Here is a 57,671-nt window from a genome sequence, read left to right as displayed (position 1 = left end):
TCTTGAATATGATCTCGATATTTACATGATTGTTGCAGTGGATTTTTTCAATATGGGTGCAATGGAGAATAAAGGGCTGAATATCTTTAACTCCAAATATGTGTTGGCAAAATCTGAAACTGCGACTGATAAAGATTACCTTAATATAGAAGCCGTGATCGGTCATGAATATTTCCATAACTGGACCGGTAACCGTATTACTTGCCGTGATTGGTTTCAGCTTAGCCTGAAAGAAGGACTAACTGTCTTCCGTGATCAGGAATTCAGCTCTGATCTCGGCTCACGCTCTGTTAATCGTATCGATAATGTGCGTGTTATGCGTTCAGCACAATTTGTTGAAGATGGTAGCCCAATGGCTCATCCAATTCGCCCCGATAAAGTGATTGAAATGAATAACTTCTATACGCTGACTGTGTATGAAAAGGGGGCCGAAGTTATTCGTATGATTCATACTTTGCTGGGTGAAGAACAATTTCAGGCAGGGATGCAGCTTTATATTCATCGTCATGACGGTAGTGCTGCAACATGTGATGATTTTGTTCAGGCAATGGAAGATGCATCAAATGTAGATTTGTCACTTTTCCGCCGCTGGTATAGCCAATCGGGTACTCCGGTGCTGACAGTCCGTGATGAATATGATGCAGAAAAACAGCAGTATAAGTTGCATGTTACGCAAATGACACCATCTACAGCTGATCAAAAAGAGAAACTGCCTCTGCATATTCCGTTGGATATTGAACTCTATGACAGTAAAGGTTGTGTGCTCCCACTGCATTATAATGGCCAGCCAGTACACCATGTGCTGAATGTCACCAATGCGGAGCAGACGTTTGTATTTGATAATGTGCCGTCATTGCCGGTCCCTTCTTTATTACGTGAATTCTCAGCGCCAGTGAAGCTAGATTACAAATTTAGTGATGAGCAGTTGGTATTCCTGATGAAATATGCCCGCAATGAATTTTCTCGCTGGGATGCCGCTCAGTCTCTGATGGCAAACTATATCAAATTGAATGTCATTCGTTATCAGCAGAAGCAGCCAGTTGAATTGCCAATGCATGTGGTAGATGCTTTCCGTACAGTGTTATTAGATAAGGATCTTGATCCTGCTTTAGCTGCTCTAATTCTGGTTTTGCCATCAGGAAGTGAGATAGCGGAATTGTTTACGATTATTGATCCAAAAGCGATTCATGAAGTTCTGGAGGCAACTACCCGTACTTTGGCTCAGGAGATGGCTGATGAATTTGCGGCAGTTTATAACTCCATCAATATAGGTGCATACCGTGTTAATCACCAAGATATCGCTAAGCGATCTCTGCGTAATATTTGCCTATATTATCTAGCCTTTGGTCATCAGAAGCAGGCTGATAAGCTGATATCAAATCAATATCATCAGTCTGATAATATGACGGATGCGCTAGCGGCGTTATTTGCAGCGGTGGTAGCTGAATTACCTTGCTGTGATCAGCTAATGGCAGAGTTTGATGAGAAATGGCATCAAGATGGCTTAGTTATGGATAAATGGTTTAGCTTACAGGCAAGTAGCCCGTCAGCAGATGTTCTGACGAATGTGCGTAATCTTCTGAATCATCGATCATTTAGCATAGGGAATCCAAACCGAGTGCGTGCTCTGGTTGGCGCATTTGTTAATAACCCGGTGGCATTTCATGCTGAAGATGGTAGTGGCTATCAGTTCTTGTTGGAAATTTTGACTGATCTTAACAGCCGTAATCCGCAGGTTGCTTCCCGTTTGATTGAACCGTTGATGCGTTTGAAGCGTTATGATGATAAACGTAAAGATATGATGCGTAGTGTGTTGGAACAGTTAAAAGGGTTGGAAAATCTATCTGGTGATTTGTTTGAGAAAATCACCAAGGCGTTAGAAAGCTGATAACTGTTTATCGGGCTAATGGTTATTTAGCCCGATATTCTTTCAGCTTTGTTTTCTGGATAATAAGTCTCTTGCAATTATTTACTTTAGTTTTTATTAAGGCGTTCAGCGCTTAATAAAAAATTTTATCACCTTAGTGATAATCTAATTACCTGTTAGGTTGCACAGTGATTTTCATACAGATATTCCCTATTTGTCGGTGTAAGATAGGTGTGATGTCAATTGAATGTTGATGTGCAATTATTTTAAAATTCAATTTGGAATTGAAAACAGAGCTAAAGATAAGCAGAGGTTTGTTGCCCTCATTGAGGGCTATATAGTAAGAAAGATAACCGTTATTCGTAATTTCTACCACCAAATAGATTTATTTTGTATTTACACTCTTTATCGTCATTATTCCAATTTCGATAGCCATTTTTGCTTGATAGATCTTTAATGATTACATTCAATTCATGTGGATATATGTCATAATCGTGACCAACTTCAGGAATAAAAAAGCTTGACATGTATCCGCTCGGAGACCTGTAAGTGTGTTCTTGGGAAGTAATACTCATATGTTGATTTGCTTTAATAGTATACTCAAGAGCGTCTGCACCTTGCATGTGCAGTGACGGGGGAGTCATACCTGGTATTTTTTTATTGTATGTTGATTTAATGCCGATAAAGTTAACACCAGCAGTCAGAGTTCTGAGGTCAACGAGCTTAAAGCATTCCCCCGATTTTTCGTAAGTTTCCAGTGTCAGTGGCGGGAGGTAATTTCTGACTCTAATTCTGGCAGAATCAGTACCTGAATAATCTTCCATAGGCTTTGTTAAACTAATTGCACAGCCTGAAAGTAAAGAAATGGAGATAACAAGGATTAATTTTTTCATATTATTCTAAGCCACAGTTTATTTAAGATTTCCTTCTATTATAATAGAAGATAAAATAATCTCCATTCTTCTATCATTTTATGAGAAATTATTCAATAGCGAAATGAATCTGTGTTAATCCGGAACGATCTTACTTAATTCTTTGGTGGTGAAGGTTTTAAATGTGGATTTATTAAATGTGGCAAAATTTCGCATGTTTTTTTAACCTTTCGATTCGTTTTTATTCTTTCAGATACCGTAGTAGAGAGATGGATTGCTTTGATTTTAAATAATTTTTTATCTTTTTAGTGTCAGAGGCAAAATAATGATATTGGATGAGCTGGAAATGAAATTTACCGGAAAGCACAGTACTAATTGAGTGGTTTTAATCTTGGGAAAGAAAGTATGATAAGACACTGAATGGTGGTTAATCTTTGTATCCTTAATGGCGTGATTCTTACTGTTTAAGAGCAGCCGAGCGACAGTTTTAGTCACGGATGGAAAAAATTTGCTGCTGATGAGCATATTTCTGTGGCTTCAACCCACGCTATTCGGTTAATCTCTTACCAAGATATCTTGGAGATTGGCAATGAGTATGGTGCCACTCAAAAATTTCTCAGTGGCACATGAATGTGTATAGAAGCATATTGGTTTTATTTTTATAACTTAGTGTTTATACCCAATAGATTTCAAGATGCATCGCGACGGCAAGGGAACGAATCCCCGGGAGCATAGATAACTATGTGACCGGGGTGAGAGAGTGCAGCCAACAAAGGCAACTTGAAAGATAACAGGTATATGAATTAATTAACAGGTTGAGGATGATGTGCTACCCACTAATCAGGAAGGCGTTGTTTCAGTTTGAGCCTGAACGAGCGCACGAGTTAACTTTCCGCCAGCTCAAACGTATTACCGGTACTCCTTTCGAATTTCTTATCCATCAGTCAGTTGCTACAAAACCCGTTACTTGCATGGGCCTGTCATTTAAAAATCCTCTTGGTCTGGCTGCGGGTCTTGATAAAGATGGCGATTGTATTGACGCATTTGGCGCAATGGGATTTGGTTTTATTGAAATTGGTACTGTAACTCCACGTGCTCAGGCAGGAAATGATAAACCAAGACTGTTTCGTATTGTTGAAGCAGAAGGGTTAATTAACCGTATGGGCTTCAATAACCTCGGTGTTGATAACCTGGTGGAAAATGTCAAAAAAGCAAAATATGGTGGGGTTATTGGGATCAATATTGGCAAAAATAAAGATACGCCAGTAGAACATGGGAAAGATGATTATTTGATCTGCATGGATAAAGTTTATCCTTATGCTAGCTATATTGCGATTAATATCTCATCACCAAATACACAGGGTTTAAGAACATTACAATATGGCGAAGCGCTGGATGACTTACTCTCTGCGATTAAAGATAAGCAAAGTGAGCTTCAGCAAAAATATCAAAAATATGTCCCTGTTGCGGTGAAAATCGCTCCGGATCTTTCTGAAGCAGAGTTAGTTCAAATTGCGGATAGTTTAATTCGTCATAATATCGATGGAGCTATTGCAACGAATACAACGTTAGACAAGAAATTAGTTGAAGGACTTAATTATTGTCAACAAGCTGGTGGGTTAAGTGGCCGACCGGTTCAGTTACGTAGTACAGAAGTTATTCGTCGATTATCGCAAGAATTAAAAGGTGAAATTCCTATTATCGGTGTTGGCGGAATAGATTCACTAACTGCGGCCAGAGAGAAAATAGTAGCCGGGGCTTCTTTAATACAGATTTTCTCTGGATTTATCTATCATGGTCCAAAATTAATCAAAGATATCATCAATCATATCTGAATCTTTCTGATAATTTATCATTGGGGGTTTATTTTTGCCCCCAACTCGTCTATATTCGCTCTGATCACCTAAGTTTTATCTGTATCTTTGCATATCTTTTAATTATGACAGGATTTATTTCACTGAATAGCAGGCAAGTTATTTACAATCTGTTTAGCGATGTAAGCTTCTTGGCATAAAAGGATAACCCATGAAAATTAAACCTGATGACCAATGGCGCTGGTATTTTGATGCTGACCATGACCGTGTAATGCTCGATCTGTCTAATGGTATGGTTTTTCGTTCCTGTTTTCCTGCAAAGATGCTGACACCCTATGCTATGGGGGAAGTGTCGTTTTCTGTGGAAGATGCGACGCTTTATTATTGTTTTGAAGAACAGACACGCCGAATTAATATTTCAGATGAATTGAGAGCTGAATTAATTCTTAATGCGTTAGTGGCTTTTCGCTTTATTAAGCCACAAATGCCAAGAAGCTGGTATTTTTCTCGTTTTGCTATGATAGAAAAGCCTGTTCAGGGGGAGTTGATTCAGGTACGCCTTCAGGATTGTGGAACCGATGCCATATTTTTAGTAGCAGAGGCGGGGGATAGTGCGAGCCTTTGTTTGCTAGCTCAACCGCAATTAACGTTATCTGATCGAGTAATGAATTTTTGCGATCCAATTAAGATTATGAACGATAGATTGATGCCATTTGTGGAACCTGTTTGTATGCCAATTTATGGCACTGCTGTTTGATTTGAGTTTAATATCTATTTGTTCTACTCTCCTTTTTAAGAGTCAAGTCGCTTTTTCTTGAATTCTAAAATCATCTGCTAACTATCAGCACAAAAACTAGCTTTATATAAGCTACAATTCATTCATTTGATGCAGGCGTGAAAAATATAATAGGAAGCATTTTAGATTTTAGTTGCTCTCTCCCCTCTGGACAAAATTAGCCTCGAGATGGGGAGGAGAGACAATATATCAAGGGGTTAATTAGCACGATTTCGTTCGAGGATTAATTGTTCTGCATGATTGGATATTGCTGCTAATGCGTCGTGACTGGCGTAATCATCTTGGACGATTTGTGCGCGTTGTTTAAACAAATTTGTACTCAGCATATTTTCCACTGTTTGCTTAAGTTGAGATTCAGCGGGTTGTGCTGTATCCAGATTAATACCGCATCCAGCCCATACGACGCGAAATGCTGTTTCCTGTTTACCTTCTCCTGTATCGGCAATGAGCAATGGTGTACCGTGGTTGAGAGCGTAATTAATTGTGCCGTAACCACCGTTGGTTATTAACAATGAAGCTTTCGGTAGCCAGTCCTCAAATGAAATAAATTCTTCGATGTGTGCATTGTCAGGTATGTTCTCTTGCAGTATTTCTACCGATCTACCACCGGTGGTTGCCAATACACGAACAGGCAATGTTGCAAGCGCCCGCAGTGTGGGGAGAATTAACTGATTTAAATCAGTATTGGACATGGTGCCTTGAGTAACGACAACCAATGGACGTGGATCATCGTCTTCCCATAATTGAGGTGATTCTATTTTCGGTGCGGGGTTGGGGAGTGGGCCGATAAAATGGACTGTATCAGGTAATCCTTCTCGTGGATATTCAAATGCCAGGGTTGAAAGTTGCAAAAAGCGATCAGAGCTAAAGATGACTTCATCGTTGAAAAATCGGGTTAACGTAGAGCATCCTGACTGAGCTAGTGCGTCATTGAAGTTATTCTGTACTTCGGTTATTAGTTGTCGAGCCTCCTCATCCACGAGTTGCTCATGTGTCAATTCTGATGGCAGTAATGCAGGTGGGATACGTGGTCCCCAGAAAATTGAATCTTTTGAAGAGTAAGCCAGAGGCGTTATGCCGATGATGATTACTGGAAGGCGATGAGATTTTTCTTTTTGCAACAGTGGCAATATGCCATAAAAGCAGTTCTCGGCTATAAGTAACTCTGCTTGCTGTTCATGGATGATTTGTTGTAATTGACGGTCGAGAAGTGGGATGGGGCTACAGAAGAAATCTTTAAACGCTAGTGCCATTTGTAGGTTTCCTGGCGGAACATGCGCTCGGTCAGGAAAACGTTGCTTTAAGTGACGGTAATCAAAGTCTATTTTTTCATCAAAAGGGATAAATGTTGCGTTTAAATCTTCTACATGTTGGCGAAATAACACGCCAGTGAATACAGTTACCTGATGTCCTTGTGTTATCAGTGATTGAGTTACCTTTAACATCGGATAGACATGTCCTGGTGTTGCAACCGCTGCAATGACAATTCGTGCCATAACTTACTCCTTCTACTGTTTTGATTTAATTGCGCTAACTCCTGACTCATAGTGTGATTATTTATGACTACTGTCATAAATTCATTGTAGTAACAATAGTTCATTATGACAATAATCACTATGGTTTATTTTCTTGCTAGGTTGTTAAATATACAGATTTCCTCCCCCCCTTTAGTCTGTGTTAGCACTAAAATGGAGAGGAAGGACGAAGTATCTGGGGATTAGCTGATGGCTTTATGCGAGAGTTAACTGCTCTACGTGATTGGATATTGCTGTTAATGCATCATGTCTTGCATAATCTTTTTGGACAATTTGTGCACGTTGTTTAAACAAGTCTGTACTTAACATATTTTCCACTGTTTGCTTAAGTTGAGATTCAGTGGGGTGTGCTGTCTCCAGATTAATTCCGCATCCAGCCCATACAACACGAAAAGCTGCTTCCTGCTTGCCTTCTCCTGCATCTGCAATGAGTAATGGTGTTCCGTGGCTAAGGGCATAATTGATGGTTCCATAACCACCGTTGGATATGAGTAATGAAGCTTGCGGTAGCCAATGCTCAAATGAAATAAATTCTTCAATACATACGTTTTCGGGTAGATCTTTCCTCAATGTTTCGACTGGTCTGCCCCCGGTGGTTGCCAATACACGCACTGGTAATGTCGCCAGTGCGTGTAATGTGGGGAGAATTAACTGATTTAAATCGGTATTGGATATAGTACCTTGAGTGACGACAACCAGTGGACGTGGATCATCTTCTTCCCATAATTGAGGTGATTCTATTTTCGGTGCAGGGTTAGGAAGCGGCCCAATAAAATGGACTGTATCAGGTAATCCTTGTCGTGGGTATTCAAATGCCAGGCTTGAGAGCTGTAAAAAGAGATCAGCACCAAAAATCATTTCATCATTGAAAGGTCTGGTTAACGCAGATCCTCCAGACTGGATTAATGAATCATTGAAGCTATCCTGTACTTCGGTTATTAACTGCTGGTTGGTTTCATCTACCAGTTGTTCATGTGTCAATTCTGGTGGTAATACCGCGGGCGGGATACGAGGTCCCCAAAAAACTGAATCTTTCGAAGAGTAAGCCAAAGGTGTTATGCCAACAACTATTACTGGAAGACGATGGGCTTTTTCTTTTTGCAGCAGAGGTAATATACCGTAAAAGCAGTTCTCGGCTATAAGCAGTTCCGCTTGTTGTTCACGAATGATTTGTCGTAATTGACGATCAAGAAGTGGGATTGGGGCGGAAAAGAAGTTCTTAAATGCCAGTGCCATTTGTACATTTCCCGGAGGAAGTTGAGCGCGGTTAGGGAAATGCTGTTCTAAATGACGGTAGTCAAAGTCTATTTGTTCGTCAAAAGGGGCAAATTGTGCGCTTAACGCTTCTACTTGTTGGCGAAATAGCGCACCGGTAAATACTGTGACCTGATGTCCTTGTGCTATCAGTGATTCAGCAACCTTTAACATCGGATAGACATGCCCAGGTGTCGCGACCGCTGCAATGACAATACGTGCCATGATTTGCTCCTTCATACATATTGTTTTGATTGAGTTACGCTAGCTCCTGACGCAGAGTGTAGTCATTTTATGACGGCAGTTATAAATTCATTATCGTAATAATTAATTCATTATGATAATAATCATTGATGTTGACTTTTTGATGAAATTATTGCATATGCTGGCTTCCTCCCCTTTTAGATCGCGTTAATACAAAAATGGGGAGGAAGTACAAAAGACTTGGGGATTAGTTAATGCGGCTGCGTTCAAGAATTAATTGTTCTACATGCTTAGATATTTCTGCTAATGCATCATGTCTTGCGTAGTCTTGTTGGACGATTTTTGCTCGTTGTTTAAATAAGTTTGTGTTGAGAATCTTTTCTACTGATTGCCTTAGCGCGGTTTCAGTAGGATATGCTGTGTTGAGACTAATACCGCATCCTGCCAGTATGACACGAAAGGCGGTTTCTTGCTTACTTTCACCTGCATCTGCAATAAGTAACGGCACGCCGTGGCTGAGAGCGTAATTAATGGTTCCGTAGCCACCATTAGAGATCAAAAGCTCGGCTTTTGGTAACCAGTGTTCAAACGAGATAAAGTCTTTAACGCAGGCGTTTTCCGGGATGACTTCATTGAGTGTTTCTACCGCTCTACCCCCTGTTGTTGCTAGTACACGAACAGGTAATGTGGCTAGCGCCCGTAGAGTAGGAAGGAGTAACTGATTCAAATCTGAATTGGAAATAGTACCTTGAGTGACTATAACTAATGGACGAGGGTCGTCGTCTTCCCATAAATGAGGTGCTTCTGTTATTGGAGTAGAGTCAAGTATTGGACCAATAAAATGGACTGTATCAGATAATTCTTCTCGTTCGTATTCAAATGCCAGGGTTGATAGTTGCAAGAAGCGATCAGCACCCAAAATTATTGCATCGTTGAAAGGTCTGGTTAATGCAGAGCATCCTGATTGGATGAGTGCATCATCGAAATAAGTTTGGACTTCTGCTATCAGTTGCCGGGTTTTTTCATCGACTAATTGTTCATGTGTTAATTCTGGTGGTATGAGCACGGGAGGAATACGTGGTCCAAATAAAATGGTATCTTTAGAAGAATAAGACAGAGGACCTAAACCTAAGATGATAACTGGAAGGCGACAAATTCTTTCTTCTTGCAGTAGTGGTAATATACTAAAAAAGTAGTTCTCGGTTATAACGAGTTCCGCTTGTTGCTCACGAATAATTTGTTGCAGCTGTTGGCTAAGAAATGGGATAGGCTCAGCGAAGATATGTTTTAACGAGAGTGCCAATTGCAGGTTTCCAGGAGGGAGCTGTGCACGTAAGGGAAAGTGCTGTACGAAGTGGCGATAGTCATAATCTATTCTTTCATCAAAAGCGACAAATTGTGCATTGATTGCTTCTACTTGTTGACGAAATACGGCTCCGGTGAATAAGGTAATTTGATGTCCTTGAGAAATTAATGATTGAGCAACTTTTAACATGGGGTAGAAGTGCCCAGGACTTGCGATTGCGGCAATAACAATACATGCCATAAATTCACTCCTTATGTGCTTTGAAAAGATTATTTAAGTATTTGCGTAGTGTATAATTAGCTTAATGCCTAACCAGTTTATAATAATAATGATTATTATTGTCGATTAATTTGGATAGAATGGGGGTTAATGCATAACTCATAAAACTAAAATAGCCAATAAGAGTTATAAAGGAATTGGTGTAATTAATGGAATTACCCGCGCGCTAATTTATAGCGCTGCGGTCCAATTTGGATTTAAACTCTATTCTTCGCTATTGCTTTTAAGAATAAGATTATTCTTAGGAATACAGGAACAAGCTAGAATATATCCGTCATTTTTAATGGCTGTTGATTTTAATGGAGAAACTTCTCCCTGAACTAAAGAAATGCTACAGCATCCACATATGCCAGCTCGACATGAATAAGGTACATTGATGCCTTGTTGTTCCAGCTGTTCTAAAATGATTTGTTGATTATTACCTGTGAAAATTTTTCCATTATATTCAATAGTTACAGTTTGATTATTTGTTTTTGGCACATCAATGCTTTCAACTATTTCACTACTGTCATATTTACGAGGATCTTTTTTCGCTAATATAGTTACAGTATCTCCAACGCGAATAATGCCACTTGAACGGGCAATGAGATTCTGGCCAAAGTCGATATCACCATTTTCTGCGGTACGGAATGATTGCAATGTTGCTAAGGGTTCTCCGTTTGGATTTTTAATTCCTTTATCAACGCTGACAGTTGTTAGAATACAGCGGCTACATGGTTTAGGTAAGTCAAAAATAACATTCCCAATCTGGATTGATTGCCAACTATCTTCTGCAAATGCTTCTGCACCGGTAATAACAATATTTGGACGAAATTGTTCTAATCTAATACTAGCAGGGCAACGTTGTTGTAATAAATGAAATGAAGCCTCGTTAATAAGCAAGAATGGGTAACCATCAGCAAATGATAATGGAACTTCAGGATGTTTTTTTACCCTGCGAGTTAATTCATGACTTAACCAGCGTAATTGTACTGGAATATCAAAAAAAACACTTAACCATTGGTTAATTTCTTCTGGAGCAATCAGAGCAGTAAAATGATTGCCCCATACTTCAGTGGGTTTCTGCTCATGCAGGAAATCGCTATAGAGCACAGTGGCATTTTCGCCGTTAGGTGCAAGCAGATAAATACCATTGTTTAAAATAGCTGGAGTGAACAACAACATCTGGGGATATTTACGAGCTGTAATAAAGGTCCCGTCTGGGGTGGTGAGCATAAAATTGCGGTCGAAAATAAGACCGCTTTCACTCACTAATGCATGGGAAAGTTGCAAACCACGCATAGACTTTACCGGGTGGGTATACAGGCGAGACAAAGTTATCATCCATTAACCTCCATGAGAAACGTTTTCTTGGCATGAGCAACTTTATGACATGTCACCCGGATTAGCTATAATGCGTAACAATTTTCTTTTTGGTGATACACAATATGAACTCTTTGTTTGCCAGTACGGCACGCGGATTAGAAGAACTGTTAAAGAACGAACTGGAAATGCTGGGTGCGCAATCATGCAAAATTGTGCAAGGCGGAGTTCATTTTCAAGGTGACGATAGAGTGATGTATAAAAGTCTGATGTGGAGCAGACTGGCATCACGTATTTTACTACCGCTAAACGAATTTAATGTTTATAGCGACTTAGATCTCTATCTTGGGGTTCAGTCTGTTGATTGGAGCCAGATTTTCTCTGTAGACAGCACTTTCTCTGTGCATTTCAGTGGTACGAATGAAGAGATCCGAAACACTCAATATGGTGCACTCAAAGTTAAAGACGCCATTGTCGACAGCTTTATTCGTAAGTTGGATCAACGTCCAAATGTGGCAAAACAACATCCTGATATTCGAATTAATGTTTTCCTGAATAAAGAGAAAGCCAGCGTTGCTCTGGACTTGAGTGGTGAAGGTTTACATATTCGTGGTTACCGAGATCTTGCAGGTCAGGCTCCGTTGAAAGAAAACTTGGCTGCGGCAATTATCCTACGTTCAGGTTGGCGGATAGGGGCTCCGATGGTCGACCCTATGTGTGGTTCAGGCACGTTATTGATTGAAGCCGCAATGATGGCGGCTGATCGTGCTCCGGGGTTGCATCGCAATAACTGGGGTTTTGCTGCATGGTTGAAGCATGATAAAGAAATTTGGTGTGAGGTAACCGCAGAAGCGCAAGTTCGTTTCCGTAAAGGTCTTCAGGAAACAACCTCCCGTTTCTTTGGTTCTGATATTGATCGCCGAGTGCTGGATATGGCCCGGTCAAATGCCCGTAGAGCAGGGGTTGCACAGTTGATAACTTTCCAGCAAGGAGATGCCAGCCATTTGGAAAACCCGTTATCGGGAGGTTCTGCCGGAATGGTATTAAGTAATCCACCATATGGTGAACGTCTGGAGAGTGAGCCAGCATTAGTTGCACTACACAGTTTATTTGGCCGGGTGATGAAAAGCCGTTTTCCTGGCTGGCGTTTGTCGCTGTTTAGTGCATCACCTGAATTGCTAAGCTGCCTGCAATTACGAGCTGAACGTGAGTTTAAAGCCAAAAATGGTCCACTGGATTGCGTACAGAAAAACTATCAGCTATCAGATAAACCGCACTCATCTGAGATAGATATAGCGGGAGATTATGCCAATCGCCTTCGCAAAAATGAAAAGAAATTAACTAAATGGGCAAAACAGCAAGGGATTGATTGTTATCGTCTGTATGATGCTGACTTACCCGAATATAACGTTGCTGTTGACTATTATGCGGGTAAAGTGGTGATTCAGGAGTATGCTCCCCCGAAAAGTGTTGATGCTAATAAAGCGCGTCAGCGTTTATTCGATGTTATCAGTGCAACGATGCAGGTTCTTGGGCTTTCATCAAATCAATTGGTGCTCAAGACTCGTCAGCGTCAGAAGGGCAAAAGCCAATATGAAAAAATAGCGGAGAAACAAGAATTTTTTCTGGTAAATGAATATGGCGCGAAATTTTGGGTCAACCTAGCTGACTATCTGGATACGGGATTGTTCCTGGATCATCGTACTGCTCGGAAAATGCTGGCGGAAATGAGTGAGGGGAAAGATTTTCTGAATCTATTTGCTTATACCGGATCAGCGACTGTGCATGCTGGGATAGGTGGCGCGCGTTCAACAACAACGGTAGATATGTCTCGAACTTATCTTGAGTGGGCTGAACGGAACTTACAAGCTAATGGGTTGACAGGCCGCCAGCACCGTTTGATTCAGGCTGATTGTCTCGCTTGGTTGGGCCAGACTCGTGAACAATTTGATTTGATTTTTATTGATCCGCCAACTTTCTCTAATTCTAAGCGGATGGAAGATACTTTTGATGTACAACGCGATCATATCATGTTGATGAAACAGCTTAAGCGTTTGTTACGTCGTGGTGGAACGCTGATGTTTTCCAACAATAAACGCGGTTTTAAAATGGATTTTTCTGAGCTGGAAAAAATTGGCTTGGTGGCAGAAGAAATCACCAGCAAAACCCAGTCACAGGATTTTGCCCGTAACCGTCAAATTCATAACTGCTGGCTATTACGTCACTCTGGTGAGGAAAAATAATTACTATGTCATTAATCAATTTATCCGGTGCATGGTTGTCGTTCAGTGATGCCCCTCTACTTGATAATGCAGAATTGCATATAGAAGAAAATGAAAGGGTTTGCCTGGTTGGCCGTAATGGTGCAGGGAAATCCACTTTATTGCGAGTATTAGCAAAAGAACAATCATTGGATGATGGTCAGGTTATTTATGAGCAGGATCTGGTCGTTGCCCGATTACAGCAAGATCCACCTCGTGACGTAGAAGGAACTGTTTTTGATTTTGTCGCTGAAGGTGTTCAGGAGCAAGCTGAATACATTAAATCTTTCCATCAGGTTTCCCGTATGGTGGAGCAAGATCCCAGTGAGAAAAACCTCAGCCGTCTGGCAGAATTGCAGGAGGTTTTGGATATCCGTGGACTATGGTCGTTGGACAGCCGTATTAATGACGTATTAAAACAGCTTTCTTTACCTGCGGAAGAGAAACTCTCTTCTCTTTCTGGCGGTTGGTTACGTAAGGCTGCATTGGGAAGGGCACTGGTCAGCTCACCAAAAGTTTTGTTTCTTGATGAGCCGACCAACCATCTGGATATTGATACGATTGAGTGGCTGGAAAATTTTTTGAAAGATTTTCAGGGCAGTATTGTTTTCATTTCCCATGATCGTTCATTTATTCGCAGTATGGCAACCCGTATTGTTGATTTGGATCGCGGTAAATTGGTTTCATGGCCGGGTAATTACGATAAGTTTCTTGAGGGCAAAGAAGAATCGCTGCGTGTGGAAGAAATGCAGAATGCTGAATTTGATCGCAAGCTGGCGCAGGAAGAAGTCTGGATTCGCCAGGGGATCAAAGCGCGTCGTACTCGTAATGAAGGACGCGTTAGGGCATTGAAAGCATTACGTGTTGAACGTTATCAACGTCGTGAGGTGATGGGAACTGCCAAAATACAGATGAAAGAAGTAAGCCGTTCCGGCAAAATTGTGTTTGAGCTGGAAAATGTTAATTATCAGATTGGCGACAGGAAATTAGTCGATAATTTCAGCGCTCAGATTCAGCGTGGCGATAAAATTGCACTAGTAGGACCAAATGGTTGCGGTAAAACAACTTTATTGCGATTAATGTTAGGCGATCTGCAACCTGATAGTGGCCGCGTTCGTTGTGGTACTAAACTAGAGATTGCTTATTTTGATCAGCATCGCGCAGCACTTGATCCTGAAAAAACGGTGATGGACAACTTAGCTGAAGGTAAACAGGAAGTGATGGTCAATGGCCGTCCTCGTCATGTTTTGGGCTATTTACAGGATTTTCTGTTCCATCCCAAACGGGCAATGACACCGGTTAAAGCACTTTCTGGTGGTGAAAGGAACCGGTTATTACTGGCGCGTCTGTTCCTGAAACCCAGTAATTTGTTGGTGCTTGATGAGCCAACTAACGATCTGGATGTGGAAACACTGGAATTGCTGGAAGAGCTGGTAGATAGTTATAAAGGTACTGTATTACTGGTTAGCCACGATCGTCAGTTTGTTGATAATTCAGTGACTGAGTGCTGGATTTTTGAAGGTAATGGTGTGATTAATAACTATGTTGGTGGTTATTATGATGCTCAGCAGCAACGAGAGCAGACCGTATCGTTACGCCAACAAAACGAAAAAAAAACTAAAGTTGAAGTTAAGGCAGAGAAAGTTAAAGAGTCGCCAAAACGTTCAGGTAATAAAATGAGTTACCATTTATTGCGTGAATTAGAACAACTTCCATCATTGCTGGAGAAATTGGAAGAAGAAATTGATCAATTACAATCTCAAGTGAGTGATGCTGAATTCTTTAACCAATCTCATGTCGTGACTCAAAAAGTACTGACTGAATTGTCTGAGAAAGAGCAAACATTAGAAACTGCTTTTGAGCGCTGGCAGGAATTGGAAACATTGAAAAACGGTTGATAGTCATCATGATTTACAGAATCATGCCGTGATTCTTCTCAGTATGATTCTGTGAATATTTCCGATTTTCCTAAAAGAGGAGAAAAACCTTGTGTTCCAATAACCATCATCATGAAATGGTATTGTGCCCTCAATGCGACTTGCTGGTGGAACTACCAGAATGGGAACAAGGAACGAAGGCGGTTTGTCCTCGTTGTCAAACGACATTAATCGCATGGTGGAAGGAGCCTAAACATCAGCCAACCGGTTATGCAATCAGCGCATTATTCATGCTATTAATTGCTTGCTTGTTTCCGTTTGTCAGCATGAGTGTGACAGGAATTGACAGCGAAATTACTTTATTTCAAATCCCACAGACGATGTTCAATGAAGATTATGCCAGCATAGGCATCTTCTTTCTGTTTTGTGTTCAACTGGTGCCTGCGTTTTGTATGGTGGCGATTATCTTGCTATGCCAGAGTATTGCTATGCCTCAGAAAATCAGGCTCTGGCTGGCCAGAGTTCTGTTTCAGATGAAAAACTGGTGTATGGTTGAAATTTTTCTGGCGGGGGTATTAGTCAGCTTTGTCAAATTAATAGCTTATGGTGATATCGGATTAGGCTTGAGTTTTTTGCCATATTGTCTGTTCTGCCTGCTCCAGGTGAGAGCGTTTCAGTGCTTGGATCGTCATTGGTTATGGAACCAGATTGAGTCTGCGCCTACGGTTGATATATCGTTGCAGGCGGGGAAATCGGGTTTGGTGCAGGGGGTTAGGTTATGTCAGTGTTGTACGGCTATTTTACCGGTAGACCAGCTGATATGTTCACGTTGTCATACTCGTGGGCATGCTCGTCGACGTAATAGCCTGCAATGGACAATGGCACTGTTAGTTACTGCTTTAATACTTTATATTCCCGCTAATGTCTTGCCAATGATGGTGACAGAATCGCTCGGAAATCAGAGTGATTCTACTATCATGGCTGGAGTGATATTACTGTGGAGTATAGGTTCATACCCTGTAGCTTTGGTTATTTTTATTGCCAGTATTATGGTGCCATCACTGAAAATGTTGGCAATTGGCTGGTTATGTTGGGATGCCAAAGGCCACGGTAGACGGGATTCGGCTCAAATGCATTTTATTTATGAAATTGTAGAATTTGTCGGTCGTTGGTCAATGATTGATGTATTTGTTATCGCAATATTGTCGTCATTGGTGCGTATGGGAAAGCTGATAAGTGTTTACCCTGCTATGGGTGCGATGATTTTTTCTTTAGTTGTAATCCTTACTATGTTTGCGGCAATGACATTTGATCCGCGTTTAATTTGGGATAGAGCCAACGTTAAGCATTCGTTATAAGGCAATGAGGAGTGTCAAAGTGACGGATAAAGTTGAAGACCAGAGTCAGGCCAAAATCGATAAAATTAAAAGTTGGTCGCCAGTCTGGATTGTACCGATTGTGACAGTGCTTATTGGTGCTTGGATATTGTTTTACCATTTTAGCCACCAAGGACCAGAAGTAACATTGGTTACTTCCAACGCAGAAGGGATTGAAGCAGGCAAAACTAAAATTAAAAGTCGCAGTGTAGACATTGGTGTAGTTGAGAGGGTTATGCTAAGTGATAACCTTAGCCAAGTTATCATTAAGGCCAGGTTGCATGATGGGATGGAAAAACTGTTACGTAGTGACAGCGCTTTCTGGGTAGTGAAACCTCAGATTGGCCGTGATGGAATCTCTGGGCTTGGTACTCTCCTTTCTGGTGCTTTTATTGAGCTTCAGCCGGGAACATTGGGTAATGAAGAAGATAAATTTTATTTGTTGGACTCACCACCATTGGCTTCACCTGATGCAAAAGGTATCCGTGTAATATTGAGTAGTGATAAAGCAGGTCAACTTAATCCGGGTGATCCAGTGCTGTTTCGTGGCTATCGAGTTGGTTCTGTTGAAACGAGTGAATTTGAACCGAAATCCCACTTGATGCGTTATCAGTTATTTATTAATGCACCTTATGATGGCCTATTAACAACTAATGTTCGTTTTTGGAAAGACAGTGGTATTACTGTTGATCTGTCTTCTCAAGGGGTACGTGTTGAAATGGCTTCATTATCAACTCTATTTGGTGGTGGTGTCAGCTTTGATGTACCTAAAGGTTGGGAATTGGGTGAACCTGTTAAAGAAAAAAGTACTTACAAACTTTTCGACAATATAAAGAGTATTCAGGATTCTTTATATACCGAACATAAAGATTATTTGTTGCTCTTTTCTGATTCAGTTCGTGGATTACAGCCGGGAGCGCCAGTGGAGTTTCGTGGTATTCGTATGGGAACTGTGGCAAAAGTACCGTTCTATTCAGAGGGAATGAAACAGCGATTGGATAATGATTTTCGCATTCCAGTACTTATCTCTATTGAACCTGGACGCTTTGAAAAAGAGCTGGGTGAAGGATTTGATGTTGAGAAAGAATTAAATAGTATAACTAAACGTGGCCTACGTGCTTCTCTTAAATCAGGTAACTTGCTGACTGGAGCACTGTTTATTGATTTGGATTTTTATCCGAATGAAAAAGGATGGACTGGCCCGTATGAAATTTCAGGTTATCCATTATTGCCAACGATCAGCGGTGGGCTTGCTCAAATTCAGCATAAGGTCATTTCAGCGCTGGATAAAATTAATAATATGCCAGTTGAGCCAATGTTTAATCAGGCCGTCCGCACTCTGGAAGAGAGTCAAAAAGCGATCAGAAAAGCACAACAAACCCTTGATGAATTGAATAAGGTGCTGGCAAATCCTGAAACGAAAGATCTGCCGAAAGACATACAGAAAACATTGCAAGAGTTTAACCGCAGTATGCAAGGTTTCCAGTCTGGTTCACCGGCTTATAATAAGATGTTGGATAATATGCAACGACTGGATCAAGTATTGAGTGAGTTGCGGCCTGTTCTGAGAACATTAAACAATAAGAGCAATGCATTAGTTTTTGAAGCTAAGCCAATTGAAGATCCAGAACCGAAGAAGGCTAAAAAATGATGAAAAGATTGGCATTGATTTTAGTGATTTTTATTTCGGCCTGTAGTAATCAGCTGGAAAAAACGTATTACCAGCTACCGATAGTGAAAATATCACCACAGAATGGTGCTGCAATACAGCATGATCGCCAGTTGTGGGTACAACGAATTATGCTGTCTGATTATCTATCATCTTCAGGTGTGGTGTATCAGAGTAGCGATGTTAGTTATACCAGTGCGGTAAATCATCTGTGGGCGAGCCCACTGGAACAGCAACTACAGCAAGTGCTAGTAGCTGAATTAACGATGGCATTACCTCAGCGTTTGGTTTCAGCCCAGCCCTTGGTAAACAAACCAGATACCTTGAATGTGATAATCACCAGTTTTCATGGACGTTATGACGGTAAGGTGATTTTGCAAGGTTATTGGACTTTAACCCGTCAAGGCGGGATCATTAAACAGCCTTTTAACCTAGAGTTGGAACAGAGAGAAGATGGTTACGATGATTTAGTCCGCACATTGGCAAAAGGATGGAGTCAGTTGGCACAAACTATTGCCAGTCAATTAACTTCCCAGGCATAACTTTTGTCATTCTCCGGGCATAAAGTCCTTATATGTCCGGAGAAGACAAGTATTATCAGAAAAATAAAAATTCATCTTTACTATCAGTATGTTATCGACTGTTTTGTGCTGATTATAACAAATATTACATTAATATGAATTTCTTGACTTGATTTTCAAAACTTATAGGGGTATTTCTAAATTGTGGTTGGATAAAGAACAACCGCTGTTTTTTTCTACTGATGTAGCTTATGAGGTAAGTAAAGCATGAAGAGACAGAAACGAGATCGTTTAGCACGTGCGTTATCCAAAGGGTATCAGGCTGGCATTTTAGGGCGTCCAAGGGAGAATTGTCCCTATTATTCGTTAGATGCCCGTTCTCATTGGTTAGGAGGATGGCGCCAGGCTATGGAAGACCGGGCGATGATGGCTTAGTTTGGCAAACTGAGGCCACAAATTAAGTAAAACCTCTTCTTTTTTGTCAATGTATTTACTAGGCTAAATTTGATCTGACAGAACTGATTGTTTATACATATGCAGATATCTGTCAGATTAAATCTTATTATATTTTTCGGCGTAGACTTCCCTGATATGCTCTTAAATTGAAACTCACTTGGCTTCGGTAGATATTTATATTCATCCATTCATGGGGGTTTTTGGTTAATTCGATAAAATATGAATTAATGGCCGCTCTAGTGACACGTCGTATTTAATCTACCCATATAGTTGATATTGCGGCCATTCAGTAATTTATCTACTAACGAGAGGGATAATTGCAGTAAGCAGGGTTTGATAAACATTTATGACGTATTTGAACCCTATAGAGAGGGCTATATTCCACATCTTCCCCGACTGCTATGGCTACATTTTCATGAGTTGAATAGGCTGTTTGAAGCAATGATAAAAGTATCGACCCGGCACTATAAGTACATACCCACCGAAATCCTCGGGCTTGAGTAGGAGTGACTATTCTCCCATAGCAATCTCCATTACTGTTAGATGCTTCTATCATTTCGATGGTACCTTCGATCTTATTTATTGCTATGGCAGTTGGTGTAATAGTTAATGCTACGATTATGAGTAGTATTTTTCTGATATTCATATAAATTACCCTTGGTTGTGTTTGTTAATAATAATTACTAATAATAAATTTTATTGATGTTTTTGCCTGTCACTAATATGCTTTTTCAGCTTATTTGATATATCAGGTCAATTTGATCATAGCACAATTTGTCAATTGCATGCTAATTAGCCAGAAATAAATTAGGTGCTTATACCGAATGAACTTCAAGATGCTTGAACCGTCAGACATAAAAACATTTAAATTCAAAAACATAATTGTTTTTCAAACATGCCCTTTGAAGTATCTTGAGTATATATTGCAGGTTATTTATATTTGTAGTCGGATTAGGTTAAGTGAGAACTTAATTTGATTTTTTTGTTCTATGTGGGTATTAAATCTCATACTTTGAGATATATCAGGAATTGCCTTTGAGAGGAAAAAGCAACACCAACTATTTTTTTCAAGATATGTGCTATTTACTCGGTGGAGCGCTTTTAGTGAAAAAGGTGAAAAGCAATTAGCCAGCCACCTTCCTTTTAGGTATGTCACTGATTATTTATTAAAAAGAGCTGGTATCTTTAAACAAGCCTACTTTCAGATCCGTTGCTGTGTAGATGATTTTGCCATCTACTAATACTTCACCATCAGCCAGCCCCATAATCAATTTACGGTTAATAACGCGTTTAAAGTTGATACGGTAAGTGACTTTTTTAGCCGTTGGTAATACCTGGCCGGTGAACTTAACTTCACCAACGCCAAGGGCTCGGCCTTTGCCTTCGCCACCTAACCAGCCAAGGAAAAATCCAACCAACTGCCACATGGCATCAAGGCCAAGGCAACCGGGCATTACCGGATCATTAATAAAATGGCAATCGAAAAACCATAAATCAGGGGTAATATCCAACTCGGCTTCTATATAACCTTTATCGTAGGTACCACCATTTTCTGTCATTTCAATGATGCGATCCATCATTAACATATTACCAGATGGTAATGGTGGTCCATTCTCTCCGAACAGCTCACTGCGTCCAGATGCGATAAGATCTTCTTTTGTGTAGGATTTGCGTTTATCAACCATATTATCAGGTAGCCTTATATTTAGTGTAGAGTAAATAATAGAGTACACCTGTACGCTGAACAACTCCGATCAGACATTTTAAATTAACCTAGCCAGCGAAGGAACCACGGGAACTTAGGCCGTTCTTGATTATTCGCTTGGGTTATACGTTCCTGTATCATAGCTAACAAATGTGTTTCTTGTTGATCATAATAAGGGACCCCTGTCAGTAAAGGTAGCGCTTCAGAAACATGTTTTACTGACCATAAATGAAATTTTTGTTCTTTTACTGCGTCTACAACTGCTTGATTGAGGCATAAATGGCGGACATTTGCAGTTGGTAGAATGACACCTTGCTGACCAGTTAGTCCTCTACGGCGACATACTTCAAAGAAACCTTCAATTTTTTCATTAATACCACCAATTGGCTGAACATAACCAAATTGATCTACTGCACCGGTAACGGCCAGTTGTTGATCAATGGGTTGCTGGGAAAGAGCACTTATCAGTGCGCATAGTTCAGCAAGTGAAGCGCTGTCACCGTCAACTTCGCCATAGGATTGTTCAAATACAATAGATGCGGAGAAAGGTTGAGGTTGATCCAGTTTTAACTCGGAAATCAGAAATGCTTGCATAATCATCATTCCTTTTGCATGAATATTGCCACCTAACTCAACTTTGCGTTCGACATCAATAAACTCCCCATCTCCCATATGAGCCACACAAGTGATACGAGATGGTTCTCCGACTGAATCAGGATGGCCAGGGTACTCTAGCACAGATAATCCGTTAATTTGGCCAATGACCATTCCCTCAGTACGAATCAGAACCTGGCCTTGCTGAATCTCATCTAAGCTACGTTCAGACAGATAGCTATGACGCCAGTGACGATTTTCTACAGCTTGTTTAATTGATTTAGCTGTAATTTGGTTTTCTTGCTGATAAAGTGCTGCGGCTATCAGTTGTTGTTGTAGCCAAAGAATATCCAAAGGTAGACGGTGTTTATCTTCTACATAACGGGTTGCTTGTTGGATAAACTCAGGCCAGGCATTACGATTCAGTGGGGGTAATTGCCACTGTTGAATAAGCCCATTGATATAACTGCACCATAGACTTAAATCCTGCTCATTATGTAGTGGCATATCCAACTCAAATTCGCCATACAGAGCACTTTTTGCTAATTCAGGCTCTGTAACTTGAAATTCTTCAAGACTGAGGCGATCTCCAACTAAAATCAAATGCAGATTTAATGGCATGGAAGGAATAGGTAATGGTAAAGATTTGTTATTATCCTGAGATAACCATTCAAAGCGTTGTTGAATAGTCATCTGTTTTAGGCGAACCCATATTAATGGCTGGGACAATAGGGTGCGTAACGGAAGAATAAGTACGCCACCATTTACCTGATGGATTAACCCAGGTTGCAGATGAATTTCTCCATGGTGAGAATGGACACAGCCAAATAATTGTTCTGCTTCTATCCATTCACGATAGGCTACTCGCAATTTAGGTGTGAAATAGCCTTCTGCTGATGATTGCCAGCCAATTTTTTGTTGTCCTATCTGATAATTGCCGCCAATTTGGGGCATTTCTTTGGGGAGTAATCGGTAGATAGATTCAGCTAATGCTGACAAATAAGTATCACATTCCTCAGCTTTCAACAGCATAAAAGGCTGGCGGGAATCCATCCGGCAGAAAAGCTTCAAGCCACTATGTAGTCGCGATTGAACGGCTTCCATACCGGCAGGAGCCTGTTGAGACGCAGAATGAAAAAACGCATTATAGGGCGTGTTATCCGGCAGTAATGCCTGCCAGTCTAGTTTGTTATTGGTCAAAGTGATCGCTATATGTTGTAAAGTAGAAAAGTGCCGATTATACAAGATCAAGAGATAAACCAACATGCTTGAATGTTTGCCATTTCAGGCATTTTATGTAAAGCATCTTATGAACGAAAAACGGGCATTAATTATTTTAGCTATAAGCAATTTACCAGAATAGTTGCTATGCTTGTTTTAAGTTACGCTGTCACTGAGAAATAAGATGAAATATCAACAATTGGAAAATCTGGAATGTGGCTGGAAATGGGCTTATCTGATGAAAAAACATCAGGAAGGTGAGCTAATTACTAAATATATTGAAAACAGTGCAGCTTGTGAAGCAGTTGATAAGCTTATCAAGCTTGAAAGTGATCCGGTAAAGGTACTTAACTGGATTGAACAGTATATGAATCCTGATTTATCCAACCGTATGAAACAAACTATCCGTGCTCGGCGTAAACGGCATTTTAATGCTGAGCATCAGCATACTCGCAAAAAATCTATCGATTTAGATTTTCCTGTATGGCATCGCTTATCTGCACTTTCTCAGCGACGGGGTAACACGCTATCTGAAACGATCATACAGCTGATTGAGGATGCTGAACGTAAGGAAAAATATGAAAATCAGATGTCTAGCCTGAAACATGATTTAGAGGCTATTTTGGGTAAAAGTGAGTAATTTCAGTTATTGATTGTGGGTTAATATTACAATAAAAATCTTAATCAAATTGATATAGAATTTTAATAAACAGAAAAGAAAACCCCGTTTGAAACAGGGTCTTCTGATCATTTGATTACTAATGCAATCAATAAAGGCTATTATTGAGCAGTTTGTGCTGGAGTCACAACTTCTTTAGTGCCTTGGATTTCGATCTCTACGCGACGATCTGGAGCCAGGCAGCTGATTAAATTAGGTTTGAGAACCTTATCACAAGTAGAACCAGTTACTGGGTTTGTTTTACCATGGCCTTCTGCACTAATGCTATCAGCAGGGATACCTTTAGCTACCAGATAGTCAACTACGCTTTGTGCACGTTTTTGAGACAATTTCTGGTTGTATACGTCTTTACCGATACGGTCAGTATAGCCTAGAACCAGCACTTTGCCCTGAGTAGGGTCGATGTGTGCTAATTCAGTGTACAGCTGATCCAAGGTATGCTTGCCTTCTGCTTTTAGCTCAGAGCTGGCGAATGCAAATAGAACATCAGAACGCAGAGTAAAGCGTTTGTTTTCAACAACTGGGGCTGGAGCAGGGGTTGGTGCAACAACCGGAGCTGGAGCAACAACTGGAGCTGCTGCTTCATCTTGGCCAAAACGGTAAGAAACACCTACGCTCAACAGGCCGTTGTCGGGGCGTGCACCTACTGTACCCGCATCACCGATATTGTTGACCCACTGGTAGTCCAGACGGGTAGCCCAGTTTTTGGTCAGAGCATACTCAACACCAATCGCTGCCAGTGGAGAAACACCGGTATCATGGTTTTTCAGATGAGTGTTAGTTGCGCCATAAGTTGCTTTGGAATCTGCACGCCAAACCATACCACCCAGACGAGTATAGATGTCCAGATCATCTGTAATTGGATAGCTCAACTTAGTCGCCAGTTGGAAACCGTGAGCTTTGAAGGCGCCATTGTTTACGTTGCCTTTGTAAGGCATACGACCTAACCAGTCATAGCCTATTTCGAAACCGAGATATGGATTGGTTTGATAACCTAAATAAGCACCAGCACCTAGTTGGTTTTTGTGCGTAGGGCCATTACCGATCTCATTGGTATAATCGTTACCGTAGAAGTTTACGTCATGGTATTGGGACCAACCCAATTTACCACCGGTATACCAAGTATTGTCTTTAGGAGCTGCTTGCGCTGCAGTTGTGAAAGCGGCCACTGCCACTGCTACCGCGATAGCTGTCTTTTTCATTTTAACGCCTCGTTATTATCATCACCCAATAGGCAATTGGCTTTGGGAGCCTTTTTACTTACTGCCTATCCCATTAGGCTATTTACATTTGCCATTCTTTGTAATTATTAAAGAGCGAACTTGAGTCGCGTTCAAGCTTCTCGTACTGCATGTACGCTCTGATATTCTGCGAACTATCCATGTTCATTATTCATCCTCATATTCACAAAAACGGCCCGCACTAATTACTTACATCTACTGAGATAGGCTATTAGCCATATTGATTAAAAACTCAGTTTAAGAATACTGTACCTTCGCAAACTAGTTAACCAAACAATACAAGAATACTAAGTGCAGTAGTCTTTAATGATGTAAAGTCTACAACGAAGTTAAAAAGTTACAAGTGGCCTTTGATTAATAGCGTAAAAAATTTAAAAGACAATGCGTTATTTTAGAAAAACTTTACTATTCTTTACAACTAATCCTATATTAATTAATTGATTTTAATTGTGATTAGTAGTTTTTGGCCTAAATTGGTTATTTTGTGTTATAGGATGTTGGGATAATCCTTGGTTTTGGTCAATGATAGTAAATAGAATGAATTTTTAGTAAATTTGGTTGTGATTCAGTACAGTCAGTTTCTTTATTTACATTTTGTGGGCGCATAATAAAACCCAATGCATTACCTTTTTGCGCTGCAAACTGCAATCTTACCGTATCTCTTTCTGATACTTTAGGCAACCAGCCAAGTACCAGACTGTAATTACCACTTGCTAATGCTCTTTCCATTGCGTCTACAGTTGTAATGGAGTTGATATGATTTAATTGAACAATTTTATCTAAAGGTAATCCAGAGTTAATTAACCATTGGCGGCTCAATTTCTTGTGTGAACTCACCCATAACAACCAGCGGGACTCATTCCCTGACTTACGTAATAAAGGTAATAATATATGGTTAATGACAGATTGGTTATCACTATAAATCAATTCACTCACGATACCACTTCTTCCCACTGAATTATCTTGTGTAAAGAGTGATGGCTGTCCTTCTGGTGATTGATGTTTAGAAGGGTAAACGCAGGATGATTGAATGCCCATAATGAACCTCGCCAAATAACTGTATGAACATACAGTATCTTCATGTTAGGCTAAGATCAAGTTTATTTTTTCAAAGAGCTTCGCAAATATTGATCATAAATCGCTTTAGGTTCATTTAATCATTGGCAGAAAAAATTGGATTGCGTATGTTTTCAATTGATTGTTCCTCTTATCTATTTTACTAATAACTGGGACAAATCTATGGATATAAGATTTATTTGCACTAAACTCATGGAGTGATCTGTATGTTTTTGTCTGAGGTACGTTTTACTCAACTCAAAAATGGTTTTTCTTCGTTTGGAAGATTGACAAGGAAACCGCAGTTTGGCGGCTACAGCCTGCTAGCTGACGGGGTTATGTTTGCTATTATTGCTGATGGGGAATTGTATTTACGGGGAAATGGTCATGCTGAAGTGTTATTTAAAGCCAGAGGAATGAAAAATTATATTTACTCGAAAAGAGGAGTACCTGTAACTTTGCGTTATTACCGAGTTGGTGAGTCACTTTGGCAAGATCAAGCGTTGTTGTCTCAATATGCTTATTTAGCTTATCACTACTCGTTGATTGAAGTGGCGGGTAAAAAGAAAGTACCAGTGCGCTTAAAAGATTTGCCTAACCTTGGGATGTCTCTTGAACGTCAGTTATGGAAAGTAGGAATATGTAAAGTTGAAGATTTACGGTTGTTAGGTGCGAAAGCCAGTTATTTAAAACTACATCAATATAAAAGAAAACGTAATGTTAGCTTGTTACTTGCCTTGGCTGGTGCAATTGAAGGATGTCACTCAGCTGTCTTACCGGTAAAAATTCGTAATGACTTATTACGCTGGCACAAAGAGTTGGTCTGTTAAATTTTTATCGTGAACAGCTAAGTAAAAGGGGCAGTCAGCTGCCCCAGTATATTAATGGGGTTATAATTGATTAATTTTTTTAATGATATTAATGAGTTCGGGTAGCAACTCTATTAATAAACTTGTTTGCTGCAATACCAATTGTTCTTTATTGTTTCCTTCTGACAGGGCTTGTTCAATTCTTTTCGCTATATTGACAGGTATTTGCTTAATTCTATCATCATCTATTGATACTAGTTTTAATGCTGAGTCGACATAACAAATAACGTCGTTAAGGATATCCAGAATAACTTTGTTATCCAATTTATCCCGATGTGCTCCCAGCGTGGAGATATAACTTAGCATTGTGTGATTTAGGCACAGTAGTCGGAACGCTTCTTCCTGAGAGGTTCGATAACTTTTCGGCTCAGCAGACATGTTTGAAATTACTGATGCCAATTCTGCATCACTATTGTGAGCATCACGGCGGGCAATTCGATAGCTCAATCCATTATCTTTTCCCTGGCAATATTGGGCTAAAATGGCGTCAAGATAGCGGCAATTTGTGTTCATTGTCCGGCTTATCACTTGTGGTAATTGGCGGAATTTCCAGTCTGGCCAGATGAAGTTCACCGCTAACCAGGCGATACCACAACCAACTAATGTATCAAAAATTCTTGGTAATGCGACGTCAAAACCTTCACCTAACAAATTGAAACATAATAATACCAGTAATGTGATAAATAAGGTTGCGTGTGCATACTGGACATTACGAAAGGCAAAGAATAGCACACCAGAGATGATCATCAGTATCAATTGCCCTTCAATAGAAGGTACGAAGTAGAGGATTGGTAAACCGATTAATATCCCGGCAACAGTTCCTATTATTCTCAGTGCCAAACGGCGGCGGGTTGCGCTGTAATTGGGTTGGCAAACGAATAAGCTGGTTAGTAAAATCCAATATCCGCGTTGTAAATCCAGTAACTGAATCATAGCGTAGCCACAGCACAGTAAAACGGACATACGGATTGCATGACGGAATAGGGCGGATTGTGGTGTCAGGTGACGACTGATCCTTAGACAGATATCGCGCAAGCCAGTGAGTGGTTCATCAGAGAGTTGAGTTTCATCTCTTCTTTCTTTAGTAAAATTGCATTGTCCAGATCTAATGCCGGTTAATTGTGCGTCAATCGCACGTAGGTTTTTTAGTAGATTGTATAATGCGCTAATCTTGGGATTATATTTCTGTTGTTCACTTAATTGTTGTAGCGAATTTTCCAGATAGTTGAAAGCGTGTTCAACACGTGGACTATGCTGATATTGTTTGTGCCAAAGGATTGACTGAGCAACTTGTTCACATGCACGAGCTTGCATGGAAAGAAGGCGTTGAAACCGGAACAGGACATCACTGTAACGGAAAGAACTTCTCAGGTTTTGGTACTTCACATGAGCTGAACTCGCTCGTTCATGAATATCCTGTGCAACAAAGTAATAATGTAGTGTGCGACGAGTTTCACGTTGGCCGCGATCTCCCTTCAGACGGGTTAATAAGGAGATTTTGGTTTGATTCAGTGTGCTTACTAAAGCACGGTTTGCCATTGCTACGTCGATGACAGATTGCTGGTATCCTTCTTCTATATCAGGATCAAACAGGTTAGCTTTGGCATCAAGGTAAGCTGAAAGTTGCTGATAACAACGTGCAAGATTGTCTTGTAACGGGCGGATAGGGAACAGTAAATAGTTGGTGAGGGTTAGCAGGTTATACCAAACTGCACCTATCAACAGTAATAGGGGTTGCTGATACCATAGCGGGAAAATAGATGTACCTAACATGGTATAAATGGCAATCAGCAACGCGCCAAATGCAATGGTTGCATAGCGTTGCCCAAGTGCACCCAGTAAGATAAAACTACAAGTAGATAACGCTAGTCCGATGGTAAATAGCCAAGGGTAAGGGAATAGTAATTCAACCGAGATTGAGGCGATAAAGAAAGAAATTAGCGTGATCATTAAATTGCGTAAACGGCCAATCAGACGATCATCAAGGTCGGCCAGTGCTGCGGCAACAACACCTAAAGTCAGTGGTATGGTTATTTTAGGTTCTTTATCCAGAAACCAAGGTACTAGCGTTGTTCCAGTTAGGGCAATCAGGATACGGGTGTAATAAAGAAGATGACTGTTATAAAGAAAACGACGCAGACCGGAGAAAACAGTTAGCACAAAATACCTCTGAGGTAATGATAACGGCCATAAATAACTATTAGGATATAAGGTTTATTAGTGATAAAAAACCCTTATAAGACATAGTTCAACTATTTTTCAGGTATAGCGCTACGATAATGGAACTTAAAGCAACACAAATTGGCCGACGTCTTGCTCAGCACCCTTATAACCGAGTACGACTGCTGAATGCAGGTATTGAAGTCAGTGGTGAAAAGCACCAATACCTCATCCCATTTAATCAGTTAATTGGTATTCAGTGTAAACGGGGTATTGTTTGGGGTGAGTTGGAATTTGAGCTGCTTGATGGACAAGCAGTTCGCCTTCATGGCACTGAATGGCAGGAGACACAGCGTTTTTACCATTATTTGCTTGGTGAATGGCAGAAATGGAGTCAGGAAATGAGTGTTGTTAGTGCTAATGTACTGGCTACTCAGGTTAATGAAATCGATAAAATTGGACAGCAGGATCGCTGGTTTAAAAAAGCGGATTTATCCCAATTGCAACAGCGGATTCAGGCAGCATTTCAGGCTTTACCATTGCCATTACAACGTCTGGAAAAATTTGATAATTGCCGGGACGACTATCAAATTTGTCTACATTGGCTTGAGAATGGAGAAAAATCCGTTGAAAAGATGAATCAGCAATGGACAGAGAATATGCTGGCGCAATATCGTGATTTTTTTCAGCGGGTAGAAACGTCTTCTTTAAGCCTTCCCCAGAGCTTGGCTATTGTTAACGGTGAAAATTCAGTACGGATTCTTGCTGGTGCTGGTAGTGGAAAAACATCTGTGTTGGTAGCGAGGGTAGGCTGGTTGTTACTTCGCCAACAGGCGATTCCCGAACAGATATTACTGTTAGCGTTTAATAACCAAGCAGCAGATGAAATGAATGAACGGATTCATGCTCGTCTTGGTGTGAAAGGTATTGAAGCGAAAACATTTTATGCTTTGGCTATGCATATCATCCAACAGGGGAGCAATAAGGCGCTCAAAATTAGTATATTAGAAACTGATGGGCAAAAGAGACGGAATTTTCTAATTAAACACTGGCAGCAACAATGCAGAGAAAAGAAAGCACAAGCCAAAGGTTGGAGGGAATGGCTGACAGAAGAGCTGAAATGGGAAATACCGGAAGGGGAATTCTGGTGCGATGAACAGCTTGTTAGCCGCTTGTCTGACAGGCTTGATCGTTGGTTGGAATTAATGCGTATGCACGGTGGTAGTCAAAAGACTATGGTTGAGCAGGCTCAGGGAGAGTATCTGGATCTGTTTCAAAAACGTATTCGCCTGATGGGGCCTTTATTAAAGGCGTGGAAATCTGAACTGAAAGCGGAGTGTGCCGTTGATTATTCAGGATTGATTCATCAAGCAATTAATATTCTGGAGAAGGGACGATTTATTAGCCCGTGGAAGCATATTATGGTCGATGAGTTTCAGGATATTTCACCGTTAAGGGCCAAATTGCTTACCGCATTACGGACGCAAAATAGCCAAAGTTGTTTGTTTACTGTAGGAGATGATTGGCAGGCAATTTATCGTTTCCGTGGTGCAGAGTCAGTATTGACCACTGTGTTTGCTGATTGTTTTGGTGAGAGGGCTGAATGTGTACTGGATACTTCTTATCGGTTTAATGATCGCATTGGCGAGATTGCTAACACATTTGTACAACAGAACCCAAATCAGTTAAACAAGCCACTTAATAGTTTGACTAAAGGTAACAAAAAATCAGTTGTAATCCTATCAAAAGAGCAGCTTGAACCTTTGCTGAATAAAATGAGCGGTTATGTCACAGAGCAGGAAACTGTTTTGTTATTAGCTCGCTATCATCACTTGAAACCAGAATTACTGAAAAAAGCAACGACCCGTTGGCCTAAGCTTAAAATAGAATTTATGACTATTTATGCTTCAAAAGGACAACAGGCAGATTATGTGATTATTCTTGGATTACATCAGGGGAACGATGGTTTTCCTGCACTAGAAAGGGAGTCAGTGATGGAACAGGTTTTATTGCCGCAATTGGAAAATTTTCCTGATGCAGAGGAACGCCGTCTTTTATATGTTGCATTAACACGGGCGAAGAAACAGGTGTGGTTGATGCAGGATAAGAAAAATCCATCTATATTTGTGCGCCAATTAGAGCGGTTGGGGGTAATTGTTCAACGCAAGCCTTAAGATATCTTTGAAGAGAACACATTGCTCAACCATAAATATTGTGAAGACTTACTTCAGACGTTCACTCAGATAGTGTTGATAATCGGGGATCTGAATATCTACTGTCTTAGAAAACAATGGGGAATTAACAATAAAATCCGCAGTTGCCAGATTTGTTGCTACAGGGATATTCCATACTGCGGCGAGGCGCAGCAATGCTTTTACATCAGGATCATGAGGAACGGCATTAAGTGGGTCCCAAAAAAATATGAGTACATCAATTTTTCCTTCTGAAATTAGAGAACCAATTTGTTGATCTCCGCCCATTGGTCCGCTAAGCATACTGGTGACTGACAATCCAGTTTCATTCTGGATCAGATTACCGGTTGTGCCGGTAGCGTATAAATTATGTTTCTTAAGTAAATCCTGATGATTTTTGGACCAGGTCAGTAAAGAAGTTTTGCAGTGGTCATGTGCAACAAGCGCTATATTTTTAGAGGTTGCTAGTGTACGGGCTGTCAATTCCATGGCGGTACCTTTGATAATCGTTATTTTCGATCATAGTAAATTGATAACAATGTTTATCATATACACTGTAATAAATAAACAAGGTAAAAATACTGGATTTGTAAGGAATGATAGATGAATGATTAACAAATTGTGGACATATTGAAACAGGTGAAAACTATTGCGTTGGTGGGTGCCAGCGAAAAAGCTGAGCGTCCGAGCTATAAAGTTATGGCTTATTTATTGGGGCAAGGATACGAAGTTATTCCTGTTAGCCCAAAACTGGCTGGGCAGACACTGCTGGGGCAACACGTTTATGGGCAGTTGGCAGATATTACTCAGCCTATTGATATGGTGGATGTATTTCGCCATGCTGAAGCTGCTTATGATATAGCTCGGGAAGCAATAAATATCAAAGCAAAAGTACTCTGGCTGCAACTGGGTGTTATTAACGAACTGGCGAAAGAATTGGCAGAAAAAGCAGGTGTGGAGGTTGTGATGGATCGCTGCCCTAAAATTGAAATTCCAAGATTGGGGCTGGAAAAGTAATTTTTCCAGCTTGCTACTTTGATATTCCGTCAATGAATGAAAGGAGTCTGACGTTAATATTTAAGTTACCAAACTAAACGGGCGGGAAACTGCGTCAGGTTCCGAATATGTAGATCATGCCTGAAATGAATGCTTAGCAGAATTCACTGCTCTAAAATCTAATTTATACATTTATTACAATATGTTAAAACGAATTTGGTTATTTCTGTGATTTCTAAATTCTGCCTAAATTTGTACTTACATTGACTAAGATATAGTGTTTCTGTTACACCCTGGTTTTTGACCCTTTTTTAAGGGGCGATTTTAATTTATTGATTTTCAATGGAATATTATTTCTCTTGTAAAAAAGGGTTTTTTCGTTGTTTTATTAAAATATACTTTAACCGTCAGTAGGTTAAGGTTAATATGCAACAGTGTACTGCCGTACAGGCAGCTTAGAAAACAATGAAAGGTATCGCTGATTATTTGCGAGTGTGTACTGCCGTACAGGCAGCTTAGAAATTACCATCCAACGCGGGAAAAGAAATTTAGAGGTGTACTGCCGTACAGGCAGCTTAGAAAAAAACCCGGACTGATAACCTAAACGGTGACCTGTGTACTGCCGTACAGGCAGCTTAGAAACACGCCGGTTTGCTTCGCTTTGACGAGTACACGTGTACTGCCGTACAGGCAGCTTAGAAACTTTCGCTTTATTTGGGTGCCTCTGGCCAAGTGTACTGCCGTACAGGCAGCTTAGAAAGTTTATGACCGCGAAAAATAGTCAGCTTTTTAGTGTACTGCCGTACAGGCAGCTTAGAAATACTGTCACTGTTGTCACCCTCTCTATATACTGTGTACTGCCGTACAGGCAGCTTAGAAAGGATGCGGCTCGCAAATCCAAACCCTGATAATGTGTACTGCCGTACAGGCAGCTTAGAAATGATGCTTTTTATGTCCATTCTTTAATTTTGAGTGTACTGCCGTACAGGCAGCTTAGAAACGTTCTTGCGCCGGAAATCCCGGTTGGGAAATGTGTACTGCCGTACAGGCAGCTTAGAAATGATGCTTTTTATGTCCATTCTTTAATTTTGAGTGTACTGCCGTACAGGCAGCTTAGAAACGTTCTTGCGCCGGAAATCCCGGTTGGGAAATGTGTACTGCCGTACAGGCAGCTTAGAAAGATTAATGAAAATACATTAATGGAAACTAATCGTGTACTGCCGTACAGGCAGCCTAGAATATAATCACTCTCGTTCGGTAAAGGCCCATGCTGTAAATTGGTAAAGAATTGTAAATTATTTCGATTTACATGTGTGATGTTTCATCTTGTGTAAAATCTATGCATAATATTTACCATAAGTAAAATTAATTATTTAGGTGGTACTTATTTATGGAAAACAGCTTTTCTCCAAGTGACCTCAAAACGATTTCGCATTCCAAACGCTCTAATACTTATTACCTGCAATATTGCAGAGTATTAATTAATGGTGGCTGTGTCGAATATGTCACTAATGAGGGAAAACAATCACTGTGTTGTAAATTTCGCCAATGTTGTATCAGTGGATTTCAAAAATCTGAGGCATTGGACACTATGATTGATACCTTACAAACAACCGCTCAATAACTGAGTTAGGTGGTACGATGAATATTCTCTTGGTATCTCAATGTAGCAAACGCGCGCTAACAGAAACCCGCCGAATTCTGGATCAATTTGCTGAACGTAAAGGTGATAGAACCTGGCAAACGGCTATTACACAGGAAGGTTTAAGCACTTTACGTAAGCTATTACGTAAAACGGCACGTCGTAATACGGCGGTGGCCTGCCACTGGATAAAAAGTGGCAGTCAAACTGAATTGTTATGGATTGTCGGGAACTTGCGACGCTTTAACCCGCGGGGAGTTGTACCCACGAATACGACACAGCGTGATGTGTTGAAAAGTCAGGATGAAAATCATTGGCACAGTGTAGAAGCTATCAGTTTATTGGCAGCGATTGCCGGGTTATTTCATGATTTTGGTAAAGCTAATGCATTGTTTCAGCAAGGCTTACAAGGAGATGGGCGGTTCCAACCGTACCGACATGAGTGGGTATCTCTGCGGCTATTTCAGGCATTTGTTGATAAGCAAGATGATAGGGAATGGTTGACTTCGTTGAGTCAGATTGAGTTTGGTGATGAGGATAAAGTACTTTCCCATTTGGCTAAGGATGGTATTAACTCTGATGAAAAACCTTTTGCTAACTTACCACCATTGGCAACCACTGTAGCTTGGTTGATCCTCTCTCATCATCGTCTTCCTGTTTATCCTTCCTATCACCATAATTATTCAACCGAACCGCAATTGGAATACATTGATAATTGGTTGACTAAGAACTTAGAACCGTCGTGGAATTCAGTCAACGTGGATAAGAAGGTCTGGAGTGACCAGGAAAAACGTGATGTTTGGACATTCCCAAATGGTACACCTATCCGCAGTCAAACTTGGCGTCAGAAAGCGCAAAAATTTGCGCGAAGAGCGCTGCAATCAACGTCATTATTGCAATATGGCAATCTGAACCAGCGTTTCACCAGTCATCTGTCTCGATTGGTTTTAATGCTGGCCGATCATCATTATTCATCATTGCCTGCAACTTTGGGTTGGCAGGATATCAACTATGGTGTGTTTGCCAATACCGACAGAGCTACTGGCGAGTGCAAGCAGCGATTAGATGAACACAATATTGGTGTTGGACAGCATGCTTTATTACTGGGGAGAAGTTTGCCGCATATTCGTAAAACACTGCCTGCGATTACCCGGCATAAAGGATTTAAACAACGCAGCAAAGATGAAAAATACCGCTGGCAGGATCAGGCGTTCGATGTTGCATGTGCTTTACGCGAACGTTCAGCAGAACAGGGCTTTTTTGGCATTAATATGGCCTCTACGGGATGTGGTAAAACTTTTGCGAATGCACGCATCATGTATGGATTAGCTGATGAAAAACAAGGATGCCGTTTTTCTATCGCTTTGGGGTTAAGAACGTTAACGTTACAGACAGGTGATGCATTACGTAAAAGACTGCATTTAGAAGAAGATGATTTAGCGGTACTGATAGGTTCGCAGGCAGTAAAGGTGTTACATCAACTTCGCCAGAAGGCACTTGAGCCTGATGTGGGCAGTATATCCGCGGAAGCATTATTTGCAGAGCATCAATATATCCGTTATGACGGCAGTTTAGATGATGGGCGTCTGAGCCATTGGCTACGTAAAGATAATAAACTTAATCAGCTGCTTAGCGCACCTGTGCTGGTGACAACCATCGATCATTTAATTCCAGCTACAGAAGGAATTCGTGGTGGGAAGCAAATTGCCCCCATGTTGAGGTTACTCACTGCTGATTTGGTGTTAGATGAGCCGGATGATTTTGATATTAACGACCTGCCGGCTTTATGCCGATTGGTTAACTGGGCTGGATTGTTAGGTTCACGGGTATTGCTTTCATCTGCCACATTGCCACCTGCGTTAATTCAGGCATTATTCAATGCTTACCTGGCTGGACGGCAAGATTACCAATTAGCATGTGGTCGGCCAGGGGTTCTGGTGAATATCTGTTGTGCCTGGTTTGACGAATATAATGTGACACAACAGGATATTACCAACGCGCAGCAGTTTAAAAAGCAGAATGATGCCTTTGTCGCCAAACGAGTGGGCTGTTTAGAAAAAAAGGTGCCATTACGTAAAGCAGAGTTGGTGCCTATAACGGCTGAAAAACATAGAACTGAAGTTGTAATCCAGGCTATGGCAAAGGTAATGCATCGTTCTATATTGAAACTACGTAGGGAACATCATCAAACCCACTCATCGGGTAAAACTGTTTCTATTGGCCTAATCCGTATGGCAAACATCAATCCGCTGGTTGCTGTAGCACGACGGTTGTTGCAGATACCATCTTCTAAAAATGTACATATTCATTATTGTATATATCACAGCCAGCATCCACTGGCGGTACGTTCCCATCTTGAACATCGGTTGGATTCCACATTAACGCGTTACGATGAAAAGGCGTTGTGGCAGGTGGAAGAAATCCGTAAGGCATTAGAGGAAATGCCAGAGAAGCATCATATTTTTGTCGTACTCGCCACATCTGTCGCTGAAGTTGGTCGGGATCATGATTACGATTGGAGCATTGCTGAGCCTAGCTCAATGCGCTCGTTGATACAACTTGCCGGGCGTATCCAACGCCATCGGCAAAGAGAGCCAAAGATGCCCAATTTGCATATTCTGGCGAAAAATTATAAGGCACTGAAAGCGACTAATTTAGAACATCCGGTTTATTGTCGCCCGGGGTTTGAGTCAACAAATTATCGTCTTGCCAGCCATGATTTATGTGAATTACTGGAACCTTACCAATATGAACTAATTAGCGCATTGCCAAGAATTTCGGAACGCGATAACGCTGGAGATAGCTCGCCTTTTGGAAATTTGGTTGATCTTGAACATCAACGTTTATGGGAAGAGCTTCAAGGTGATCCTGATGATAAATATCGTTATTGTGCTGCTTTTTGGTGGCGGGAGCAGGCTTCATGGTGTGCGGAATTACAGCGTCATAAGCCATTTCGTCAGTCGGAACCCGACGAATTATATTATTTATGGCTTGAAGAAGAAGGTGAAAAAACGCAGTTTGTGGCGTTGGACAGCGGCCAATCAGGAATGAAAGAAAGCGGATCTTTTGATTATGTATCGGAACTATCGTTTGCGCCGGGTGTGAGTATCTGGATTGAACTTGATACTGAGACGATCTATCAGAATTTGGCTGATATCTATGAGATGGAATTACAGGGTGTTAGCCTACGCTTCGGTGAGATCTGTCTTAGGAGAAAAGATAACGGAGAAGCATGGCATTATCATCCATTTTTAGGGGTATTTGGGGAAATTAACTGAATAATATGCGGTGTTTTTAGAAAAAATAGCTATTGTTTTCCAGCAATTACTCATTTTCTTGGTTTTTTTACGCAAGCTATGACTTAAGATTGGAAAATTGTAGTGTTATTTGCCATAACCATCAATTGCATGCGCATCTGTCTGAGCTAATTAAGGATACGTTAGAAAAGCGTCATATTTTTGTGGTAATGGCAACATCCATTGTTGTATTTAAGGCCATAGGTAATAAACAGAAACACTGACGCCTAAGTAGTACAGTCAGTTTAAAAACACAATAATTGCCTTTGAAACGTAAAAGGGGTTAATTAATTGCGCAGTCGTGGAGCTAGTAACTGATTACGGATAGATTCTGCTAGCTCATCCAAAGAAGGTTGTTCTGGATGATCATCTGATGCTTCATAGGCTAATTGTGCTTCGGCCAAATAAGTATGTACGGGTTGGCCGTCGTCATCTTCCATCACAACATGATACCAAGGGGCCGAGCGCAAAGTAGCATTGGATGCAATATCATCCTCTTGAGGTTGTTCTAGAGAGTATTCCACATCAATGTCTACAATAACTCCCAGATACCCGAGAAGCTTATGGCGTACCTGTTGGCCGATACCGAATTTGCTGGCGATAATCATAGTCACCTCCAAAGAGATTTTGTATTGACATTGATATAAGGGCAGTAAGGTGAATTACAAGAGCATACCCGGTAGTTGAAGCCATTTTTCTGCGAGTGCTTCATCTATTTCAGATTAGCTGTCGTAAATATAAAACACAACTAGGAATAATGTGCTTAACTATAAACTATATATGTGAGCGGTACCGCAAGGTGATTGGGTAATTATGATTAAATATGGGTTAATCATTCATGCTTATGGCCGGGTTCAAGGGGTTGGATTTCGCTATCAAACTTTTCGTTGGGCGAAATCCAATAAGCTGACAGGCTATGTCTGTAATTTGCATGATGGTAGTGTCAAAATCGTAGCTTATGGTGATGCTGAACAACTGAAGAAATTAACTCATTGGTTAGAACAAGGTGGGCCACCGGGAGCACGAATAGATAACTTTTCGTCTTATCCCTGTGCAGTGGAGGATATTGCAGATTTTAGCGTCCGCCACTGAACCCGGTTATTATCAGATGCATTTTACTGGTTTTGGCAGTCCTGCGATTTTAGTTGCCTGCTTTGCCGGACCTTTGGGAAACAAACGGTAAAGATAGCGGCTGTTGCCTTTTTCTTCGCCATACTTTTGTGCAATTGCTTTTACCAGCATACGGATAGCTGGGGATGTATTAAATTCCTCATAAAATCCCCTGACAAAATTAACGACTTCCCAGTGCTGTTCAGTCAAAACTATTTCTTCCTGTGCGGCGAGAAGTAAAGCTATTGCTTCCTGCCAGTCACAGCTATTTTTCAGATAACCTTGTGCATCGGTTTCGATCTCACGACCTTCGAATACCAACATAATTGTTTCACCATCAAAGAAAGACAGTAGTAATCTAGCAAAAATCACCTTTATGCCCAAGAATGGCATGCACATATGCGGATAAAATAAGCCAATAGCAGTGGAAAAGAGTAAATTTACGGCAATCGAACAGAAAGAGTCTTTACATCTTATTCGGTGCTGTTTATAGTGCACGCCATTGCGGAGGGGTGGCCGAGCGGCTTAAGGCAGCGGTCTTGAAAACCGCCGATGGGAAACCATCCGAGAGTTCGAATCTCTCCTCCTCCGCCAATTACACTTCTAGCAACATCTCTTAAAGTCTACTTTCTTCAATAAAATCAAAGAATACAGGAAAAACAAGTATCTTAAAGGTTCTTGGCATCTCTTAAAATCAACAAGAATTTGTGTATAGTTTTTCCTGTGCACCCTAGCCGAACGGATTATAAAAAGCCAATTAGTGAAATGGCTATAAATGTTATGATGAAACGCATGGGGTATAGCGGCAGAACTACGGGACATGGATTCCGTCACACTATTACATGCGTATAGCTTCCCATCTGAATGGATAGAATTGCAGCTTGCTCATATCGATAAAAATAGCATCAGGGGCACGTATAACCATGCCCTTTATTTATCAAAATGTTAGATGAACTGAATCATCAATATCCCCGTGCAGAAACTCTCACATTAGTCTTAGATAACTACGGTATTCATATAAAGTCAGAAGGTAAAGGAGTGGCTGGCACGACATCCCAAATTTACCCTGTTGTTTTTACCCGTCTATTCACCGTGGCTAAATAAAATAGAACGGTTATGGCAATCGCTCCATGAGACAATAACGCGAAATCATTGTTGTCAATTTATGTGGCAGTTGCTTAATTATGTTGATGCTTTTTTGGCATCGTTTTCATCACAGTAAAAGCCAGGAAGACAAAAAATGAGTGTAGCACTATTATGAAATAATGAAATGGACACCTCCCTAAAACGGCTTCAGTGAGCCATGCTGAATACATCAGCAAAAATATGAAGAGGTAATGGAACAAGTTATCGGCATTGATCTGGCAAAGCGAGTGTTTCAATGACATATTGCGTCTCCGCTCGGAAAAATGATTAAAAATACCGTGGTAACGCGCGATAAACTGATGACATTCATTGCTCAACAACCCCCTTCCAAAATAGTGATGGAGGCTTGTGGCAGCGCAAATTACTGGAGCCGACAATTTAAACGCTTTGGTCATGAGGTGAAGCAAATCAGCCCCCAATATGTCGCCCCATTCAGAATGGGCAGCAAGAATGATAAAAATGATGCCGTGGCTATTGTGGAAGCAGACAGTCGTCCAGGGATGCATATGGCATTGCCATACCCGAAAGCGCTCACAAGGTGGAGCAATGTTTGCCTGAGTATCTGGAAAACGCGGAAAATGACCGGACCCCGCTGAGCCGTGAATTATTTCAAGAACTCTTGCTTGAACTCAAAGAACAGCAGCTGCGTCTGAAAATTTGTGTACCCGTCTACTGACGCTACCAGGTATTGGTCCACTGGGGCATCCGCTTTGATGATAGCGCTGGGAGAGAGTACGGATTTCAAAAATGGCCGCCATTTTGCCAGTTATCTGGGGCGGGTTCCAAGAGAACACAGTCGTGGTGGCAAAGTCAGGTTATTGGATATCACGAAACGCGGGGATGGCTATTTGCGAGGAATACTGATTCATGGTGCCGGTTCAGTTGTTTATCGGGTGCAAAAAATCCCTGACGAACAATGTAATGGATTACAACGCGGGTTAAAAGGCGTAATAGCCCGCAGCGGGCTCAATAAAGCGGCCGTTGCCCTGGCAAATAAAAATGCCCGAATAGCCTGGGCTCTGGTCAGCCAACAATCGAGTTATGAACTACGATGAGCTACCCATGATGTAAATGATATAGAAGTCCATAAGTTGATGTACTGACAGGTAGAACCGACTCTCTGTGAACCTGGTAAATCACTCAGTCTATCGAGACTGTTGAAATAATGAGGGCAGAGAGTGCGGATTTTCATCAGAGCTCATTGAAGCCGAATATATGTTTGTGATTACGTTGTCAGAAAAATTTACTCACCCACTTGAATTGAGTCGGTGTCCATATATCTTATTTAGTTTGAGTGAGTAGAAATCTTGAGAGAAGGCAAAGTAATCTTTAAATGTCGGTCTCGAAATCCTTTTATAACATTTTTATGATGGACATATATATGAAGAATAAAGATATTCTAGGTACAACTACTGGGGTGGTAGGAAGTGCGGAAAATTATGCGGATAATGTTATCTTGGGTGCAACTGGAGGTCATGGGTTCGCTGCGGAAAAAGCGAATCATCTCAAAGATGTGATGTTTGGAAAGGATGCCAAAATTGTTGGTGGTAATAACGCTAAAAATGGTGCTGATAGACTTGTTGATGGTGTTTATCTACAAACAAAATATTGTAATTCAGGTTCAAAATGTATCAGTGAATGCTTTGAAGATGGAGCATTTCGGTACTTGAACACTGACGGCAGTCCTATGCAGATTGAAGTGCCTTTGGATAAATATGATTCAGCAGTGCAAGCCATGGAAAATAGAATAAAAAATGGTCAAATTCCAGGGGTGACAGATCCAGAGTTAGCTAAAGATATTGTTAAAAAAGGCGCATTCACATATGAGCAAGTAAGAAATATTGCTAAATTTAGTACTATTGAAAGTTTAACTTATGATGCAGTGAACGGAATAAAGTTAGCGGGTACTGCGATGGGAATCTCAGCAGCGGTTTCCTTTGCAGTTACTTTTTGGAATGGGGAAGACTGGGATAAAGCCCTTGAGTCATCTTGTTATGTTGGTTTAAAAGTTGGCAGTGTTGCTTGGGTTAGCAGCATTATTACAGCTCAATTAGGGCGAACAGGGATAGAACAGGGATTAAGAAGTACTACAGATTGGGTAGTTCAGCAGATGGGGCCTAAAGCTGCGGCGTGGATCGCTAATGGCTTACGTTCAGGTAATGCAATATATGGTGCAGCTGCTATGAGTCATGTTAGTAAACTTTTACGTGGAAATATTGTCACGGGAGTTGTCACCACTCTGGTTATCTCCTCTGTAGATTTTTTTCGCATGTTCCAAGGCCGGTGTTCTGGTGCTCAATTATTTAAGAATGTTGCCTCAACTGCTTCAGGAATTGCCGGAGGAACGGGAGGCTGGATGGTTGGTGCTGCTGGAGGAGCTGCGTTGGGGTCGGTTATTCCTTTTATTGGTACCGCAGCTGGTGGCATTATTGGTGGTCTATTGGGAACCTTTGCAGGTGGAACAGCCGCGAATGCAGCCGCATCTGCGATTCTCAATGAATTTATTGAGGATGATGCCAAAGAAATGCTAAAAATAGTAGAAAAGGTATTTGGTGAAATGGCTTTCGATTACCTTTTAAATGAAAAAGAAGCTGAATCTGTTATTGATAATTTTAAGACAAAGGATGTGCCTGATTTTCTACGCGATATGTATGTTTCGAGTGATCGTGAATCGTTTGCAAGAAAAGAGTTTGAACCAATGATCATAAATATAGCTAAAGGAAGGAGGGTAATATCGCTTCCGAGTGATGAGCAGTTAATGCTTAAGGCTGCTGAAGTTATAGATGAACTAGCTGCTTAATTGTTGGATAGCCCTATAATAATAGCTGTAGTAGTTCAGACTCGATCTGATGAGATGGACGTCCCGTATGGTGTCAATTGTACCAAAATGAAATAAGCATATTCATTTTATGGGAGCGTCTATCATGGATCATAAAATTCTCGGTATTGATCTCGCTAAATCTGTTTTTCAGCTTTGTTTGCTTAACGATAATCACATTATTTTTAATAAAAAAATGACCCGAAGTTGATTACTGGATGCTGTCAGACAAATGGCATCCGGGACTTTGATTGCTATGGAAGCCTGTAGTACCGCCCACTATTGGGCACGAACGATTGAAAATCTCGGTTTTAAAGTTTGCCTTATTCCCCCTCAGCATGTGAAAGCTTTCGTTAAACACCATAAAAATGATGCCAATGATGCGTTGGCAATATGTGAAGCTGCGAATCGGCCTTTGTTCCGGTCAAAAATCTGTATCAACAAGACCTCTGTGTTCTCCATAATGTCCGGCAGTCATTAGTTCAAAAACGCGTTGCTCTCTCTAATCAAATCAGAGGACTGGCAGCAGAATATGGCATTATTTTTCCGCAACGCTCTGCGGCTCTTAGAGAGTCACTGTACGAGGCGCTTGAAGATGCCGATAGTGGATTAACGATGATTGCCGCAGGGTTATGAAACAATTCTATGAAGAATGGCTGAAGCTGATCCAGCACAGAGGAAATAGAAGAAACCCTCAAATCGCTATCATTGCAAACGGCTCAGTGGCAGCAACTCCAATCTATTCCCGGTAATCACACTAATACAAATTATATGATAGTATTTTGCTAAACCCTATTTTGACCCTTTTTTTGAGGTTGATTGTAACTAATTGATTTTACGGTAAAATTAATTGTCTCTTATAAAAAGGGTTTTTCACTTTTTAACAGTTATGCTATTTAAAAATCAGCAGGTTAAAGTTAATATGTAACAGTTCACTGCCGTACAGGCAGCTTAGAAACTGCCGAAATTGAAATTCGGCAGGATCTTAGTGTTCACTGCCGTACAGGCAGCTTAGAAAAAATCCAATCTCTGTAGCTCATGCTGCAAGTCGTTCACTGCCGTACAGGCAGCTTAGAAAGGGTCGTGATCATCCTGTTTTTTATCTTGTACGTTCACTGCCGTACAGGCAGCTTAGAAAACAAAGTTATGATCATCCCCACGCCCAATATCGTTCACTGCCGTACAGGCAGCTTAGAAACGGCGACTGCGTTTGATCCACGAGTAACCGTTGTTCACTGCCGTACAGGCAGCTTAGAAAAAAGTCTGCCATATATATTCTCGTTATTTGTTGTTCACTGCCGTACAGGCAGCTTAGAAAACTGAATAACCAGATTACTTTTTGCTTATATTGTTCACTGCCGTACAGGCAGCTTAGAAAAAAGTCTGCCATATATATTCTCGTTATTTGTTGTTCACTGCCGTACAGGCAGCTTAGAAAACTGAATAACCAGATTACTTTTTGCTTATATTGTTCACTGCCGTACAGGCAGCTTAGAAAGTCAACTTCATTAATTTCAATTTTAATCATAAGTTCACTGCCGTACAGGCAGCTTAGAAATGCGAACAGATCGGCAACGCTTGAGATATTGCGTTCACTGCCGTACAGGCAGCTTAGAAAAAAAGCAACCATGGCAGCAGCACAAAAATTATGTTCACTGCCGTACAGGCAGCTTAGAAGCTTGGGATATGGCAAAATTGTATATAGAAGACTGCGTGTACTGCCATATAGATAGCTTAGAATATAATCACTCTCGTTCGGTAAAGGCTCTATACTGTAAATTAGTAAAGAATTGTAAATTATTTTGATTTACATGTGCGATATTTCACCTTATATAAAATTTATGCATAATGTTTGCCATAAGTGAAATTAATTAGTTAGGTAGTGCTTATTATGGATAACAGCTTTTCTCCAAGTGACCTGAAAACGATTTTGCATTCCAAACGCTCTAATATTTATTACCTGCAATATTGCAGAATATTAGTTAATGGTGGCCGTGTTGAATATGTCACTGATGAGGGAAGACAATCATTATATTGGAATATTCCAATTGCAAATACCACGGTAATTATGTTGGGAACGGGGACTTCTATTACTCAGGCAGCAATGCGTGAATTTGCTAAAGCAGGTGTTTTGGTCGGTTTTTGTGGTGGTGGCGGTACACCACTATTTACGGCTAATGAGGTTGAAGTTGATATATCTTGGCTGACACCACAAAGTGAATATCGACCTACTGAATATTTACAAGATTGGGTGAATTTCTGGTTTGATGACGAAAAACGATTAGCAGCAGCAATAGCTTTTCAGAAAATTCGCATTGAACAAATTCGTGAACATTGGCTAAGTAGTCGAATGTTGCGGGACAACGCTTTTATGCTAAATAGTGAAAGTTTATTGTCATTACTTACACGTTATGAACAGAATCTTGCAAATTGTCGTGATAATAATGATTTAATGGCACAAGAAGCCGTGATGACTAAAGCATTGTACAAACTGGCAGCCAATGCAGTGAGTTATGGTGATTTTGTCCGGGCAAAACGCGGCGGTGGTGTCGATTTGGCCAACCGTTTTCTTGATCATGGTAATTATCTGGCTTACGGATTAGCAGCTGTTGCAACTTGGGTTATTGGTTTACCACATGGTTTGGCGGTGTTACATGGTAAAACCCGTCGTGGTGGTTTGGTTTTTGATGTTGCTGATCTGATTAAAGATGCGTTGGTGTTGCCACAAGCATTTATTGCGGCAATGGCTGGAGAAGATGAACAGGAATTTCGCCAACGCTGTATCAGTGGATTTCAAAAAGCTGAGGCATTGGACACCATGATTGATGCCTTGCAAACAACTGCTCAACAACTGAGTCAGGTAGCACGATGAATATTCTTTTAGTCTCTCAATGTAACAAATGAATGCTAACAGAAAAACCCGCCGAATTTTGGATCAACTTGCTGAACGTAAAGGTGATAGAACCTGGCAAACGGCTATTACACTGGAAGGCTTAAGTATTTTACGTAAGCGATTACGTAATACGGCACGTCGTAATACGGCGGTAGCCTGCCATTGGATAAAATGCAGCAGGTGTCGCTTTTTCAAATTCTACTTATTGACGTTTTAATATTTTTTATCCTATCTATATGTACATTATCAGATTAATTTTTCAAAAAATTCAAATAGAATATTGACTTTTTGTTTATTTTAATTTTTATTGGTATAAAAATTGATCTATTTTGTTGGAAATTAAGTACGTTCGAAAAAGAGGTGGCGGATGAAGAAGATGAAAAGCGGAGGGAGGTGGGCGTATGTTGTACTTTTTGTGGTGTGGTTAAATTGTGCAAATATTTCTCATAATGAATTGAAGATAGTTAGGAGAGAGGAGATGTGCATTTTTTGTCGCTATATCTATATAGAGAGCAGTATTGGTAGTTTGAGTGGATAGGGCATGACAGTGTCGTTGAGGGACACTGTCTGCGCTGCCTGCGCGGCAGTTGGTTTTTGTCTTTAAGGTAATGGACATCAAGATATTTCTAAACTGCCTGTACGGCAGTACCTACATCATAAATGTTTAGGGGTTAAATTCTAGATAAAATTGCGGATTATCCTTCAAAATTGTTTGTATGAGATATTATTTTGTGCCTAAGTTGGAGACAATCATAGAACCAGGGAAAAGGAAGAAGTGTTCTTTTTTTAAATAAATTGAACATTTAAAGAAATAAACTATCTAATGAATATGCCATTGATGATGAGGTGTTTTATGAGCGTATTTGTTTATCGTGCATTGACAGAAGCAAGTTTAATACCATGACTTGATTGATACCCTATTTTTTCATTACCACAGTAATAATTAGGAATGAAAATAGGGTGATTTTTAGGTGTTTTTTGATGATATATACGGAGACAGGATCTTAGTAATAAGGAATGGAAGAAGTAAATTAGAATACACTAGTTGGAGTTATGCTCAGGGCTGGAGTATTTATTAGTTTATTATGATGTACTAAATCATGTTTTCGCGCTAAATTTAGCGCGCACCCAGATTATCATTTTGATAAGGTAGGTAAAAGCCTATGAATGAAAATGGATTAAGTCGATTTATTACTGATTATATTGGAAGCCGTAAACAGTCAAAGCTGGAGGTTTTTGATAAAGAGGCGGAAAAGAAACTGGCAAAGCTAACTTCTTCGGAGGATATAACGCTGGTTCAGCAAGAGATCGCTGAACAGCGTAAGGCGTTGGAAGAACATTATGAAGTCAGGAGTTGGTTAGATGATGCCGCTAACAGGGCAAAGCAAATCAGTTTAGTGACTCATGCTCTGAAATTTACGCATAGTGATGCCAGAGGTAGTAGTATTTTTGCGGCATCATCAAATACAACCGAAAATATTAAATATCTTTCCACTGCAACTTTGTATAAACCGGTAATCGATTCGGTTGGTAACGCCGCGGCTCTTGATATTGCGAAATTATTGCAAACAGAATACCAAGAAGATTCACTGGTAGCATGTTTAAATCGGGGGAATTATTCGGCATTGGCTGAATTGGCGGAAAATGAACAGCAACTTGAACGGTGGGTGAGTGGGTTTCGGCAGGCTCTGTCAGATGAAACGCTTTCCTCCCATAAACTAGCAAAGCAACTTTATTTCCCGGTAAATAGTGAATGTGATGAGTATCATTTATTAAGCCCACTATTTTCGTCATCTCTGGCTCATGCTATGCATCAGCGTATCGCTAAAGCCCGTTTTGGTGAATCATCGAAAGAAATTAATAAAGCAAAGAAAGAAGAACGTTGGCATTCTGAAGTTAGAGTAAGTTATCCCAATACGGCTGTGCAGAATATAGGTGGAACTAAGCCGCAGAATATTTCTTACCTTAATAGCGTACGAGGTGGACGAGCTTGGCTTTTATCTTGTTCCGCTCCTACCTGGCAAAGTAATATCAAGCTTCCGAAACGACGAAGATCTATTTTTGAACAGCCTGGTCAGTTTGTTCGGTTATCTTATCGTACTGTCAGATCGATGCGACAATACCTATTTCGTGTACAAAAACATACGGAAAAAATTCGACAGAATCGTCAGGCATATGTTGATGAAATTATTGATATTTTATTTAACTATGTCGCTAGTGTACAGGATCAGGTTGAATTTAAAGGTTGGAGTGCGGATTGTAATTTAAAACGTTCTCAGCAGCTTTGGCTTGATCCTTACCGTTGTCAACAGGATGAAATATTCAAATTTGAACGTGAAGGTGGAGACTGGAAAAAAGAGATTGCTGACGATTTTAGTCTTTGGTTAAACAACGAATTGCGTCATGAGCGGTTAGAATTTGGATTGACTGAACGTAATGAGTGGGCCTCTGTGTTTAAAAAACGTCTACGCGAATTTGAGGATGAATTACCAGAGGTACCGTTATGAGTTATTTGATTGTTTTGCGTCATGTTAAAGTGGAAAACGCGAATGCAGTTGCAGGTTTAACCTATGGTTTCCCGGCAATTACCCATTTTCTTGGCTTTACTCATGCACTTTCACGTAAGTTACAGAAAAGCCATAATTTAATATTGGGAAATTGTGGTGTTATTTGCCATAACTACCAACTGCATGCTTATCAGTCTGATTCGATTAGGGATAAAGTCTTTGCTTTAACTCGCAATCCATTAACTAAAGAGGCAAAGACCGCTTCTTTTAATGAAGAAGGTCGTATGCATGTGACGGTTTCTTTATTAATAGAGTGTTCTGGTGAAATTGCTGGTGATACAGAGGCTAACGAATTGGAAAAGTATTTACTAGAAATATGTCCAACTCAGAGATTAGCAGGTGGTACTATCACTGAAATTGCTAAAGTGGATATTATTGCTTTTCCGCAGGAAGGACAGGAAACCCGTAAGTTAATGCGTCGTTTATTGCCGGGTTTTGCCTTGTTAGATCGTTCTGAATTGTTAGCTAAACACTATGAAGAATTAAAACGGGATAATCCTCAGGTAGAAATGATTGATGCCTGGCTTGATTTTTCTACTATTAAAATGCGGGCTATTCCTACGCAAGAGGATAAGCAACCTGAAATTGGTGATCCGGCATATTGGGAATATGTTCCCAAACCAGATTCTGGATATTTAGTTCCTCTAATGACAGGTTATCAGGCAATATCGTCGTTATATCCCGCTGGACAAGTGGAGAAAACTCGAGATCCCAATACCCCATTTCGTTTTGTAGAAGCAATCTATGGGGTAGGTGAATGGAAAAGCCCGCACCGTATTAACAATATTCGCGAGTTACTCTGGTGTTATAACTATCAAGAGGGTGTCTACAGGTGTTGTAATCAACAGGCTGTTGCCCGTCAATCCAAACCCAATAAGAAAGTAAGAATAATCGACTGATTAATTTCAAGAAGGATATTTACATGTCTAAATCAACAATTAAAACGGCTTCTGTACTGGCGTTTGAACGTAAGCTTTTTAATTCTGATGCTTTAATGTTTGCTGGAAACTGGAAAAAAATTGACGATGGGGAATGGCAACCTATTGCTATTCAGGAAAAAGCTGTTCGAGGGACGATTTCCAACCGCTTGAAAAACGCTTTAACCAGCGATCCGGCTAAATTGGATGCTGAGATTCAAAAAGCAAACTTGCAACGTGTTGATGTTGCTGCATTGCCTTTTGATTCTGATACCCTAAAAGTCAGTTTCACATTACGGGTCTTAGGTAATCTTTCAACACCATCGGTATGTAATAATCAGGATTATCAGGTTGAACTAGCAAATATAATCAACGGCTATATCGCTGAACATGGCTTCAAAACTCTCGCAGCACGTTATGCAGAAAATCTGGCGAATGGTCGGTTTTTATGGCGTAACCGAGTTGGTGCAGAAGAAATTAAAGTTCGTGTAAAGGGTAGGGGTAGTAAATGGTGGGAGTTTAATAGCGAAAATTTCAGTTTACGTGCATTTAGTCAGGTGGAAGGTGCTTTAGCTGAACTGGCTGCTGAAATTGAAGAAGGGTTGGCCGGTGGTGGATCAACTTTCTTCAACGTTGAGGCTTTTGTTCGTTTGGGTCATGGGCAGGAAATTTTCCCTTCTCAAGAGTTGGTTCTCGATAGTAACAGTAAAAAAAGCAAAGTGTTATATCAGGTGAATGGAATTGCTGCATTACATTCGCAGAAAGTGGGTAATGCGCTTCGCACAATTGATACTTGGTATCCAGACGCATTTGAACTGGGGCTTGGCCCAATTGCTGTGGAACCCTACGGTTCTGTAACCAGCCGCGGTAAAGCTTATCGCCAGCCTAAAGCAAAAATGGATTTTTATACATTGCTGGATAACTGGGTTGTCAAAGGGAAAAAGCCAGAAGAAGTAGATCAACAGCACTATGTTATGGCGATTTTAATCCGCGGTGGTGTTTTCGGTGAAAAAGGTGAATAAGGGGCCACAATGGATTATTACTTTGAAATCCGCGTCCTTCCTGATCCTGAATTGAGCCAGCAAGACCTTATGGAAGCATTATTTGCTAAATTGCATCAGGCCTTGGGGCAAGTAGGTCACGGGCGTATTGGGGTCAGTTTTCCATGTGCCAGAAAAACACTGGGGGACAAGCTGAGGATTCACGGTGCAAACGAAGCATTGAATGATTTGCGAGCATTACCTTGGTTAAAAGGACTCAGGGATTATACTGAAACCATGGATATCCAACCAGTACCTCAAGATACTCGATATCGTCGTGTTAGCCGAGTGCAGGTAAAAAGCAGTGCGGAACGGCTTCGTCGTCGTGCGATTAAAAAGGGATGGTTGACGGAGGAACAAGCCTTGCAACGCATTCCTACCATCAAAGAACAACGTTCTGATTTACCGTTTCTGAGCCTTAAAAGTTTGTCATCAGGTCAAAGCTTTCTGTTGTTTGTCAAACAAGGGCTAATAGAAGACAAACCAACGTCAGGCGTTTTCAGTTCTTATGGATTGAGTTCATCCGCTACCATTCCTTGGTTTTGACCCTTTTTTAGCGGCTAATTATAACTTATTGATTTTATTAAGGGATTAGCCGCTGCTAATAAAAAGGGTTTTTTCCACTTTTTATAACTATGTTTTTTAATAATCAGGAGGTTATAATTGTTTCCTAACTGTTCACTGCCGCACAGGCAGCTTAGAAAGACTTCCGCACATGATTTGAGTTCCTCAGATGGTTCACTGCCGCACAGGCAGCTTAGAAATTCGTCACGGGCCGGGCCAGTGTCTTTCACGGGTTCACTGCCGCACAGGCAGCTTAGAAAATGCAATCAGGCGGCGGCGGACTATTGGTATTGTTCACTGCCGCACAGGCAGCTTAGAAAGATCGCAGAATCTTTGAGTCGAGACAACAATGGTTCACTGCCGCACAGGCAGCTTAGAAACTTATAAGCAATTCCAGGGGGAGTTATGAATCGTTCACTGCCGCACAGGCAGCTTAGAAATTGTTTATTCCTATTTGATTTCCAGATAACACGTTCACTGCCGCACAGGCAGCTTAGAAATTGAGTTGTGCCATCAAGATCGGCAGTCATATGTTCACTGCCGCACAGGCAGCTTAGAAAAGCATTTCAATACTTATCGCTCTCATTATTTCGTTCACTGCCGCACAGGCAGCTTAGAAAAATGACTTTTGCAGCACTGACAGTCCCATTAGGTTCACTGCCGCACAGGCACTTAGAAAAAGCCAGGGATGACTAGCTAAAGTAACCCCGCTACGATGTCGGGGTTGTTTTTGGCTCATTTAAAGTTGACTATAGAATATTCATTGAATTAAGATTGCATGACAATGTCATTCAATGAGAGTTCTTAATATGGCTACAAACCAATTAGTACAAACCCGTATTAATGGGGAGATTAAGGCAGAGGCGGCTGCGGTTCTGGCTGCTATGGGGCTGACTGTATCAGATGCTGTGCGCATGATGTTAACGCGAGTAGCAAGAGAAAAAATGTTACCTTTTGAACCTTTAATACCCAATGAAACAACAATAGCCGCAATGAAAGAAGCTCGCAACGGTTGCGGTAAATCATTCTCCACAGTAAAAGATTTAATGGCTGATCTTAATGCGGACGATTGATTACGCAAGCCAGTTCAAGCGAGATTACAAGAGAGAAAAGAAAGGTCGGCATCGTGAAATTCTTGATGATGCACTGATGCCGATGATTGAATTATTGGCTTCTGATAGCTTGTTAGAGCAGAAATATTGCGATCATGCTCTTTCTGGTGATTGGAAGGATTTTAGAGATTGTCATATCAAACCTGACTTGATACTGATTTATCAGAAACCCGATGCGGACACATTGCGCCTCGTCCGCCTTGGTTCTCACTCAGAGCTTGGCTTATAGCACTTCTTTGACAGACAGAATAAACATGAAATACAGCCCTGTGAGGGGTTTTTCGTCACTGCCGTACAGGCAGCAGCGCACTCGATTGAATGCGCTAAATGCTTCCATCTAAATATGCATCATTTCTTGTGCTTCTGAGCATATTCTTCACTATTAACCCATTGATGATCCTTTTCCCAGGTAAATAACCATTTGCGGGTTGGTCCTGCCATGACATTGAGATAATAGTTGTCGTAACCAGCAATGGTTGCCACTGGATGATAGCCTTTGGGAACCATTACCACATCCTTGTTGTAAACAGCTATTGATTCATCCAGTGAACGGTCATCGGTATAGACCCGTTGCATGCAAAATCCTTGAGATGGGTTCAGACGGTGGTAGTAGGTTTCCTCCAGATAGGTTTCTCGTGGTTCATCGCCTGTATCGTGTTTATGGCTAGGGTAGGAACTGGTGCAGCCTTCGTCGGTAAAGACTTCCACTACCAACAAGCTATCAGCAGGTTTATTGTCCGGTAGGATGTTGTGAACATAGCGCTGGTTGTAGCCGTTTCCACGTTGTTCTGCATCAATATCCTGTGGTGCAATCAGTCGAGTCGGATAACTTCCTTTTCCCGGTGCCTGGCATACAGCTAATTCGAGAGCGGTGTCAGCAATAATTTCAACAGATTCCCCTGCAGTGATGTAAACGGCATAAGGTTTTTTACGTTCAAATGGCTCCATACGATTGCCAATATGCTCAAATTGCTGATGTGGCGTAGTCACTGTGGCTTTTCCTGCAATTAAAACCAGACAGGTTTCGTTTTCTGATGAGGGTAATGTGACTTTTTCACCTAAGGCCAATTCATAAACATCAAAGTGGACATATCGCCAGTTTGCCGATTCTGGCGTGATATGTTGAGTTCGTTTGTTCTGATCCGGTACATGATATTTTGATAATAATCTGGACATGTTACTTACCTCAGTATCGCTTTTGCATGAGTCAAATAAGTGACTAATTAAAGTAACCCTGCATTTCTGGCAAGTTGATGTAAATTGTTATAACCCATCGTTGAGTAGGTGAATGGGTGAGCAATCGCAGGATCTTGTTCTGCTTCAACCACCAGCCAGCCGTTATAATGGTGCTTTTTCAGTACCTGAAAAATTGAGGCATAATCAACGCAACCATCCCCCGGCACTGTAAATACACCATTCAATACAGCATCAAGGAAACTGGTTTTACGGTTTTTCACATCATTAAGTACATCTGGTCGGATGTCTTTACAGTGAACATGATTAATGCGTTTTGCCCAGCGTTCTGCAACAGTTAGAGGGTTAGCACCAGCAAATGTCAGATGACCGGTATCCAGTAGTAATCCAACTTCATCACCGGTATTTTCCATCAGATGATCAACATCTTCCGCGGTTTCAATGACGGTTCCCATATGGTGGTGATAAGCAATCTGAACACCTTGTTCTTGAGTGTAGCAGGCGAATTCAGTCAATTTCTCACCATATTCTTGCCAGCGATCAGCCGGAAATTGAGGACGAAGATGAACGGGTCTGTTTTGATCGCCGTGAATACAATTTGTCACTTCAGCAAATACCATGACATTAGCCCCAAGTTCGTGCAGTAGGGTCAGATGAGATTGTACCGCTTGAATCTCTTCTGCGACTGAACGGGTGAGTAATTCGCCAGAATACCAGCCAGAAACCAGTTTTAGATCGTGTTCGGCAAGAATTGGGCCTAATATGCTGGCCTGACGAGGGAACTTATTACCCAGTTCAAAACCAGCAAATCCAGCCTGACGACCTTCGGTTAGGCAGGTTTCCAGAGGGGTTTCTGCGCCGAGAGTGGGTAAGTCATCATTAGTCCAGGTCAGAGGGTTGATACCAAGTTGAACAGCCATGATGGGGCTCCTGTTGAATAAAATAATTTTGTTATGTTGCTATCCACGCTGACGCCATAGGCTAATCAGGTTGTGATAGTTGGTTTTTATCTTCTGGATCAAACGGTTATCGTCGATCTCGTTTTTTAGCCATTGGAGGGATGGTTGACCGAACAAGGTTCTTCCAACGGCAAAACCTTTGACGATAGGTTTACCTGCTGTGGCATTGAAACCTATTTCTAGTTCTTCTTGTGGAGCATCAAGGCCAAGAATAACGACACCACGACAATAGGGGTCCCTCAGTTGGATGAGAGAGTTAATGCTGTCCCAACTATCGGCACTGAGCGGGGGAAGTTTCCACCAATCCGGTTTAACTCCGAGGTTATAAAAGCGCTTAAGTGCGCGGATATAGAATTCATCCGAGTGCTTCATTTCTGCAGGTAGAATCACTTCCAGTAAAAGTTCGTGACCAGATTTACAGCATGCGGCATAAATTTCTTGAATTTTTTCTTCTTGTTCCTGACGGAGTGGGTGAGTATCTTCTGGATGGAAAAACACCAGACATTTGACAATGTGTTCCAGTGGCCAGTCAATAAGTTGGGAACCAATGTTGCCATGTTCCAGACAAAGCGGACGAGAGCCCGGTAGCTCGATTGGGCGACCTATCCACCAACCTTGACCAGTAATTTCGTTTAAAACATCTTGACCAAAAGTGTCATCACATAACAGACCTGCTTTCCCTTGTAATCCGGCTTCTTCGGCAACTTCCAGACTGGCGCGTAGTAAAAGTTGTTTTAATGATGAAATACGTTTGATACTGGCATTTGCTTGACGGGCCATTTCAATAAATTGGATACGGTGGTCAAATGCCATCACACACAGTTCATCCCACTGCTTTTTACGGGCACCAATACGGTGAAGGTGATTAAGTGTTTCATCTAAATTAGGGCGTAGCATCTGATTGGCTCGTGACAGATAGTTATCAAGCTCTGTTTTATCCGGCATTGCTGGAGCACATCCATGACGGGAGACGACTAATGCACCACAAGCATTAGCGTAGGTACAGGCTTTTTCCCAACTTTCATTATTAAGATAACCGCGTAACAGGCCGGACATAAAAGCATCTCCTGCACCGAGCACGTTGAGTACATCAACCCGAATTCCCTGTACGGTAATGCCATCATCCAGATCATCAGGAATTCCTGCGTTAAAAACAGAGCATCCCAACGGCCCGCGTTTACAGACCAGTTCAGCAGCCGTCAGCTTACGGATATTGCGTAGTGCTTCGATAGTATTTGTCGAACCACCTGCGATGTGAAACTCTTCCTCTGTTCCAACAATCAGGTCAAACAGCGATAACACTTCCTGTAACTGAGTTGTCACCGGTCCTGATTCGATATAACGGGTTTCACCGTCTCCCAAAGAAGTCAGCCCCCAAAGGACAGGGCGATAATCAATATCAATAACTGTTTTGACGCCATTACTGCGGGCGTAATTGAGGGCGGTCAGTACGGCATCACGGGTATTGGGGTGAGAAAGGTGTGTGCCGGTGATTGCTAAACAACGGGCTGATGCAATGTATTCTTCATTGAAATCATCACGGGTGATTGCCATATCGGCGCAATTATCACGATAGAAGATCAGCGGAAAAGTTGTTTTATTTTTGATCCCCATAATTACCAGTGCGGTAAGACGTTCTTTGTCAGTGATTAGATGGCTGGTATCACAGCCAACACTTTGCAACTCTTCCCTAAGGAAACGCCCCATATGCTCATCACCGACTCTGGCTAGCATGGAGGATTTAAGTCCCTGGCGGGCGGTACCATAGGCAACATTGCCGGAAGAACCACCAAGATATTTTGCGAAGCTTCCCATATCTTCCAGACGTGCCCCAATTTGCTGACCATAAAGGTCAACGGCAATTCTTCCCATACAAATGACATCAAACTTTTTTTGTTTGTCCATTGAACAATCCTTCTGAGTACAACATCACGTGTTGCTATGTGTGCTCCGGTGGAGGAGCGTTGACGAGGAAATTTAATTGATTTCAGTGACATTCACCCAACGTTGCTCTTTATAAGAACGCGCAATGGCATCCAGAATGCGTGAAACTTTCCAACCTTCAGTGAAATCCGGCCACATCTCTTTATTGCTGGCGATGCCATTAATCAAGTCCCTGATTTCCACTGTTTTTTGATCATTGAAGCCAATGCCGTGACCGGCACCGTGACAGAATGGTGCGTAGTCAGGATGTTCTGGACCAACAAGAATAGTTTTAAACCCTTGACGATTTATAGGGTCATCATGGCGATAAAGTTTCAATTCAGCCATTCTTTCCTGGGTGAAACTTAAAGTGCCTTTTGTTCCTGTGATGATATAGCTCAAGCCCATTTTCCGGCCACAGGCAACTCGTGAAGTTTCAATAATACCCATTGCTCCGCTGCTGAAACGTACCATAGCATGTGCCTGATCTTCGTTTTCTACCGTAACCATCATGCTGGAACCTATTTTTTCTGGTCGTTCTTTGATGACAGTTGCCATGTCTGCACAAACAATTTGGATATCACCGACCAGATATTGCGCCATGTTAATGATATGAGCTGCAAGATCGCCCAACGCACCTAATCCTGCTTGATCTTTGAAACAGTGCCAGTGGATAGGGCTGTGTGGATTGGCCATATAGTCCTCGTTATGAGTGCCATAGAAGTGAATGATTTCGCCAATTTCTCCGTTTGCAATGATCTCTTTGGCCAGTTGTGACGTAGGATTTTTTACATAGTTAAATCCTACTAGTGTCTTTACTCCGGCTTTTTGGGCTGCTTCGACCATGAGTTTTGCATCAGCTGAATTCAGTGCCAGTGGTTTTTCGCAATAAACGTGTTTACCGTGTTTGATTGCTTCGAGAGCCATCTCTTTGTGAAGAAAATTTGGTGAACAGATATCAACAATATCAATCTCAGGATCTGCAACTAGTTCGTGCCAATTATCGGTAAAACGCCGAAAGCCTAATATTTCAGATTGTTTTGCTGCAAATTCAGCGGAAACTTCCGCTACCATGTCACGAACTAACCTGCCTTTCAGAGGGAAAACAGTAGGAGCCTGCGCATACGCAATTGCATGTGTCCGCCCGATGTAACCAGTACCGATTAAGCCGATACGAATCTCTTTCATAGCTGTGTTTCTCCGAATGGAAGTTGACAGATTGTCTATTGTTTACAGTAAGTTCTTGCCTGTTGTCAGTTAACCCGGGTTGTTGTTGTATTCTTGTTATACGAAATATTTATTCCGTTTTCAATAAAATTAGAAACATTGATTTTAATGTGTGATCTGATCAGGGTTTTTAATGTAATATTATGTTAAATAAGGATAATTTTATTATTTTTTATTCATTATAGAGAAGTAATAGTGAAATAAATGGAGAATTGAAAATTTTATTCTATATATTCTCTGGGAAAATAGGGTGCTGATAACTTAATCGTGGGAGAAAATTACATAAATAATCTCTTCCCTTTATTTTAGGGAAGAGATTCCTCTATTATTTTACTTACTAAATAAGGACTTACCCATTTTATAGAACACATAAAACAACACTAATGCAGCAAACAGGTAATAAATAGCCATAATTATTGGGGGGGCATGATGTGCGAGAAATACATACATAGAAATCGAACCCAATATAATTAACCATGCAACAGGTTTAACCATAGACCAAGGTGTAATATTTACTTGTTCGGTATAAACATCTTCAAATGGTTTGGCCGGAAAGAAATAGCCAATAATCAGCATGAAAATAATATTAATAGCAAACAGAATACCAACCAGATGAAAGAAATGCAGATTAATTTTCAGAATAAAATTACAGATAATATAGGCGGACATACCAAATAACAGGCCGAGTTTAGCGGCAATAGGGGGGACACGCTTAGTCATCAGGCCGATTAATACTACGCTAAGAATTGGTGCGTTAAAAATCCCTTGTAATTGTTGAATGAGATAAAATAAACCCTCCGGTGCATTTGCGACTAATGGCGCAACGATCATGGTAATGAGTGCCAGCCCAAGCCCCAGATATTGACTAACAATAACTGTTTGGGATTCGGTTGCATTTTTATTGATTCGTGGTTTGTAGATATTAACGATAAAGAGTGTTACGGATGAATTAAGGCCGCCACTAAATGTAGAAAATACTGCGCCAACAACAACCGCAGCAAAGAAGCCAACCAATATTTCAGGCAGAACCAAATGTACTAATTCTGGATAGGCGTTATCTGGATTGTCTATTTGCCCTTTGAAAATATGGAAAGCAATAATGCCTGGCAGAATAATAATGGAGGGAATAATTAACTTAAAGAAAGCACACAGCATGACACC

At 41.0% G+C, this 57,671-nt stretch carries 42 protein-coding genes, 1 tRNA gene, 5 pseudogenes and 3 CRISPR repeat arrays (2 of these 51 cut by a window edge); of the genes and pseudogenes, 30 read left to right on the top strand and 18 right to left on the bottom strand.

Going from position 1 to position 57,671, the window contains the following annotated elements:
* Nucleotides 1–1,888, top strand: the 3' portion of a protein-coding gene (gene pepN / locus BO26_RS03595) for an aminopeptidase N (RefSeq protein WP_036768827.1). Its footprint begins 725 nt before the window's first position; the window shows 1,888 of its 2,613 coding nt (coding positions 726–2,613); the start codon falls outside the window, past its left edge; its stop codon occupies nucleotides 1,886–1,888.
* Between the two features lie 335 nt (nucleotides 1,889–2,223).
* On the opposite strand, the gene BO26_RS03590 is transcribed toward pepN, so the two are convergent.
* Complete coding sequence (locus BO26_RS03590) at nucleotides 2,224–2,760, bottom strand: hypothetical protein (RefSeq protein WP_036768825.1); 537 nt, start codon at nucleotides 2,758–2,760, stop codon at nucleotides 2,224–2,226.
* Nucleotides 2,761–3,563: 803 nt separating this feature from the next.
* Between BO26_RS03590 and pyrD the strand changes: the two genes are divergently transcribed.
* Together pyrD and BO26_RS03580 are read left to right on the top strand one after the other, a co-directional pair.
* Nucleotides 3,564–4,574 carry a quinone-dependent dihydroorotate dehydrogenase gene (pyrD, locus tag BO26_RS03585; protein WP_036768822.1) on the top strand — a complete coding sequence of 337 codons (1,011 nt, stop codon included), beginning with the start codon at nucleotides 3,564–3,566 and terminating at the stop codon, nucleotides 4,572–4,574.
* A 190-nt stretch (nucleotides 4,575–4,764) separates the two neighbouring features.
* On the top strand, nucleotides 4,765–5,310 hold the full coding sequence (locus BO26_RS03580; RefSeq protein WP_036768820.1) for a cell division protein ZapC: 546 nt from the start codon (nucleotides 4,765–4,767) through the stop codon (nucleotides 5,308–5,310).
* Nucleotides 5,311–5,546: 236 nt separating this feature from the next.
* On the opposite strand, the gene BO26_RS03575 is transcribed toward BO26_RS03580, so the two are convergent.
* From BO26_RS03575 to BO26_RS03560, 4 genes are all read right to left on the bottom strand, one after another.
* The gene (locus BO26_RS03575; RefSeq protein ID WP_081861833.1) at nucleotides 5,547–6,845 is read right to left on the bottom strand and encodes a glycosyltransferase; all 1,299 of its coding nucleotides are present in this window, start codon (nucleotides 6,843–6,845) and stop codon (nucleotides 5,547–5,549) included.
* Nucleotides 6,846–7,079: 234 nt separating this feature from the next.
* On the bottom strand, nucleotides 7,080–8,363 hold the full coding sequence (locus tag BO26_RS03570) for a glycosyltransferase (RefSeq protein ID WP_081861832.1): 1,284 nt from the start codon (nucleotides 8,361–8,363) through the stop codon (nucleotides 7,080–7,082).
* A 226-nt stretch (nucleotides 8,364–8,589) separates the two neighbouring features.
* Nucleotides 8,590–9,888 (bottom strand): glycosyltransferase, encoded by a 1,299-nt coding sequence (locus BO26_RS03565; protein ID WP_036768817.1) that lies wholly within the window; start codon nucleotides 9,886–9,888, stop codon nucleotides 8,590–8,592.
* A 243-nt stretch (nucleotides 9,889–10,131) separates the two neighbouring features.
* The gene (locus BO26_RS03560) at nucleotides 10,132–11,250 is read right to left on the bottom strand and encodes a YcbX family protein (RefSeq protein ID WP_036768815.1); all 1,119 of its coding nucleotides are present in this window, start codon (nucleotides 11,248–11,250) and stop codon (nucleotides 10,132–10,134) included.
* 104 nt (nucleotides 11,251–11,354) lie between these two features.
* On the opposite strand from BO26_RS03560, the gene rlmKL reads away from it, so the two are divergent.
* The 6 genes from rlmKL to rmf all read left to right on the top strand — a co-directional run bounded on the left by rlmKL (nucleotide 11,355) and on the right by rmf (nucleotide 19,368).
* The gene (gene rlmKL, locus BO26_RS03555) at nucleotides 11,355–13,472 is read left to right on the top strand and encodes a bifunctional 23S rRNA (guanine(2069)-N(7))-methyltransferase RlmK/23S rRNA (guanine(2445)-N(2))-methyltransferase RlmL (protein ID WP_036768812.1); all 2,118 of its coding nucleotides are present in this window, start codon (nucleotides 11,355–11,357) and stop codon (nucleotides 13,470–13,472) included.
* Nucleotides 13,473–13,477: 5 nt separating this feature from the next.
* Nucleotides 13,478–15,388 (top strand): ABC transporter ATP-binding protein, encoded by a 1,911-nt coding sequence (locus BO26_RS03550; protein WP_036768810.1) that lies wholly within the window; start codon nucleotides 13,478–13,480, stop codon nucleotides 15,386–15,388.
* Between the two features lie 89 nt (nucleotides 15,389–15,477).
* Nucleotides 15,478–16,725 (top strand): membrane integrity-associated transporter subunit PqiA, encoded by a 1,248-nt coding sequence (gene pqiA / locus BO26_RS03545; RefSeq protein ID WP_036768807.1) that lies wholly within the window; start codon nucleotides 15,478–15,480, stop codon nucleotides 16,723–16,725.
* 4 nt (nucleotides 16,726–16,729) lie between these two features.
* Complete coding sequence (pqiB, locus tag BO26_RS03540) at nucleotides 16,730–18,394, top strand: intermembrane transport protein PqiB (RefSeq protein WP_201771243.1); 1,665 nt, start codon at nucleotides 16,730–16,732, stop codon at nucleotides 18,392–18,394.
* Entirely contained in the window at nucleotides 18,391–18,954 is a 564-nt protein-coding gene (gene pqiC / locus BO26_RS03535) for a membrane integrity-associated transporter subunit PqiC (protein WP_081861831.1), read from the top strand. Before pqiB ends, pqiC begins: the two co-directional genes overlap by 4 nt.
* Nucleotides 18,955–19,200: 246 nt before the next feature.
* A complete protein-coding gene (gene rmf, locus BO26_RS03530; protein ID WP_036768803.1) occupies nucleotides 19,201–19,368 on the top strand; it encodes a ribosome modulation factor in 168 nt (55 codons plus the stop codon).
* 1,187 nt (nucleotides 19,369–20,555) lie between these two features.
* Here rmf and fabA read toward each other — a convergent pair.
* A complete protein-coding gene (gene fabA / locus BO26_RS03520) occupies nucleotides 20,556–21,074 on the bottom strand; it encodes a bifunctional 3-hydroxydecanoyl-ACP dehydratase/trans-2-decenoyl-ACP isomerase (RefSeq protein ID WP_036768799.1) in 519 nt (172 codons plus the stop codon).
* Nucleotides 21,075–21,157: 83 nt separating this feature from the next.
* Entirely contained in the window at nucleotides 21,158–22,888 is a 1,731-nt protein-coding gene (locus BO26_RS03515) for an AAA family ATPase (protein ID WP_036768875.1), read from the bottom strand.
* Nucleotides 22,889–23,093: 205 nt separating this feature from the next.
* Here BO26_RS03515 and matP point away from each other — a divergent pair, with 205 nt between their 5' ends.
* On the top strand, nucleotides 23,094–23,549 hold the full coding sequence (gene matP / locus BO26_RS03510; protein ID WP_036768797.1) for a macrodomain Ter protein MatP: 456 nt from the start codon (nucleotides 23,094–23,096) through the stop codon (nucleotides 23,547–23,549).
* 140 nt (nucleotides 23,550–23,689) lie between these two features.
* Here the strand turns inward: matP and ompA are convergent, their stop codons facing one another.
* A complete protein-coding gene (gene ompA, locus BO26_RS03505; protein ID WP_036768794.1) occupies nucleotides 23,690–24,790 on the bottom strand; it encodes a porin OmpA in 1,101 nt (366 codons plus the stop codon).
* Nucleotides 24,791–25,348: 558 nt separating this feature from the next.
* Complete coding sequence (gene sulA, locus BO26_RS03500) at nucleotides 25,349–25,867, bottom strand: SOS-induced cell division inhibitor SulA (RefSeq protein WP_036768792.1); 519 nt, start codon at nucleotides 25,865–25,867, stop codon at nucleotides 25,349–25,351.
* Nucleotides 25,868–26,112: 245 nt separating this feature from the next.
* On the opposite strand from sulA, the gene BO26_RS03495 reads away from it, so the two are divergent.
* Nucleotides 26,113–26,715, top strand: a complete 603-nt coding sequence (locus BO26_RS03495) for a TfoX/Sxy family DNA transformation protein (protein WP_036768790.1) — start codon at nucleotides 26,113–26,115, stop codon at nucleotides 26,713–26,715.
* Between the two features lie 60 nt (nucleotides 26,716–26,775).
* Here BO26_RS03495 and yccS read toward each other — a convergent pair whose 3' ends face one another.
* A complete protein-coding gene (gene yccS / locus BO26_RS03490; protein WP_036768787.1) occupies nucleotides 26,776–28,914 on the bottom strand; it encodes a YccS family putative transporter in 2,139 nt (712 codons plus the stop codon).
* Nucleotides 28,915–29,033: 119 nt separating this feature from the next.
* On the opposite strand from yccS, the gene helD reads away from it, so the two are divergent.
* Complete coding sequence (helD, locus tag BO26_RS03485) at nucleotides 29,034–31,088, top strand: DNA helicase IV (RefSeq protein WP_036768784.1); 2,055 nt, start codon at nucleotides 29,034–29,036, stop codon at nucleotides 31,086–31,088.
* Between the two features lie 48 nt (nucleotides 31,089–31,136).
* On the opposite strand, the gene mgsA is transcribed toward helD, so the two are convergent.
* Complete coding sequence (gene mgsA / locus BO26_RS03480) at nucleotides 31,137–31,595, bottom strand: methylglyoxal synthase (protein ID WP_036768782.1); 459 nt, start codon at nucleotides 31,593–31,595, stop codon at nucleotides 31,137–31,139.
* 129 nt (nucleotides 31,596–31,724) lie between these two features.
* Here mgsA and BO26_RS03475 point away from each other — a divergent pair, with 129 nt between their 5' ends.
* The 3 genes and pseudogenes from BO26_RS03475 (at nucleotide 31,725) to cas3f (ending at nucleotide 37,022) form a co-directional block, all read left to right on the top strand.
* Nucleotides 31,725–32,123: a CoA-binding protein gene (locus BO26_RS03475; RefSeq protein ID WP_236637247.1), complete on the top strand. Its 399-nt coding sequence runs from the start codon at nucleotides 31,725–31,727 to the stop codon at nucleotides 32,121–32,123.
* Nucleotides 32,124–32,536: 413 nt separating this feature from the next.
* Nucleotides 32,537–33,342: direct repeats of the CRISPR family, unit length 28 nt; unit sequence GTGTACTGCCGTACAGGCAGCTTAGAAA.
* 150 nt (nucleotides 33,343–33,492) lie between these two features.
* Nucleotides 33,493–33,633, top strand: a pseudogene (locus BO26_RS23040) (type I-F CRISPR-associated endonuclease Cas1f); the annotation flags it as partial.
* A 110-nt stretch (nucleotides 33,634–33,743) separates the two neighbouring features.
* Nucleotides 33,744–37,022 (top strand): type I-F CRISPR-associated helicase Cas3f, encoded by a 3,279-nt coding sequence (gene cas3f / locus BO26_RS03465; RefSeq protein WP_036768777.1) that lies wholly within the window; start codon nucleotides 33,744–33,746, stop codon nucleotides 37,020–37,022.
* Nucleotides 37,023–37,327: 305 nt separating this feature from the next.
* On the opposite strand, the gene hspQ is transcribed toward cas3f, so the two are convergent.
* Nucleotides 37,328–37,648, bottom strand: a complete 321-nt coding sequence (hspQ, locus tag BO26_RS03460) for a heat shock protein HspQ (RefSeq protein WP_071823725.1) — start codon at nucleotides 37,646–37,648, stop codon at nucleotides 37,328–37,330.
* Nucleotides 37,649–37,853: 205 nt separating this feature from the next.
* Here hspQ and yccX point away from each other — a divergent pair, with 205 nt between their 5' ends.
* Entirely contained in the window at nucleotides 37,854–38,132 is a 279-nt protein-coding gene (gene yccX, locus BO26_RS03455; protein WP_036768775.1) for an acylphosphatase, read from the top strand.
* Nucleotides 38,133–38,144: 12 nt separating this feature from the next.
* Here yccX and tusE read toward each other — a convergent pair whose 3' ends face one another.
* Entirely contained in the window at nucleotides 38,145–38,474 is a 330-nt protein-coding gene (gene tusE, locus BO26_RS03450) for a sulfurtransferase TusE (RefSeq protein ID WP_036768774.1), read from the bottom strand.
* Nucleotides 38,475–38,656: 182 nt separating this feature from the next.
* On the opposite strand from tusE, the gene BO26_RS03445 reads away from it, so the two are divergent.
* From BO26_RS03445 to BO26_RS03385, 14 genes and pseudogenes are all read left to right on the top strand, one after another.
* A tRNA-Ser gene (locus tag BO26_RS03445) sits at nucleotides 38,657–38,744 on the top strand.
* Nucleotides 38,745–38,873: 129 nt separating this feature from the next.
* Nucleotides 38,874–39,099, top strand: a pseudogene (locus BO26_RS23900) (tyrosine-type recombinase/integrase); the annotation flags it as partial.
* A pseudogene (locus BO26_RS21885) lies at nucleotides 39,081–39,372 on the top strand (IS630 family transposase); the annotation flags it as partial. The pseudogenes BO26_RS23900 and BO26_RS21885, both read left to right, overlap by 19 nt.
* Nucleotides 39,373–39,538: 166 nt before the next feature.
* A pseudogene (locus tag BO26_RS24780) lies at nucleotides 39,539–40,351 on the top strand (transposase).
* Nucleotides 40,352–40,677: 326 nt separating this feature from the next.
* Entirely contained in the window at nucleotides 40,678–42,096 is a 1,419-nt protein-coding gene (locus BO26_RS03430; protein WP_036768770.1) for a hypothetical protein, read from the top strand.
* A 232-nt stretch (nucleotides 42,097–42,328) separates the two neighbouring features.
* Nucleotides 42,329–42,595, top strand: a complete 267-nt coding sequence (locus tag BO26_RS24585; RefSeq protein WP_420864674.1) for an IS110 family transposase — start codon at nucleotides 42,329–42,331, stop codon at nucleotides 42,593–42,595.
* A 449-nt stretch (nucleotides 42,596–43,044) separates the two neighbouring features.
* Nucleotides 43,045–43,792: a CRISPR direct-repeat array (repeat unit 28 nt; unit sequence GTTCACTGCCGTACAGGCAGCTTAGAAA).
* Between the two features lie 213 nt (nucleotides 43,793–44,005).
* Entirely contained in the window at nucleotides 44,006–44,986 is a 981-nt protein-coding gene (cas1f, locus tag BO26_RS03420) for a type I-F CRISPR-associated endonuclease Cas1f (protein ID WP_036768767.1), read from the top strand.
* A pseudogene (locus BO26_RS03415) lies at nucleotides 44,983–45,179 on the top strand (hypothetical protein); the annotation flags it as partial. The gene cas1f and the pseudogene BO26_RS03415, both read left to right, overlap by 4 nt.
* Nucleotides 45,180–46,170: 991 nt before the next feature.
* Nucleotides 46,171–47,514 (top strand): type I-F CRISPR-associated protein Csy1, encoded by a 1,344-nt coding sequence (gene csy1 / locus BO26_RS03410; protein ID WP_036768763.1) that lies wholly within the window; start codon nucleotides 46,171–46,173, stop codon nucleotides 47,512–47,514.
* Nucleotides 47,511–48,473 carry a type I-F CRISPR-associated protein Csy2 gene (gene csy2, locus BO26_RS03405; protein WP_036768761.1) on the top strand — a complete coding sequence of 321 codons (963 nt, stop codon included), beginning with the start codon at nucleotides 47,511–47,513 and terminating at the stop codon, nucleotides 48,471–48,473. The genes csy1 and csy2 overlap by 4 nt, the downstream gene beginning before the upstream one ends.
* A 23-nt stretch (nucleotides 48,474–48,496) precedes the next feature.
* The gene (csy3, locus tag BO26_RS03400; RefSeq protein WP_036768760.1) at nucleotides 48,497–49,513 is read left to right on the top strand and encodes a type I-F CRISPR-associated protein Csy3; all 1,017 of its coding nucleotides are present in this window, start codon (nucleotides 48,497–48,499) and stop codon (nucleotides 49,511–49,513) included.
* Between the two features lie 9 nt (nucleotides 49,514–49,522).
* A complete protein-coding gene (gene cas6f / locus BO26_RS03395; protein ID WP_036768757.1) occupies nucleotides 49,523–50,077 on the top strand; it encodes a type I-F CRISPR-associated endoribonuclease Cas6/Csy4 in 555 nt (184 codons plus the stop codon).
* 130 nt (nucleotides 50,078–50,207) lie between these two features.
* Nucleotides 50,208–50,775: direct repeats of the CRISPR family, unit length 28 nt; unit sequence GTTCACTGCCGCACAGGCAGCTTAGAAA.
* Between the two features lie 129 nt (nucleotides 50,776–50,904).
* Nucleotides 50,905–51,168, top strand: coding sequence for a type II toxin-antitoxin system RelB/DinJ family antitoxin (locus tag BO26_RS03390; protein ID WP_036768756.1), 264 nt, complete (start codon nucleotides 50,905–50,907; stop codon nucleotides 51,166–51,168).
* Complete coding sequence (locus tag BO26_RS03385; RefSeq protein WP_036768754.1) at nucleotides 51,155–51,436, top strand: type II toxin-antitoxin system YafQ family toxin; 282 nt, start codon at nucleotides 51,155–51,157, stop codon at nucleotides 51,434–51,436. Before BO26_RS03390 ends, BO26_RS03385 begins: the two co-directional genes overlap by 14 nt.
* 119 nt (nucleotides 51,437–51,555) lie before the next feature.
* Here BO26_RS03385 and iolB read toward each other — a convergent pair whose 3' ends face one another.
* From iolB to BO26_RS03360, 5 genes are all read right to left on the bottom strand, one after another.
* On the bottom strand, nucleotides 51,556–52,383 hold the full coding sequence (iolB, locus tag BO26_RS03380; RefSeq protein ID WP_036768752.1) for a 5-deoxy-glucuronate isomerase: 828 nt from the start codon (nucleotides 52,381–52,383) through the stop codon (nucleotides 51,556–51,558).
* A gap of 47 nt (nucleotides 52,384–52,430) precedes the next feature.
* A complete protein-coding gene (gene iolE / locus BO26_RS03375; RefSeq protein WP_036768750.1) occupies nucleotides 52,431–53,321 on the bottom strand; it encodes a myo-inosose-2 dehydratase in 891 nt (296 codons plus the stop codon).
* A 39-nt stretch (nucleotides 53,322–53,360) separates the two neighbouring features.
* Entirely contained in the window at nucleotides 53,361–55,265 is a 1,905-nt protein-coding gene (locus BO26_RS03370) for a bifunctional 5-dehydro-2-deoxygluconokinase/5-dehydro-2-deoxyphosphogluconate aldolase (RefSeq protein WP_036768748.1), read from the bottom strand.
* 72 nt (nucleotides 55,266–55,337) lie between these two features.
* Nucleotides 55,338–56,471 (bottom strand): Gfo/Idh/MocA family protein, encoded by a 1,134-nt coding sequence (locus BO26_RS03365; protein ID WP_036768745.1) that lies wholly within the window; start codon nucleotides 56,469–56,471, stop codon nucleotides 55,338–55,340.
* 369 nt (nucleotides 56,472–56,840) lie between these two features.
* Nucleotides 56,841–57,671: the 3' end of a solute:sodium symporter family transporter gene (locus BO26_RS03360; RefSeq protein ID WP_036768743.1), read on the bottom strand. 837 nt of this gene lie beyond the right edge of the window; only the last 831 of its 1,668 coding nucleotides appear in the window; its start codon lies off the right edge, out of view; its stop codon occupies nucleotides 56,841–56,843.

The organism is Photorhabdus australis DSM 17609 (assembly GCF_000711895.1).
GTDB classification, from domain to species: domain Bacteria; phylum Pseudomonadota; class Gammaproteobacteria; order Enterobacterales; family Enterobacteriaceae; genus Photorhabdus; species Photorhabdus australis.
This window is presented reverse-complemented; position numbering and strand designations above follow the sequence as displayed.

What these genes read in the sequence shown, in the direction of transcription:
- hspQ (WP_071823725.1), bottom strand. Translation starts at nt 37,648, where the DNA reads ATGATTATCGCCAGCAAATTCGGTATCGGCCAACAGGTACGCCATAAG.
- ompA (WP_036768794.1), bottom strand. Translation starts at nt 24,790, where the DNA reads ATGAAAAAGACAGCTATCGCGGTAGCAGTGGCAGTGGCCGCTTTCACA.
- BO26_RS03495 (WP_036768790.1), top strand. Translation starts at nt 26,113, where the DNA reads ATGTTTTTGTCTGAGGTACGTTTTACTCAACTCAAAAATGGTTTTTCT.
- csy1 (WP_036768763.1), top strand. Translation starts at nt 46,171, where the DNA reads ATGAATGAAAATGGATTAAGTCGATTTATTACTGATTATATTGGAAGC.
- BO26_RS03390 (WP_036768756.1), top strand. Translation starts at nt 50,905, where the DNA reads ATGGCTACAAACCAATTAGTACAAACCCGTATTAATGGGGAGATTAAG.
- BO26_RS03385 (WP_036768754.1), top strand. Translation starts at nt 51,155, where the DNA reads ATGCGGACGATTGATTACGCAAGCCAGTTCAAGCGAGATTACAAGAGA.
- BO26_RS03550 (WP_036768810.1), top strand. Translation starts at nt 13,478, where the DNA reads ATGTCATTAATCAATTTATCCGGTGCATGGTTGTCGTTCAGTGATGCC.
- csy2 (WP_036768761.1), top strand. Translation starts at nt 47,511, where the DNA reads ATGAGTTATTTGATTGTTTTGCGTCATGTTAAAGTGGAAAACGCGAAT.
- mgsA (WP_036768782.1), bottom strand. Translation starts at nt 31,595, where the DNA reads ATGGAATTGACAGCCCGTACACTAGCAACCTCTAAAAATATAGCGCTT.
- BO26_RS03430 (WP_036768770.1), top strand. Translation starts at nt 40,678, where the DNA reads ATGAAGAATAAAGATATTCTAGGTACAACTACTGGGGTGGTAGGAAGT.
- BO26_RS03560 (WP_036768815.1), bottom strand. Translation starts at nt 11,250, where the DNA reads ATGATAACTTTGTCTCGCCTGTATACCCACCCGGTAAAGTCTATGCGT.
- rmf (WP_036768803.1), top strand. Translation starts at nt 19,201, where the DNA reads ATGAAGAGACAGAAACGAGATCGTTTAGCACGTGCGTTATCCAAAGGG.
- pyrD (WP_036768822.1), top strand. Translation starts at nt 3,564, where the DNA reads ATGTGCTACCCACTAATCAGGAAGGCGTTGTTTCAGTTTGAGCCTGAA.
- cas3f (WP_036768777.1), top strand. Translation starts at nt 33,744, where the DNA reads ATGAATATTCTCTTGGTATCTCAATGTAGCAAACGCGCGCTAACAGAA.
- BO26_RS03590 (WP_036768825.1), bottom strand. Translation starts at nt 2,760, where the DNA reads ATGAAAAAATTAATCCTTGTTATCTCCATTTCTTTACTTTCAGGCTGT.
- cas6f (WP_036768757.1), top strand. Translation starts at nt 49,523, where the DNA reads ATGGATTATTACTTTGAAATCCGCGTCCTTCCTGATCCTGAATTGAGC.
- sulA (WP_036768792.1), bottom strand. Translation starts at nt 25,867, where the DNA reads ATGGGCATTCAATCATCCTGCGTTTACCCTTCTAAACATCAATCACCA.
- yccX (WP_036768775.1), top strand. Translation starts at nt 37,854, where the DNA reads ATGATTAAATATGGGTTAATCATTCATGCTTATGGCCGGGTTCAAGGG.
- pqiB (WP_201771243.1), top strand. Translation starts at nt 16,730, where the DNA reads ATGAGGAGTGTCAAAGTGACGGATAAAGTTGAAGACCAGAGTCAGGCC.
- helD (WP_036768784.1), top strand. Translation starts at nt 29,034, where the DNA reads ATGGAACTTAAAGCAACACAAATTGGCCGACGTCTTGCTCAGCACCCT.
- pqiC (WP_081861831.1), top strand. Translation starts at nt 18,391, where the DNA reads ATGATGAAAAGATTGGCATTGATTTTAGTGATTTTTATTTCGGCCTGT.
- BO26_RS03570 (WP_081861832.1), bottom strand. Translation starts at nt 8,363, where the DNA reads ATGGCACGTATTGTCATTGCAGCGGTCGCGACACCTGGGCATGTCTAT.
- tusE (WP_036768774.1), bottom strand. Translation starts at nt 38,474, where the DNA reads ATGTTGGTATTCGAAGGTCGTGAGATCGAAACCGATGCACAAGGTTAT.
- csy3 (WP_036768760.1), top strand. Translation starts at nt 48,497, where the DNA reads ATGTCTAAATCAACAATTAAAACGGCTTCTGTACTGGCGTTTGAACGT.
- iolE (WP_036768750.1), bottom strand. Translation starts at nt 53,321, where the DNA reads ATGGCTGTTCAACTTGGTATCAACCCTCTGACCTGGACTAATGATGAC.
- BO26_RS03575 (WP_081861833.1), bottom strand. Translation starts at nt 6,845, where the DNA reads ATGGCACGAATTGTCATTGCAGCGGTTGCAACACCAGGACATGTCTAT.
- BO26_RS03565 (WP_036768817.1), bottom strand. Translation starts at nt 9,888, where the DNA reads ATGGCATGTATTGTTATTGCCGCAATCGCAAGTCCTGGGCACTTCTAC.
- cas1f (WP_036768767.1), top strand. Translation starts at nt 44,006, where the DNA reads ATGGATAACAGCTTTTCTCCAAGTGACCTGAAAACGATTTTGCATTCC.
- iolB (WP_036768752.1), bottom strand. Translation starts at nt 52,383, where the DNA reads ATGTCCAGATTATTATCAAAATATCATGTACCGGATCAGAACAAACGA.
- matP (WP_036768797.1), top strand. Translation starts at nt 23,094, where the DNA reads ATGAAATATCAACAATTGGAAAATCTGGAATGTGGCTGGAAATGGGCT.
- rlmKL (WP_036768812.1), top strand. Translation starts at nt 11,355, where the DNA reads ATGAACTCTTTGTTTGCCAGTACGGCACGCGGATTAGAAGAACTGTTA.
- BO26_RS03370 (WP_036768748.1), bottom strand. Translation starts at nt 55,265, where the DNA reads ATGGACAAACAAAAAAAGTTTGATGTCATTTGTATGGGAAGAATTGCC.
- BO26_RS03580 (WP_036768820.1), top strand. Translation starts at nt 4,765, where the DNA reads ATGAAAATTAAACCTGATGACCAATGGCGCTGGTATTTTGATGCTGAC.
- fabA (WP_036768799.1), bottom strand. Translation starts at nt 21,074, where the DNA reads ATGGTTGATAAACGCAAATCCTACACAAAAGAAGATCTTATCGCATCT.
- BO26_RS03365 (WP_036768745.1), bottom strand. Translation starts at nt 56,471, where the DNA reads ATGAAAGAGATTCGTATCGGCTTAATCGGTACTGGTTACATCGGGCGG.